At 68.4% G+C, this 40,414-nt stretch carries 33 protein-coding genes and 1 pseudogene; 24 read left to right on the top strand and 10 right to left on the bottom strand.

Annotated features, from left to right (window positions below):
* The 3 genes and pseudogenes from A9310_RS17800 to A9310_RS17790 form a co-directional block, all read right to left on the bottom strand.
* Positions 1 to 205 (bottom strand): annotated as a pseudogene (locus A9310_RS17800) (IS5/IS1182 family transposase); the annotation flags it as partial.
* A 92-nt stretch (positions 206 to 297) separates the two neighbouring features.
* Positions 298 to 1,047 (bottom strand): ABC transporter permease, encoded by a 750-nt coding sequence (locus A9310_RS17795; protein WP_058251553.1) that lies wholly within the window; start codon positions 1,045 to 1,047, stop codon positions 298 to 300.
* A gap of 9 nt (positions 1,048 to 1,056) precedes the next feature.
* Positions 1,057 to 1,797, bottom strand: coding sequence for a 3'(2'),5'-bisphosphate nucleotidase CysQ (locus A9310_RS17790; RefSeq protein ID WP_058251552.1), 741 nt, complete (start codon positions 1,795 to 1,797; stop codon positions 1,057 to 1,059).
* A 25-nt stretch (positions 1,798 to 1,822) separates the two neighbouring features.
* Between A9310_RS17790 and A9310_RS17785 the strand changes: the two genes are divergently transcribed.
* The 4 genes from A9310_RS17785 (at position 1,823) to A9310_RS17770 (ending at position 4,652) form a co-directional block, all read left to right on the top strand.
* On the top strand, positions 1,823 to 2,713 hold the full coding sequence (locus A9310_RS17785) for a DNA-formamidopyrimidine glycosylase family protein (protein WP_058251551.1): 891 nt from the start codon (positions 1,823 to 1,825) through the stop codon (positions 2,711 to 2,713).
* A gap of 53 nt (positions 2,714 to 2,766) precedes the next feature.
* Positions 2,767 to 3,510, top strand: coding sequence for an SDR family oxidoreductase (locus A9310_RS17780; RefSeq protein WP_058251550.1), 744 nt, complete (start codon positions 2,767 to 2,769; stop codon positions 3,508 to 3,510).
* A 61-nt stretch (positions 3,511 to 3,571) separates the two neighbouring features.
* On the top strand, positions 3,572 to 4,099 hold the full coding sequence (locus A9310_RS17775; RefSeq protein ID WP_065631787.1) for a hypothetical protein: 528 nt from the start codon (positions 3,572 to 3,574) through the stop codon (positions 4,097 to 4,099).
* Between the two features lie 19 nt (positions 4,100 to 4,118).
* Entirely contained in the window at positions 4,119 to 4,652 is a 534-nt protein-coding gene (locus A9310_RS17770) for a hypothetical protein (protein ID WP_065631792.1), read from the top strand.
* Positions 4,653 to 4,654: 2 nt separating this feature from the next.
* Here A9310_RS17770 and pgi read toward each other — a convergent pair whose 3' ends face one another.
* Together pgi and A9310_RS17760 are read right to left on the bottom strand one after the other, a co-directional pair.
* Positions 4,655 to 6,352 carry a glucose-6-phosphate isomerase gene (gene pgi, locus A9310_RS17765; protein WP_065631786.1) on the bottom strand — a complete coding sequence of 566 codons (1,698 nt, stop codon included), beginning with the start codon at positions 6,350 to 6,352 and terminating at the stop codon, positions 4,655 to 4,657.
* 104 nt (positions 6,353 to 6,456) lie between these two features.
* The gene (locus A9310_RS17760; RefSeq protein WP_033203695.1) at positions 6,457 to 6,816 is read right to left on the bottom strand and encodes a chorismate mutase; all 360 of its coding nucleotides are present in this window, start codon (positions 6,814 to 6,816) and stop codon (positions 6,457 to 6,459) included.
* Positions 6,817 to 6,914: 98 nt separating this feature from the next.
* Between A9310_RS17760 and A9310_RS17755 the strand changes: the two genes are divergently transcribed.
* Positions 6,915 to 8,756: a hypothetical protein gene (locus A9310_RS17755; RefSeq protein ID WP_065631785.1), complete on the top strand. Its 1,842-nt coding sequence runs from the start codon at positions 6,915 to 6,917 to the stop codon at positions 8,754 to 8,756.
* 165 nt (positions 8,757 to 8,921) lie between these two features.
* Here the strand turns inward: A9310_RS17755 and A9310_RS17750 are convergent, their stop codons facing one another.
* Positions 8,922 to 10,478 (bottom strand): hypothetical protein, encoded by a 1,557-nt coding sequence (locus A9310_RS17750; RefSeq protein ID WP_065631784.1) that lies wholly within the window; start codon positions 10,476 to 10,478, stop codon positions 8,922 to 8,924.
* A gap of 217 nt (positions 10,479 to 10,695) precedes the next feature.
* Between A9310_RS17750 and A9310_RS17745 the strand changes: the two genes are divergently transcribed.
* On the top strand, positions 10,696 to 13,197 hold the full coding sequence (locus A9310_RS17745; protein ID WP_065631783.1) for a UvrD-helicase domain-containing protein: 2,502 nt from the start codon (positions 10,696 to 10,698) through the stop codon (positions 13,195 to 13,197).
* A 362-nt stretch (positions 13,198 to 13,559) separates the two neighbouring features.
* Here the strand turns inward: A9310_RS17745 and A9310_RS17740 are convergent, their stop codons facing one another.
* Positions 13,560 to 14,723, bottom strand: a complete 1,164-nt coding sequence (locus A9310_RS17740) for a M23 family metallopeptidase (protein WP_065631782.1) — start codon at positions 14,721 to 14,723, stop codon at positions 13,560 to 13,562.
* 439 nt (positions 14,724 to 15,162) lie between these two features.
* On the opposite strand from A9310_RS17740, the gene sucC reads away from it, so the two are divergent.
* The 4 genes from sucC to A9310_RS17720 all read left to right on the top strand — a co-directional run bounded on the left by sucC (position 15,163) and on the right by A9310_RS17720 (position 18,555).
* On the top strand, positions 15,163 to 16,326 hold the full coding sequence (gene sucC / locus A9310_RS17735; protein WP_010843609.1) for an ADP-forming succinate--CoA ligase subunit beta: 1,164 nt from the start codon (positions 15,163 to 15,165) through the stop codon (positions 16,324 to 16,326).
* 14 nt (positions 16,327 to 16,340) lie between these two features.
* Positions 16,341 to 17,243 carry a succinate--CoA ligase subunit alpha gene (sucD, locus tag A9310_RS17730; protein WP_065631781.1) on the top strand — a complete coding sequence of 301 codons (903 nt, stop codon included), beginning with the start codon at positions 16,341 to 16,343 and terminating at the stop codon, positions 17,241 to 17,243.
* A gap of 92 nt (positions 17,244 to 17,335) precedes the next feature.
* A complete protein-coding gene (locus A9310_RS17725; protein ID WP_083207437.1) occupies positions 17,336 to 18,046 on the top strand; it encodes a hypothetical protein in 711 nt (236 codons plus the stop codon).
* The gene (locus A9310_RS17720) at positions 18,043 to 18,555 is read left to right on the top strand and encodes an RDD family protein (protein WP_065631780.1); all 513 of its coding nucleotides are present in this window, start codon (positions 18,043 to 18,045) and stop codon (positions 18,553 to 18,555) included. The genes A9310_RS17725 and A9310_RS17720 overlap by 4 nt, the downstream gene beginning before the upstream one ends.
* Here the strand turns inward: A9310_RS17720 and A9310_RS17715 are convergent.
* Positions 18,539 to 19,003 carry an SRPBCC family protein gene (locus tag A9310_RS17715; protein ID WP_065631779.1) on the bottom strand — a complete coding sequence of 155 codons (465 nt, stop codon included), beginning with the start codon at positions 19,001 to 19,003 and terminating at the stop codon, positions 18,539 to 18,541. The genes A9310_RS17720 and A9310_RS17715 overlap by 17 nt on opposite strands.
* Positions 19,004 to 19,149: 146 nt before the next feature.
* On the opposite strand from A9310_RS17715, the gene A9310_RS17710 reads away from it, so the two are divergent.
* The 3 genes from A9310_RS17710 to A9310_RS17700 all read left to right on the top strand — a co-directional run bounded on the left by A9310_RS17710 (position 19,150) and on the right by A9310_RS17700 (position 21,724).
* On the top strand, positions 19,150 to 20,622 hold the full coding sequence (locus A9310_RS17710; protein ID WP_065631778.1) for a carboxyl transferase domain-containing protein: 1,473 nt from the start codon (positions 19,150 to 19,152) through the stop codon (positions 20,620 to 20,622).
* Complete coding sequence (locus A9310_RS17705; protein ID WP_065631777.1) at positions 20,619 to 21,029, top strand: NUDIX hydrolase; 411 nt, start codon at positions 20,619 to 20,621, stop codon at positions 21,027 to 21,029. Before A9310_RS17710 ends, A9310_RS17705 begins: the two co-directional genes overlap by 4 nt.
* Positions 21,030 to 21,103: 74 nt before the next feature.
* Positions 21,104 to 21,724 (top strand): nitroreductase family protein, encoded by a 621-nt coding sequence (locus A9310_RS17700; RefSeq protein ID WP_065631790.1) that lies wholly within the window; start codon positions 21,104 to 21,106, stop codon positions 21,722 to 21,724.
* 15 nt (positions 21,725 to 21,739) lie between these two features.
* On the opposite strand, the gene A9310_RS17695 is transcribed toward A9310_RS17700, so the two are convergent.
* The gene (locus tag A9310_RS17695; protein WP_065631776.1) at positions 21,740 to 22,393 is read right to left on the bottom strand and encodes a TetR/AcrR family transcriptional regulator; all 654 of its coding nucleotides are present in this window, start codon (positions 22,391 to 22,393) and stop codon (positions 21,740 to 21,742) included.
* Positions 22,394 to 22,616: 223 nt separating this feature from the next.
* Here A9310_RS17695 and A9310_RS17690 point away from each other — a divergent pair, with 223 nt between their 5' ends.
* Positions 22,617 to 23,279, top strand: a complete 663-nt coding sequence (locus tag A9310_RS17690) for a DUF5336 domain-containing protein (protein ID WP_065631775.1) — start codon at positions 22,617 to 22,619, stop codon at positions 23,277 to 23,279.
* Positions 23,257 to 24,057, top strand: a complete 801-nt coding sequence (locus tag A9310_RS17685; protein WP_065631774.1) for an SAM-dependent methyltransferase — start codon at positions 23,257 to 23,259, stop codon at positions 24,055 to 24,057. Before A9310_RS17690 ends, A9310_RS17685 begins: the two co-directional genes overlap by 23 nt.
* Before the next feature lie 100 nt (positions 24,058 to 24,157).
* Here the strand turns inward: A9310_RS17685 and A9310_RS17680 are convergent, their stop codons facing one another.
* Complete coding sequence (locus A9310_RS17680) at positions 24,158 to 27,730, bottom strand: indolepyruvate ferredoxin oxidoreductase family protein (RefSeq protein ID WP_065631773.1); 3,573 nt, start codon at positions 27,728 to 27,730, stop codon at positions 24,158 to 24,160.
* A 224-nt stretch (positions 27,731 to 27,954) separates the two neighbouring features.
* On the opposite strand from A9310_RS17680, the gene A9310_RS17675 reads away from it, so the two are divergent.
* The 9 genes from A9310_RS17675 to A9310_RS17635 form a co-directional block, all read left to right on the top strand.
* A complete protein-coding gene (locus tag A9310_RS17675; protein WP_065631772.1) occupies positions 27,955 to 29,532 on the top strand; it encodes a carboxyl transferase domain-containing protein in 1,578 nt (525 codons plus the stop codon).
* Between the two features lie 44 nt (positions 29,533 to 29,576).
* Complete coding sequence (locus A9310_RS17670; RefSeq protein WP_065631771.1) at positions 29,577 to 31,619, top strand: biotin carboxylase N-terminal domain-containing protein; 2,043 nt, start codon at positions 29,577 to 29,579, stop codon at positions 31,617 to 31,619.
* Positions 31,620 to 31,629: 10 nt separating this feature from the next.
* On the top strand, positions 31,630 to 32,775 hold the full coding sequence (locus A9310_RS17665; protein ID WP_065631770.1) for an acyl-CoA dehydrogenase family protein: 1,146 nt from the start codon (positions 31,630 to 31,632) through the stop codon (positions 32,773 to 32,775).
* Positions 32,772 to 33,266, top strand: a complete 495-nt coding sequence (locus A9310_RS17660) for a MaoC family dehydratase (protein WP_065631769.1) — start codon at positions 32,772 to 32,774, stop codon at positions 33,264 to 33,266. Before A9310_RS17665 ends, A9310_RS17660 begins: the two co-directional genes overlap by 4 nt.
* Before the next feature lie 5 nt (positions 33,267 to 33,271).
* On the top strand, positions 33,272 to 34,186 hold the full coding sequence (locus A9310_RS17655) for a CoA ester lyase (RefSeq protein ID WP_065631789.1): 915 nt from the start codon (positions 33,272 to 33,274) through the stop codon (positions 34,184 to 34,186).
* Positions 34,187 to 34,240: 54 nt separating this feature from the next.
* On the top strand, positions 34,241 to 35,884 hold the full coding sequence (locus A9310_RS17650; protein ID WP_065631768.1) for an AMP-binding protein: 1,644 nt from the start codon (positions 34,241 to 34,243) through the stop codon (positions 35,882 to 35,884).
* Positions 35,881 to 37,875 carry an acetoacetate--CoA ligase gene (locus A9310_RS17645; RefSeq protein WP_065631767.1) on the top strand — a complete coding sequence of 665 codons (1,995 nt, stop codon included), beginning with the start codon at positions 35,881 to 35,883 and terminating at the stop codon, positions 37,873 to 37,875. The genes A9310_RS17650 and A9310_RS17645 overlap by 4 nt, the downstream gene beginning before the upstream one ends.
* A gap of 171 nt (positions 37,876 to 38,046) precedes the next feature.
* Positions 38,047 to 39,246, top strand: a complete 1,200-nt coding sequence (locus tag A9310_RS17640) for a DUF5336 domain-containing protein (RefSeq protein WP_065631788.1) — start codon at positions 38,047 to 38,049, stop codon at positions 39,244 to 39,246.
* 144 nt (positions 39,247 to 39,390) lie between these two features.
* On the top strand, positions 39,391 to 40,414 hold a 1,024-nt coding region (locus A9310_RS17635; RefSeq protein ID WP_254661293.1), incomplete at its 3' end, for a DUF6350 family protein.

Genomic DNA, 40,414 nt, shown 5'->3' with positions numbered 1-40,414 from the left:
GCAGCACGATCACCGACGCCATCGTGGCCGGCGGGATCGACGGACGGCCCCGGCCGCTGGGAAACAGGTCCGCGAACATCTCCGCAGGGAACAACTGCTCGCGATGAGCAGCCAAAAACGCGAACACACTGCCCTCGGCCAGCAAATGCCCGACGACCGAGTTCACATCCAGAAACTCACCCTGACGATCCGGCTCACCCTGCATACCCACCAGGATCCCAGCCCACCAGGCAAACCCGCTCACCCCACACCGAAACGACGCCGACTATTTCAGCAGTCTCTTAGGGTGCAGGAGGTTCACAGGTGCTCTCGCGCCACCAGTTCCACCGTCACGAGCATCGCGATGGAACTCACCGCGAGCAAGGCGATCAGCACGAACATCTGCATCGCCGCGGCCGCCCACACCGACGCCCCGCCGAGGACCATGCCGACGAACGCGCCGGGGATCGTGACGAGTCCCACCGACTTCGTCTGATCGAGGCCGGGGACGAGCGCGGTCGCCGAGGGCGGGCCGGCGATCTCCATCCGAGCGTCCCGCGGGTCGAAGCCGAGCGACAGCGCGGCTTCCACCTCGCCGCGACGGACCGACAGCTCGTCATGCGCCCGGCGTCCGGCGAGCGAGGCGGTGACCATCGCGCCGCCGAGCATGATGCCGGCGGTGGGGATCACGGCGATGCCGCGGGCAGGAAGCACACCGACTGCCACCAGAGCGGTGACGATCGCGATCGTCGGCGCCGCCACCGGCCCGGCACACCACGCGGTTCCCGCCAGGCGGGGACCCCCCGGGCGCACGCGTCGGGCCGAGGTCCAGGACGCGGCGGTCGCCATCACCGCGACGAACAGCGCCGAGGCCCACAGGTGGGGGATGACGGCGGCGAGCACGGCAGCGAGCGCCGCGAGTTGCGCGCCGGCCCGGAGCGTGGCGACGACGGTCTCCCGGGCCAATCCGCTCCGACGGTTCACCAGCACGGCGACCACGGCCAGCAGTACGACGGCCACCACCAGTGCAGGCCCGATGCGCACCACCGCGTCGCCGATGCCGTTCACCGGTTCAGTTCACCAGATCTGACGCAGCGCGCCGAGCATCTCCTCGCGGATCTCGCTGCGGCAGATGACGAAGTCCGGCATGTACGGATGCCGGTTGTTGTACACGATCTCCGACCCGTCGAGGCGACTGCAGTGCAGTCCGGCCGCCAGCGCGACCCCCACCGGCGCCGCGTTGTCCCACTCGTACTGACCGCCGGCGTGGACATAGGCATCGGCATCGCCGCGGACGACGGCCATCGCCTTCGCGCCGGCCGAACCGACCGGCACCATCTGCAGACCCAGTCGGTTCGCCACGTAACTGGTCTCATACGAGCCGCCCCACCGGGAGGTGACGAGACGCCGGGTCAGTTCGCCGGTGGTCTCCGCGACGGTGTCGGAACGGAACAGTTCACCCGTCGCGGGCAGCGACACCGACGCCTCGGTGACGATCCCGCTCTCGGTCAGCGCGACGTGTACGGCCCAGTCCGACGAGCCGCCGGCGAATTCCCTTGTGCCGTCCAGGGGGTCGATGATCCACACGCGCGACGCGGTGGCCCGGTCGCCGACGTCGGCGGCTTCCTCGGACAACACCGCATCGCGTGGCCGGTGTTTGCGGAGCACCGTCGAGATCCACGCCTGCGCAAGCGCATCGCCCACATCGCCGAGCATCGCGCCGCCGAGCAGGTCGCCCGAACGGATTCCGAGGAGTACTTCGCCGGCTCCCTGCGCGATCCGGGCGGCCAGCTCGGCGTCGGAAAGTCGGGAGTTCATCCCACAACTAGAGCACACTGGTGGCATGCCTGAGCTCCCAGAGGTGGCCGCCATCGCCGACTACGTCGACGGCCGTGCGGCCGGACTCCCGATCCGCCGGGTCGACGTCGCGTCGTTGTCGGTACTGAAGACCGCGGACCCGCCCTACACGGCGCTGATGGACCGGATCGTCGAATCCGTCGGCCGGGTGGGGAAGTACCTGGTCATCCGTACCATTCCCGGCTCGGCGGCCACTGCGTCAGAGCCGTTGCTGCAGCTGGTCATCCATCTGTCGCGGGCGGGCTGGGTGCGGTGGAGCGAGGATCTGTCGCCCAAACCCCTGCGGCCGGGCGGGAAGAGTCCGATCGCCCTGCGCGTGCACTGCGGTCTACCCGGTGAGGGGTTCGACGTCACCGAGGCCGGGACGCAGAAACGACTCGCGGTGTGGCTGGTCCGCGACCTCGCCGACGTCGAACGGATCGCCGGTCTGGGACCCGACGCGCTCGAGCTGACGTCCGAACAGTTCGCCGAGATCCTCGCCGGCACCACCGGCCGGATCAAGAACGTGCTCACCGACCAGCACACCATCGCCGGGATCGGCAACGCCTACTCCGACGAGATCCTGCACACTGCACGCCTGTCGCCGTTCGCGTCGTCGAAAACACTGAAGGCCGACCAGGTCGCGACACTCTACGACGCCATGCGCGGCGTGCTCACCGACGCGACCGGGCGTCTGGAGGGGCAGGCCGTCGCGCGGCTGAAGTCCGAGAAGCGCACTGGTCTGCGCGTGCACGCCCGCACCGGCCTGCCGTGTCCGGTGTGCGGCGACATCGTCCGCGAGGTGTCGTTCGCGGACCGGTCCTTCCAGTACTGCGCCACGTGCCAGACGGGCGGGAAGGTGCTGGCGGACCGTCGGATGTCGCGGTTGCTGAAGTAGGTCGCGCCGGGCGACCGGGAAGGCAGAACTTACCGGCCGGTAGCCTGGTCCTCGTGACGACACGGCAGAGGATTCTCATCACGGGTGCGAGTTCGGGGCTCGGGGAAGGCATGGCCCGACGATTCGCCGCCCAGGGACGTTCGCTCGCCCTCGCGGCGCGCCGCCGCGAGAAGCTGGACGCGCTGGCCGGCGAACTGCGGCCCACCGCCGCACAGGTCGAGGTCGCGACGCTCGACGTCACCGACGTGGACGCCGTCCCCGAGGTCTTCGGGAGGCTGGCCGACGGTCTGGGCGGTCTCGACCGGGTCATCGTCAACGCCGGACTCGGCAAGGGCGCACCCCTCGGCACCGGCAAGGCCGCCGCGAACATCGAGACGGTGCAGACCAATCTCGTCGGCGCGCTGGCCCAGGCCGAGGCGGCGCTGGAGATCTTCCGCGCGCAGAACGCCGGGCACCTCGTGCTGATCAGCTCCATCTCGGGTGTTCGCGGCATGCCCAAGGCGCAGGCCGCCTATTCGGCGTCGAAAGCCGGGCTGACGGCGCTGGGGCAGGGACTCCAGGCCGAGTTCGCGTCGTCGCCGATCACGGTGTCGGTGGTCGCGCCGGGTTACATCGAGACCGATATCAACCGGGGCGTGAAGACGTCCCTGATGGTCGAGACCGACAAGGGCGTCGACGCGCTGGTCAAGGCGATCGAGGCGGAGAAGGACTGGGCCCCGGTGCCCGCGTGGCCCTGGACACCCATCGCGGCCGCGCTGAAGTTCCTGCCGGCGTCGGTCAGCCGCCGACTGGTCTGACTTCTGTGATTCGTTCAGACAGCCGATGTTTCGCGTTCGACCCGCGGGCTACCGTCACGGGATGCCTGTTCACCGATTGCCGCGGCTGACGGCTGTCGTCGTGGCAGGTGTTGCGGGGTTCGGCTTGCTCGCTGGTTGTGCTCCGTCGGTACCGGTCGATCGTGACCCGATCCCCTCGGTGTCGACGTCGGCGCCGGCGTCGACCAAGATCGTGACCGCCGGACCACAGCGCGACGAACGGCCGGTGATGAGACGGTTCCCGCTCCTGCTGGGGTCGGGGGTCGAGGGCTGGGCGGCCGGCACTCTCGGGGACGACTCATCGGACAGAGTTCCTGGACCATCCACGTACTGGTTCGACGCGGTCGTGCACGTTGGTACCGAGCGCGCGGCAGAGTGGGCGGGGCGGTACGGCGCCGACCCGGTGGCCCCGCCTGACTCGGTGGCGGGCGCGTTGCGCGACCTGGTGCCGCCCGGCGGCTTTCTCGGCGGGCCCGCCCTCGACCGTGCGTTTTCGTCACCGGAGTGGCGCGCGACGGTGTACCTGTCGCTGACGACGGGTCGCGTGGTCGTCCTGGGTATCGACGACTGACCTGCGTAAGGTGGCCGTCGTGGCGAACAAGCAGGGACAAGTGGTGGCCTCGGGCGCGTTTCAGGTGTTCGGCGCTCGACAGCGGGATCAGGTCGGCGAACTGCTCGGCGAGATCTTCGACCGCACGGACATCGCGGCCTTGGGCTCCGACTGGCGGGGCATCGTCTACTTCACCCTCTCCGACGACGAGACCACCGCCGCCGACACGGTTCTCGGCTTCGACCCGTCGAGCGGGACCTCGGGTGAGCTGGCCACCGTCGACGAGGTGTCCGAGGCCGTCCGGACCGGTGAAGTCGCCGAGGCCGTCGACGTGGCGAGCTTCGATGCGTGGCGGGAGGCGACCGGTACCCGCGCCCTGGACATGGGTGCCTGCGTGCCACCCGCCCTGTATGAATTCCTCGGCGGTGATCCCGCCGAACGAGACGTCGAGCCAACCGATCTCGTCACCTACGTGGCGACGGCGGCCGCGATCATGGGCCGCATCCAGTCGCTCGGCGTCGAACCCGGGGACGAGATTCCCGATGCGGTCTTCGACGAGGAGTACTGGACCTAGCCTCAGACCGCGCGGCCCCGTCGCTCCCGGTACCACGTGACGAGGGCGTCGGTCGACGAATCGTCGTGTGTGTCAGGCGCTTCCGACTGGATGAGGGTGCCGAGCAGTTCCTTGGCCTGGGTCTTGCCGAGTTCGACGCCCCACTGGTCGAAGGGGTTGATGCCCCAGATGGCGCCTTCGACGAAGACCTGGTGCTCGTAGAGCGCCACGAGCTGGCCGATCACCGACGGGGTGAGCTGGGGGGCGAGGATCGAGGTGGTGGGGCGGTTGCCCGGCATCACCTTGTGGGCCACGACATGTGCGGGTACGCCCTCGGCGGCGATCTCGTCGGCGGTCTTGCCGAAGGCGAGCACCTTGGTCTGGGCGAAGTAGTTGCTCATCAACAGGTCGTGCATGGAACCCGAGCCGTCGGGAGCGGTCGGCAGGTCGTCGGTGGGTTCGGCGAAACCGATGAAGTCCGCGGGCACCATCCGCGTGCCCTGGTGCAGCAGTTGGTAGAAGGCGTGCTGGCCGTTGGTTCCCGGTTCGCCCCAGAAGATCTCGCCGGTGTCGGTGGTGACGTGGTGGCCGCCGGCGGTGACCGACTTGCCGTTGGACTCCATCGTCAGCTGCTGCAGGTAGGCGGCGAAGCGGGCCATGTCGTTGCTGTAGGGCAGGACCGCGCGAACGCCGACATCCCAGAAGTTGTTGTACCAGAGGCCGATCAGGCCGAGGATGACCGGTGCGTTGCGTTCGAGGGGCTGGGTGCGGAAGTGCTCGTCGACCATGTGGAAGCCGTCGAGGAACTCGGCGAAGCGTTCCTTGCCGATCGCGGCCATCACCGACAGCCCGATCGCGGAGTCGACCGAGTACCGGCCGCCGACCCAGTCCCAGAAGCCGAACATGTTGTCGGTGTCGATGCCGAACTCGGCCACTTCGGCGGCGTTGGTGCTGACGGCGACGAAATGCTTTGCCACGGCGTCGGTGTCGGCGTCGAGCGCCTGCAGGAGCCAGGTGCGCGCGGCGGCGGCGTTGGTGAGTGTCTCGAGAGTGGTGAAGGTCTTCGAGGCGATGATGAACAGTGTCGTCTCGGCGTCGAGGTCGGCGAGGGTGCCGACCATGTCCGCGGGGTCGACGTTGGAGACGAAGTGGCAGCGGATCCCGGCGTCGACGTAGTGGCGCAGCGCCTGATAGACCATCACCGGACCGAGGTCGGAGCCGCCGATGCCGATGTTGACGACGTCGGTGATGGGTTTTCCGGTGTGTCCCTTCCACTCTCCGCTGCGGAGGCGGTCGGTGAACTCGCCCATCCGGGTGAGGACCTCGTGCACGTCGGCGACGACGTCCTGGCCGTCGACGGTCAGTGTCGCATCGGCCGGCAGGCGCAGCGCGGTGTGCAGGACGGCGCGGTCCTCGGAGGTGTTGATGTGGGCGCCGGCGAACATGTCGTCGCGGATCTCCTCGAGACCGACCTCGCGGGCCAGGCTCATCAGGAGTTCGAGGGTCTCGCGCAGCACCCGGTGCTTGGAGTAGTCGATGTGCAGATCGCCGACGTCGACGGTGAGTTCGCGCCCGCGCGCGGGATCGATCGCGAACACCTCACGCAGGTGCATGGCGTACACATGCGGCTGATGAGCCGCGAGCGCCTGCCAGGACTGCGTCGCGGTGATGTCGCCGTGGTCGGTGCCGGTGAAGTCGCTGCCAGGTGCCTGGGTGCTCATGACCACCAACCTTATGTGCTCGGCGTCGTGCCCGCGACGGTCGTCACACGTGGCGCGCAGGCGTCACCGGATCACCGCGTCGTCGGTGTCCCGGGGCCGACAGGTCAGCGGCCCAGTGGCCCTCGCCCCAGACGCAGCAGCAGCATCGCGAGGGTGTGCCCCTCCTGGCCGAGATCCTGGAAGCGCTCGAGCACCTTCACCTCGCGGCTGTGGACCAGGCGAGGGCCGCCGGAGGCCATGCGTGCGGCACCGATCTTCTTCGACACCGCCGACCTGCGCTTGATCGCGGCGAGGATCACGGCGTCGAGCCGGTCGATCTCGAGCCGCAGCTGGTCGATGTCGTCGGGCAGGTCGCCGACCTCGGACGAGAGCTCGTACTTGTCGAGGTCGATCGAGTGCTCGAACGACGTGCCGCCGGAAGGGCGGGGGTCCTGAGCGCCGGGGCTGGGGCTGCGGTCGGTCACGCGCCCGATTTTGCCACGACGCCCCGCGACGACCCGCATGCGGCCGAGTCACCCGACCCGACCACGACGCCGCTCGCGGCACATGGAAACTGGAGCGCATGCCCAACGCGCGGATGGTGTCCCTCGTCGCCCTGTCCCTGATCGTGGGTCAGCTGATCATCCGGGGCTGGCTCGTCGCGACGGGCAACTTCTACTGGGACGATCTGGTCCTCGTGGCACGCGCGTCGTCGAACCCGATCCTGTCCTGGGAGTACCTGGGCCACAGTCACGACGGGCACTTCATGCCGGCGGCGTTCCTGCTCGCCGGGGTGGCCACGTGGCTGGCACCGCTGAACTGGGCGCTGCCGGCGCTGATGCTCGTGGTGATGCAGGCGATCGCGTCGGTGGCGGTGTGGCGGATGGTGCTGGTCATCGCGCCGCGCGCCCGCATCGGTGCACTCGTCGCGCTCGCGTTCTATCTGTTCAGTCCGATGACGGTGCCCGCCTTCGCCTGGTGGGCGGCCGGCCTCAACACCCTGCCCCTGCAGGCGGCGATGGCGTGGATCGTCGCCGACGCGGTCCGCCTCGCGCGCGGTGACGTCGACGACGCCCGACGCCGGCTGGTGTGGGTCCGCTCGACGATCGTCTTCCTGATTGCGCTGGCGTTCTTCGAGAAGTCGTTGTTCATCCTCCCGGTGGCGCTGGTGGCCGCGGTCCTCGCGAACGGCGGCCCCCGCGCGACGACGGTGACGCTGCGGTCCGCCCGGGAGTTGTGGCTGGCGCTGACCGTCGCCGCCGCGTCGTGGGTGGCGGTGTACTTCGTCACCACCGACCCGACGTCGGGTGAGCATTCGGTGGCGCAGACCGCGCGCCTGGTCTGGCGGTCGGTGACCGATGCGATCGTGCCGTCGCTCGTCGGCGGGCCGTGGGAATGGGAGCGGTGGACGCCGAGTCCGCCGACCGGCTTCCCGCAGATGTGGATGATCGTCGGCGGCTGGCTGGTGCTGGTCGCGGTGACCTGGTGGGCGGTGGCCCGCAGACGCGGCGGCGCGGCGATCGTCGTGTGCGCGCTGATCTACGCCGTGGCCGCCCAGATCCCGGTGATGTGGAACCGGTCGAGCCCGCAGACGGCGATCGAACTCGCCCAGCACATGCGCTATCTCCCGGACACGGCGCTGGTGTTCACCATCGCTCTGGCCCTGCTGTGCGCCGCGCCGGCCCGGACCACCGAGGTGGGCGGACGGCATGCGCGCACGTCCGACGCCGCGGCCGGGCGAGATGAGGAGCGGTCGGCCGCGCTGCCCGCGTTCGCGTCCGTCGTCGGTGCGCTCGTCGTGGTGTCCGCGCTGGTGTCGCTGGTCTCGTTCTCGTCGTCGTGGCGGGACAACCCGACCGGCGACTACCTCGAGACCGCGACCGCATCGCTACACGACGCGGCGACGCAGGGGCCGGGCGGCGTGACCATGCTCGACCAGTCCGTGCCCCTGGAGATCCTGCAACCCTTCGTCTACCCCGACAACCAGATCAGCCGCATCTTCGGCCGCGTGGAGGCCCGGCCCGACTTCGGGGTGGCCACCGACCGGTTGTTCGTGCTCGACACCGCGGGAAATCTCGTGCCCGGCGGCGTGACCCAGCGTCGCACCATCTACGCGGGGGCGGGGACCTGCCGGACCCCGGAGGTCGACGGACCCACCCGACTGCGACTCGACGGTCCGCTCTTCTCCTGGCCCTGGACGATCGCGCTCAGCTACTGCGCGACCCGGGACGGCGAGATCGAGATCGCGCTCGCGGACGGGGAAGCGGTCCGGGCACCGGTCCGGGCGGGCCTGGGGTCGGTGTATGTCCGGATCAACGGTGGCGGCGACCACGTCGACCTGCGGCCCCTGACGCCGGGGCTGCGGCTGCACACCGGCGCCGGCCGGGTGGGCGAGGCCGCCGAGGCGCGCTTCGCCGGCGGCTGAGTTTTAGTGGTGTGTCTCGGAAATAAGCGACTGGTCTCCGGCGCTCGATCGGCGCCTGGCTGCGTTGTCGTCGGTCGCGATAGCTCCGCTATCCCTCCCTCCTCCGCCTTGCCAGACCACCGATCGCTCCACCGGATACCGGCCACCTATTTCCGAGACACACCACTAGTCGTAGTAGAACGCGGAGATGTTGTCGCTCTGGTTCTCCGCGGCGATGAGGGCTCGCAGCGCCGACGCGGTCTCCTCCTCGGCGACGAAGTAGACGACCTGCGCGTCGCCCGCCGCGGCGACCTGCTGCTCCATCTGCTTGCGGAGCACCTCGGTGCCTTCCCAGGACGGATCGAAGGTGCCGCCGACGATGTGGTCCTGATACCCCTCACCGAAGGTGATGTGCATGTTGCCGTCGGTGCCGATGCCGTCGAAGACGTAGTCGCCGCGCTTGATCGCGTAGTAGCTCGGCAGGCCGGTCACGCCGGAGCCGAACCGGGCCTGTGCCGGTTCCTTGTTGCCGGTGCGGACGTAGACGATCTCGGTGTTGGTCTGCTTCTCGTTGTTGTCGATGAGATCGTTCAGTTCGTCTGTGGTCGCGTCGATGAACGCGAGATAGGTGAAGGTGTACCGCGACGCGATGTTGGTGTCCGGCGGGAGGTTGGTCGCCGCGCAGCGGGTGGTTCCGTTGCGTCCGAAGTCGACCCGCAGGACCACCTTGCACTCACCGCCGACGGCGCCGGGCGGGCGGTTGCCGACCGCGAAGTTCAGCGTCAGGCCGTAGTTGAAGTGGCCGCGGACGTCGTCGGCGTACGGGCTGCCCTGCACGGTGTAGTCGAAGGCGCAGGACGAGGTGGTGCATGCACCCGTCTGGCGCGAGGACACCACCGGCTGCTCCATCCAGAGGCCGGGGGCGGGCACCGACAGCAGATCCGAGACGAGTGCACGCTGGTTCGCGAACACCTTCTGGGCCTGGTCGGCCGGCTGCAGGCTGACCGCGGCGTCGATGTCGTAGGTGACCGGGCCCTGCACGCTCTGACCCTTGACGTTCGTGACGTTCTTCGTCTCCGGGTCGAAGGTGACCTCCCACGCCCCGATCTTCACCTTGTCGTCGCCGACGAACTCGATCGGCGGGTCGGTGGTGGGCCAGCGCCGGGCGTCGGGGGTGCCCTTGTTGGGCGCCGGGAGCTCGGCCCCGAGCTGCGGCGCGTCGCCGTTCTCGATGTTGCCGATGTCGCCGGCGAGGTTGTCCGGGCCGAGGATCGTGCCCAGGCGCGGCAGGCTGGTGAAGCGGGTGGAGGCCCACTTGTTGTCGAGCGGGGCGGCGTCGAGATTCGTCTTCTCGGCGTCGACGAGGAGTTCGTTCCACAGAGCGCCGGGGGCGCTGAGGAACGGGCTGTTGCCGATCTGCCGGTACTCGCCCTGCTGTGAGCCCAGGGTGATCGTGCCCTCGGCGGTGTTCGACGTGGTGACGATCAGGTCGTCGAACTCGACCGTCCCCTCGCCGCGCTCGTCGTCGTACTTGTAGGTGACCTTGCCGGTGAACTTCGCCGCCGGGCTCGTCGCCATCTTGAACAGCACCTCGTCGAGGCTCTTCTGCGCACGGAAGGCGGGGGTGGGCTCCACGGTGCCGGCGCTGCTGAACGGGACGAACGACAGGACGAGCGCGATGACGAGGGCCAGTGCTCCGACACCGAGGGCGATGGCGGCGGGGACGATGGACGGTCTCTTCATGGCGCCTCTTCCTGCTCGCCGGGGCGTCGTCGCCGCGTGCGAGTTGTTCGCAGACAGGGCACCCCGAGCCGGTGATACCGCGTCATATTAGCCGCGGGACACGGCGATCGGGGCCTCAACCCACGGGGCCGGTCGGCTGTTCGGTCGACCACGTGCCGGGGTGGAGCGGACCGGCCGACGGGGGTCTGTCGGCGGTGGCGGGTAACCTGGACAACCGATGAACAGCTCTTCTTCTGCCCCCCTTCTCGCCGGTCGCGCGGGCGCCGCTCCCTCGGGTGCGGCCGCCGACGACCGGGTCGCGCGCCTGCTCGACGGTCTCAACCCGCAACAGCGCGCCGCGGTGCTCCACGCCGGCGCGCCATTGCTGATCGTGGCGGGCGCGGGCTCGGGCAAGACGGCGGTGCTGACCCGCCGGATCGCCTACCTGCTCGCCGCGCGGGACGTCACGCCCGGGCAGATCCTGGCCATCACCTTCACCAACAAGGCCGCCGCGGAGATGCGCGAGCGGGTCATCGACCTCGTCGGCCCCCGCGCCGCCTACATGTGGGTCTCGACCTTCCACTCCACATGCGTGCGCATCCTCCGGGCGCAGTCGGGGTTGCTGGAGAAGATGAACTCCAACTTCTCCATCTACGACGCCGACGACTCGAAGCGGTTGTTCGGCATGGTCATCCGTGACCTCGACCTCGATCCCAAGAAGTTCAGCCCACGCGGGGTGTCGGTGGCCGTGTCGAACTTCAAGAACGAACTGATCTCGCCCGACGAGGCGCTGGCCGCGGCACCCGAGGACGACCCGACGTCGACGACGATCGCGCAGATCTACGCCGAGTACCAGCGCCGTCTGCGCGCCGCGAACGCCTTCGACTTCGACGATCTGATCGGGGAGACCGTCGCCCTGCTGCATCGGCATCCGCAGGTCGCCGAGTATTACCGGCGCCGATTCCGTCACGTTCTCGTCGACGAGTACCAGGACACCAACCACGCGCAGTACGTGCTCATCCGCGAACTGGTGGGGGAGCAGACCACCGCGAGTGGTCTGGAGCCCTCGGAGCTGTGCGTCGTCGGCGACGCCGACCAGTCCATCTACGCCTTCCGCGGTGCCACCATCCGCAACATCGAGGAGTTCGAGCGCGACTTCCCGTCCGCCGAAACCGTTCTGCTCGAACAGAACTACCGGTCGACACAGACGATCCTGTCGGCGGCCAACGCCGTCATCGCGCGCAACTCGAACCGGCGCGAGAAGAAGTTGTGGACCGACTCCGGTGACGGCGAACTCATCGTCGGCTACGTCGCCGACTCCGACCGTGACGAGTCGACGTTCATCGCCAAGGAGATCGAGGAACTCACCGACTACTCGATCGGGGGGAGCTCGAGCCACAAGTACTCCGACATCGCGGTGTTCTACCGCACCAACACCGGCTCGCGTGCGATCGAGGAGGTGTTCGTCCGGCACGGGATTCCGTACAAGGTCGTCGGCGGCACCAAGTTCTACGAGCGCAAAGAAGTGCGGGATGTGGTGGCCTACCTGCGGGTGGTCGCCAACCCCGACGACTCGGTCAGCCTGCGCCGGATTCTCAACACCCCTCGGCGCGGTATCGGTGATCGCGCGGAAGCCTGCGTCGCCGTGCATTCGGAGAACACCGGACGGAGCTTCTACGAGTCGCTGATGGACGCGGCCGAGGGCAAGGTCGCATTGCTCAACACGCGGGCGGTCAAGCAGATCGGCGGGTTCGTCGAACTCATCGAAGGGCTCCGGTCGGACTTCCTGACCCACTTCGGCGAGGCCGGCACGGAGGACGCGGATGTGGCCTTCCTCGATGCCACCGAGGAGTCGGCCGACATCGGTGAACTCGTCGACGCGATCGTCGAGCGCACCGGCTACCGCGCCGAACTCGAGGCGTCCAACGATCCGCAGGACGGCGCACGCCTCGACAACATCAACGAACTCGTCGCCGTGGCACGGGAATTCAGTGCCGACGCCGCGCAGGTCGACGCCGATGCCGACGACCCCGAGAACGAGGTGGACCGCGAGGGCGAGCCCGAACCCGGTTCGCTCGCAGCGTTTCTCGAGCGGGTCTCACTCGTCGCCGACGCCGACCAGGTGCCGGATGAGGGCGAGGGCGTGGTCACGATGATGACCCTGCACACCGCCAAGGGCCTCGAGTTCCCGGTCGTCTTCGTCACCGGTTGGGAAGACGGTCATTTCCCGCACATGCGTGCGCTCGGCGATCCGGCGGAGCTGAGCGAGGAACGACGCCTGGCCTACGTCGGGATCACCCGCGCCAAGCAGCGTCTGTACCTCACCCGGTCGGTCACCCGCGCCTCCTGGGGGCAACCGGTGTCGAACCCGGAATCCCGTTTCCTGCAAGAGATCCCGCAACACCTCGTCGACTGGCGCCGAACCGAACCCAAGCGCTCCATGCGCGGCTTCGGCGGATCGTCGGGCGGCGTGTTCGGCCGCGACGGGGCATTCTCCGGTTCGGGTGGTTCGTCGATGGGCCGTGGCCGGTCGTCGTACTCGTCGGATCCGGCGCGCGGACGCAACAAGCAGGTTCAGCTCGACATCGGCGACCGACACAACCATCCGAAGTACGGGATGGGCAAGGTCGTGGCCAAGGAGGGCAGTGGCGCCACCGAGCGCGTGACGATCGACTACGGCGGCAGCGCGGGACGCGTCACGCTTCTCACCGCGGGCGGGATTCCCGGGGACAAGCTCTGAAGGCTGGATTGGCGTCGAGCGCGCGTCCGATCCCTGATCCGAAAGAAGTGACCCCTACTGCTCCCTGAGGAGCGCCCGGAGCTTGCGGAGGGCGCGTCACGAAGGGTCCTGGTGAGATGCGGTTGTGTCGTCTTCCGGATCAGGGAGCGGAGTGAAACGCTCGCCAGCTCATTCCCCGATTCGACTGGAAATTCTCGTCCCCGTCAGCATGGCCGAAGGGCAATGTGCCCTTCAATCATGCTGAGATGGACGAGAATTGAACGTCAGTTCGCAATCCGGCCAGGTATCAATACCGGATGCGCAGCGTGAGCGCGCTGGTATGGCGCCACCAAGCAACAAGAGGTGACCTGTAGAGCCTTCTGCTAGCCGGTGTAACCGGAGAGCTTCACGCCCTTGGCGGCGAGCCAGGGCACGGGGTCGATTTTGGTGTTGCCGTTCTTCCACACCTCGAAGTGCAGGTGCGGGCCGAACGAGAAGCCCTCGTTGCCCACCAGAGCGATGACGTCGCCGGCGGTGACGCGCTGGCCTTCGGTGACCAGGACGCCCGAGGAGGCCATGTGGCCGTACATGGTGACCGTGCCGTCGGCGGCCTGGATCTGAACCCAGTGGCCGTATCCCGACGCGGGCTCGGCCTTGATCACGACCCCGTCGGTGGCGGCGTGGATCGGGGTGCCGAGGGGAGCGGCCATGTCGATGCCGCCGTGCATGGTGCCCCAGCGCATCGCGAAGGCGGAGGTGAAGTCGTAGCTGCCGAGCGGGATCGGCGAGGTGAAGAGCGGGCGCCGGGCCAGGGCCTCGCGACGATCCTGGTCCGCCGCCATCTTGGCGCCCACACCCAGCTGGTTGGTGAAGACGTTCATCTGGTCGGTCTGCGCGGTCGCAGCAGCGACGCCGGGGCCCAGTTCCACGGGTGCGGCGCCCGGAGCGGTGGCGTCGTTGACGGCCGCGGCGTTCACGGGTGCGGGCGCCTCGTCGTTCGTGCCGACCTGAGCGACCGCGGCGACGGCCGCGCCGGCGGCCATGGCGATGAGGGCTGCGCGTCCGCCCTTGAGGGCGTTCGGCGGCGCCGCGATGCGGTGCTTGCCGCCACGTCGGACCCGTTGTCCGGCCGGATTCGTCCGGAAGGGGCGATGCTCGGTGTCGTCATCGAGATCGTCGAGCGAATGGAGTTCGCCCCCGTCGAAGCTGTCGAGCTCGGCGCCCTCGACGTCGAACGGCTCGTCGTGCCCGTACTGATCGAACTCGTGCTCGGGGATCAGGATGTCCTGAGTGATCTCCGAACGGGTGGGACGGTAGTAGCCCTGCCACGACGACGGCGTCCAGCCGGCGTCGGAGTGCTCGCGAGTGGAGGTGTCGGAGTCTGCGAAGTCGAACTCGAAGTCGGTGAGGTCGTACCCGGCCGCATCGTCGGTGTCGACGATGGGGATGATCGTGGTCATCTCTTCCGCTGTGACGTCATCGATCAACCCGCCCGATCGGACGCGGCCCGATCCGCGTGAGACACCGAGTCCCGCCAAATCGTCCACCTCATCTCTTCGCTACCGCATCTCGTCGCCAGCGGATCGAAGTCACCGTCCGTAATCCTTCTGTGACCACCGCTGAGAGCCGACGGTAACGAAATGATTGCGGCAAGTCCAACCGTAGAAAGCGACAAACCGGCATATTGTGAGCTGAGTCACAAGACTGGGTCGGCGAGTATAGAAATTGCCGGATTTTCTGTTCACTACAGCAAATTCAACCTGTGAAGACCGCGCGCCGATGGATTCTGCGGTCGTCGCAGTTCATGGGGTCGGACCGACGCTGTGGACCTCACGTCACGACGTCAATACTGTGAGAACCGACCGAGCGAGTGATCTGTCGCACAAGCGTAGGGTGCGCGCGGGGTGGCGATTCCCGACAGGTTTAAAGTCCGATATGGCCCGCATTACACCCTTGCGCGGGCAAATCTACGAGATGGTGAGCTGAATGGATCTCTTCGAATACCAGGCGAAGGAACTGTTCGCCAAGCACGGGGTTCCCACCACACCCGGTCGGGTGACCGATGATGCCGCCGATGCGCGGGCGATCGCCGAGGAAATCGGCAAGCCCGTGATGATCAAGGCGCAGGTCAAGACCGGCGGGCGTGGCAAGGCAGGCGGCGTCAAGTACGCCGCGACCCCGGACGACGCGCAGTCCCACGCTTCCAACATCCTTGGCCTCGACATCAAGGGCCACGTCGTCAAGAAGCTGCTGGTCGCCGAGGCCAGCGACATCGCAGAGGAGTACTACATCTCCTTCCTGCTCGATCGCACCAACCGCTCCTACCTGGCCATGTGCTCGGTCGAGGGCGGTATGGAGATCGAAGAGGTCGCGGCGACCAAGCCCGAGCGCCTCGCGCGGGTCGCCGTCGACGCCGTGAAAGGTGTCGATCTGGAAACCGCGCGCTCGATCGCCGAGCAGGGCCATCTGCCTGCCGAGGTGCTCGACGCCGCAGCGGTCACCATCGCGAAGCTCTGGGAAGTCTTCGTCAAGGAGGACGCCACCCTGGTCGAGGTCAACCCGCTCGTCCGCACTCCGGACGATCAGATCCTCGCCCTCGACGGCAAGGTCACCCTCGATGCCAACGCCGACTTCCGTCAGCCCGGCCACGAGGAGTTCGAGGATCGCGACGCCACCGATCCCCTGGAGCTCAAGGCCAAGGAGAACGACCTCAACTACGTCAAGCTCGACGGCGAGGTCGGCATCATCGGCAACGGCGCGGGCCTGGTCATGTCGACCCTCGACGTGGTCGCCTACGCCGGTGAGAAGCACAACAACGTGAAGCCCGCGAACTTCCTCGACATCGGCGGCGGCGCCTCGGCCGAGGTCATGGCTGCCGGCCTCGACGTCATCCTCGGCGACGAGCAGGTCAAGAGCGTCTTCGTCAACGTCTTCGGTGGCATCACCGCATGTGACGCCGTCGCCAACGGCATCGTCGGTGCTCTCGAGAAGCTGGGGTCCGACGCCAACAAGCCGCTGGTCGTCCGCCTCGACGGCAACAAGGTCGACGAAGGCCGCAAGATCCTGGCCGATGCGAACCACCCGTTGGTCACGCTCGCCGAAACCATGGACTCGGGCGCCGACAAGGCCGCCGAGCTGGCGAGCAAGTAAGGGAGCCACGGAATATGTCGATCTTTCTGAACAAAGACAACAAGGTCATCGTCCAGGGCATCACCGGCGGTGAGGGCACCAAGCACACCGCTCTGATGCTCAAGGCCGGCACCAACATCGTCGGCGGTGTCAACGCGCGCAAGGCCGGCACCACCGTGTCGCACGTCGACGCCGACGGCAACAACGTCGAGCTGCCGGTGTTCGCATCGGTCGCCGAGGCCATGAAGGAGACCGGGGCCGACACCTCGATCGCCTTCGTGCCGCCGAAGTTCTCCAAGGACGCCATCATCGAGGCCATCGACGCGGAGATCCCGCTGCTCGTGGTCATCACCGAGGGCATCCCGGTGCAGGACTCCGCCTACGCGTGGGCCTACAACGTGGAGAAGGGCGAGAAGACCCGCATCATCGGCCCCAACTGCCCCGGCATCATCACGCCGGGTGAGGCGCTGGTGGGCATCACGCCGAACAACATCACGGGCAAGGGTCCGATCGGTCTGGTCTCCAAGTCGGGCACCCTGACCTACCAGATGATGTACGAGCTGCGCGATCTCGGCTTCTCGACCGCCATCGGCATCGGCGGCGACCCCGTCATCGGGACCACCCACATCGACGCCATCGAGGCGTTCGAGAAGGATCCCGAGACCAAGCTGATCGTCATGATCGGTGAGATCGGCGGCGACGCCGAGGAGAAGGCCGGCGAGTACATCAAGGCCAACGTGACCAAGCCGGTCGTCGGCTACGTCGCGGGCTTCACCGCTCCAGAGGGCAAGACCATGGGCCATGCCGGCGCCATCGTCTCCGGCGGTGCGGGCACCGCGCAGGGCAAGAAGGAAGCCCTCGAGGCTGCGGGCGTCAAGGTCGGCAAGACGCCGTCCGAGACCGCCGCGCTGGCTCGGGAGCTCTACCAGGCTCTGTAAGGCACACGAGAACCGAAGAACCCGAGCGGGTCTGCCCGCTCGGGTTTTTTCGTGGCCCGACCGGCCCCGATCCCGCATGCGATAATTCGTCGGTGGACTCCCGGGCGCGGCGCGGCGCGATCTCCCAGCTCGCCGAGGAGTCGCTGCGGTTCGCCGGGGTGATGGCGGACGTGGCAGAACGTCTGCCCCTCGCGGGCGGGGTCATCGGGTCCGTCCGCGTGCGGCTGGCCGAAGCCGCCGACACCGCTGTCACCGTGGTGGTCTCGACGACGCGAGCCGTTCTGGGCGTCGTCATCCGCGAAGTGGTCGACGCCCTGGTCGAGGAGGTCGACCTCACCGCCCTCGTCCTCACCCATGTCGACCTCACGCGCCTCATCGGCGAGGTCCTCGCTCTCATCGACATCGACGAGGTCATCACCACCGTGGATCTCGATCGTGCTGTGGCACAGGTGGACCTGAATGCGGCGATCGACCTCGTCGACCTCGACGCGGTGATCGGAAAGGTCGATCTCGACTCCGTCGCCACCGGAATCGACATCGACGCGATCGCCGCGCGGATCGACATCGACGCCATCCTCGGGCGGGTCGATCTGATCGGGCTCGCCGAGGAGATCATCGACGGCGTCGATCTCCCCGACATCATCCGGGAGGCGAGCACCTCGGTGACCGCCGATGTGATGACCGACGTGCGCAGCACCAGCGAACGTGCCGACGACGCGGTGGCCAACGCGGTCAACCGATTTCTGCGTCGCCGCGGTGCCGCGGCCATCGAGGCCGCTCCCGATGAGGAGGGGCCACGATGACCGCGGAACCGAAACCGTCAGAGCCGCTGCAGAACTCGGCCCCGACGACGCCCGGTCTGCCACCCGTGCACAAGGCCCATGCGGTGCAGGACCGGGACAAGAACGCGGGCATCGTGAGCCGGGGCGTCGCCTCGTTCCTCGACCTCCTCGTCGTGTGGACGATCCTCGGTGCCGCCTACGCGGGCCTGTCCCTGATGAAGTTCGTGCTCTCGGTCAGCGAATTCTCGTTGCCGGAGGTCAATCTGGTCTTCACCACGACCGGCTTCGTGCTGGTGGCGGTGCTCTACCTCGCGACGTGCTGGGAGGTCTCCGGGCGCACCCTCGGGTCGGTCGTGATGGGCCTGCGGGTGGTCAACTCGGAGGGTGCCCGCATCCGGCCGACCATCGCGGTGCTGCGCGCCCTGCTCTGCACGTTCTTCGCGATCGGTCTGGTGTGGGTGGTCGTCGACCGGCGTCGGCGGTCGGTGGCCGACGTCCTCCTGCGCACCCGGGTCATCTACTCTCGCTGACCGTCTTGAGCTGGGCCAGTCCCTTCTCGAAGTCCTTGCCCAGCATCTTGTCGAAGATGCCGAAGAACCCTGCCACGCGGCTGAACAACGTCTGTGCGCCGACCATCGTCCAGGACACCCGCGTCGCCTGTCCCTCCGGCGCGAGTTCGAAGGTGACGGTGTTGGTGGCCTTCATCGGCTTCTCGAAGTCGAGGCGCACCTCGACCTCACGCGGCTCGTCGATGCGGATGATCTCCATGGCGCCGCGTCCGGCCTTCTTGTTTCTCGACCAGGCGTATTTCGCCCCGACACCGGACTCCGCGCCGGAGTACTCCCGGGACAGGTCCGGATCGACGTCCTCCCAGGGGGACCAGTGGACCCACTGGTGAAAGTCGGTCAGGTACGGGAGCACCGCACTAGGCGGTGCGTCGACGGTGATGGATCGGACGATGCGGAACGTGTCGGACACGAGGGCCCCCGGGTGGGTCGGTCGGAACGGAAAGGCTGACGAGAGTATGACACCGGGCGCCGACGGAAATCATCGCGTCGGGGCGTCGCGGAGAGTGTCGACGTCAGGCCGGAGCCACCCGGCCGCGGCGGGATACGGTGTGAGGCATGGGTGAGCGGGCACGGCTGACGGCGACAGACCTGCGCGTGATGATCGTCGACGACGGTACGTGGGAACCGTGGGATGCGCCGGTCGGTGAGCCGGCGACGACGTCCGATGGTGCGGACGACACCTATGCCATCGAGCTCGACCGGGCGCGCCGAAGGAGCGGTTCGGACGAATCGGTCACCACCGGCGCCGGCGCGATCGGCGGCCGGCGAGTGGCGATCGTGCTGGGGGAGTTCGAGTTCCTCGGCGGGTCGATCGGGCGCGATGCGGGGGCCCGGATCGTCGCGGCGGTCCGACGCGCGACACGCGAACGACTTCCGCTGCTGGCGTTTCCCGCCTCCGGAGGCACCCGGATGCAGGAGGGAACCGCGGCGTTCTTGCAGATGGTCGCCATCACGGGTGCCGTGACCGACCACAAGGCCGCCGGCCTGCCCTACCTGGTGTACCTGCGTCATCCGACCACGGGCGGGGTATTCGCGTCGTGGGGTTCGCTCGGCCACATCACCTGGGCGGAACCCGGAGCGCTCATCGGTTTTCTCGGGCCGCGCGTCTACGAAGGCCTGTACGGGGAGCCCTTTCCGGCCGATGTCCAGACCGCGGAGAATCTGGTACGCACAACGGTTGTCGACGACGTGGTCGATCCCGTCGATCTGCCGGCCCGCCTCGCCGCGGTGCTGCGACTGCTCGACGCGCGTGACCGGCCGTCGTCGGACGACTCGGTGACGGTACGTCCGCAGCGCACGCAGTCGGGGGAGCCGGAGGACACTTGGGCCTGTGTGCTCGCCACCCGCGAGGCCGGACGCGCGGGCCTGGTCGAGTTCCTGGCCGGCGGTGAGTCGGCGCCGTTGTCGGATGCCGGGCCACTGCGCTTCTCGCTCAGCGACTTCGACGGTCGGGTCGCGTTGGTCGTCGGCTACGACCGGACGTCACAGGCGGCGGGGGACCTCCCGGGGCCGCGACATCTGCGCGAGGCGCGGCGGGCGATCATGGCGGCCGGCGACCTCGGACTCCCGGTGGTCACCGTGATCGACACCCCGGGCGCGGAACTGTCGGTCGTCGCCGAGGAGGGTGGCCTCGCGGCGCAGATAGCGCGCTGCACAGTCGAATTGCTCAGTGTGCGCGTGCCAACGGTCTCGGTCCTCCTCGGGCAGGGTGCGGGCGGCGCCGCGCTCGCGCTGTTCCCCGCCGACGTCCGGGTCGCGCGCGCCGACGCCTGGCTCTCGCCGTTGCCGCCCGAGGGAGCGAGTCTCATCGTGCACCGCGATCTCGACCATGCCGGTGAGATGGCCTCGCGGCAGGGCATTCTCGCCGGGCGCATGGCCGCGCAGGGCATGATCGACCACGTCGTCGACGCCGGATCGGACGACGAAGCGCTGTCGGCGATCCGCGACTGGATCGGCCGGTACCTCGCGGGATCGCCGGTTCCGGACGACGAGGCACGAACGCGCGTGCCGACGAAAGACTCGCGATGAGCGCGCGTATCGTCGCCGTCGGGGCGCTCATCACCGACAAGTCAGGACGGATCCTGTTGATCCTGAGGCGGAACGAGCCGTCGGCCGGCCACTGGAGCCTCCCCGGCGGTCGGGTCGAACCCGGAGAGTCGCTGGAGCAGGCGGTGGTCCGCGAGGTCGAGGAGGAAACCGGATTGCGGGTGACGGTCGGCGAACCGGCCATCCGACTCGAGATCCCGGTCGGCGACGGACGGGTGTACGAGGTGCACGACTTCCGAGCCGAGATACGTTCTGGGGAACTGCGTCCAGGTGACGACGCCGCCGACGCGGCGTACTTCACACCGGCCGAGGTCCGTCGGGCGAAGGTCACGAACCGGTTGGTGGAGTACCTGGAGCAGGCCGGTGTGTTACCGCCGGAGTCGCCCTGACGGGTCGTCGGTGACGGTCCCGGCGCAGCGGGGTCGACGTGGTGCACAGAAGTGGTTTTGTGCAGGATGGAGACATGACCGATCTACTGCCCCTGGACCCTGACCAACTCCTCACCACCACCCGCTCGGTGCGCAAGCGTCTCGACTTCGAGCGTCCCGTGCCGCTCGACGTGGTCAAGGAGGCGCTCGAGGTCGCGTTGCAGGCGCCGACCGGCAGCAACAGCCAGACCTGGCACTGGATCGTGCTCACCGATCCCGACCTGAAGCAGAAGGTCGCGGATTACTACGCACAGTCGTTCGCCAAGTACTACACCGGCCAGGCTCCGCGGGACGAGACCGGTAAGCGCGTCGCGTCCAGTGCCCAGTACCTCGCCGACACGATGGGGCAGGTTCCGGTGCTGGTCATCGGCGCCATCTACACCGGCGGTGACCTGCCGGCTGGTAACCAGGCCGGTGTCTGGGGCTCGTTGCTGCCGGGCGCCTGGAGCCTGCAGCTGGCGTTGCGTGCCCGCGGCCTCGGGTCGGCGTGGACGACCCTCCATCTCAACTACGAGAAGGAGGTCGCCGAGCTTCTCGGAATCCCGGCCAACATCCATCAGGGCGTGTTGCTGCCGGTGGCCTACAGCAAGGGCACCGATTTCAAGCCTGCGCCGCGCAAGCCCCTCGACTCGGTACTCCACATCGACGGTTGGTGAGTGCGGGGTGCCGGGTCACGGCTGATCCGGCACCTCACACCGCAGTGCCGCCAACGCCATCGCGGTGAGGAGGCGGCGCAGTCCGTGCTGGTCGAAGTCGGGCAGGCGCGGCGAGGAGTTGAGCAACCCGAACATCGCGTGCACGCGCACGCGGGCTTCGTCGCGGTCGAGCGTGCCCCCGTTCTCGTCGGTCACCGCGAGGAGCACATCCACCCACCGCTCCACGTACCGGCGCTGCAGCAGCCGGACCCGGTGATTGGCGTCCGGGGTCATCGACGGCAGGTCCCGGTCCTGCACCGTGATGAGGTCGGGACGGGTGACGAGGACGTCGATGTGAAAGCCGATGAGCGCCACCAGGGTTTCCGCCGGTGAGCCACCGCGGTCGGCGACCTCGCTGCCGCCGTCGTGCAGTCGCTGACTGATGTCGATGAGCATCTCGTCGAGAAGCTCGGTCTTGGAGGAGAAGTGGCGGTACATGGCCGGGCCGCTCACCCCGACGGCTCGGCCGATGTCCTCTAGTCGCACGCCGGCGAACCCGCGCTCGGCCATCTGGTGGGCGGCGGCGGACAGCAATTCGGCACGACGGGCCGCCTTGGCCTGGGTTCGGCGCGTCGGCGGACGATTCGTGATCTCCGATTCGTCCTCGCGCGGTTCATGCGTCGCGGACATCGATCCCGAACTCTACGCGTTCGCGCGTGCGGAGATACAGCGTGTCCGACGTCGGCGCGCGGATCGCGGGGTGGGTGACCCGGTCGAATGAAAACTGCACCAGTCGGTGCTCACGAGGCCGGGAAGGGCTTAGTCTTGCGCATGATCGCGCGCCGGACGGCGGGCGCAGAACAGCCCGCGAGGGCGGCGGGCCGAGTCCCGCAGCAGCGACGAGGAGCGGATCGTGAATCCAGGCGAACCTCAGCACCCCGGCGGTCAGTGGTCAGGCGTTCCGCAGGGCCCGCCGCAGACCGGGGGCTTCGCCGGCAACCAGGATCAGACGGCCCACGTCCAGCACCCCGGCACCGGGAGTCTTCCGCCTCAGCAGTGGAACACCGGCGCGCCGTACCCGCCTCCCGGTTGGGGACAGCCGGCCCGCGGGCCACGTGCCGACCTGTCGGTGATCTTCGCGCTGGCCTCCGCGGTCGCGGGGGTCGTCACGTACTTCATGGGCTTCCTCGGATGGATCTCGGTCGGGGTCGGCGCCGAGGAGGAACTCAACCGCTGGGGAACGGATTTCGAGGAAGGACAGGGCGGTATACCCGCGTACTTCTCCTACGAGATCGTCCTGAACCCCGGCAAGTTCTTCATCATGCTCGGGGTCGTCGGCATCGCGGCGACGTTCGTGCTGGTTCCGAGCTACCGCAAGGCGCTGCCGTTCCTCGCGGTCGTCGGAGTCGCCGCATGGCTGGCCCTGTTCGCCGCGGCACTGATCACGCCACCGTTCCTCGACCTCGGTGCCGGTGCGATCGTCGGGCTGATCCTGGGATTCCTGCAGGTGGCGCTGCTCATCGCGGCGGCCTTCTTGTACGGTCTGAAGAAGGATGACTCGCCTAACCGGGGATGACGCCCCCGACGATCCGATCGTTCGCCTCCTGCGTCGTGCGGGATGTGTCTTCGCCGAAGAAGAAGCTGCGCTGCTTCGCGAACACGCCGCCGACGCAACCGAACTCGACGCGCTCTGTGCCCGACGCGTGGCCGGCGTGCCGATCGAGCATCTGGTGGGCTGGGTGCAGTTCGGCGGGTTGCGGTTGTCCGTGGGCCCGGGCGTCTTCGTGCCGCGGCAGCGTTCCCTGTTGTTGGCGCGCACCGCGATCGCCGCAGCAGATGCGTGCCGGTCGCCGACCGTAGTCGAGGCGTTCTGCGGCGTCGCACCCATCGCCGCGAGTGTTGCGGCCGCGGTGCCCGGCGTCGAACTGCATGTCGTCGATGCTGACGACACCGCCCTCGGCTTCGCGCGCCGAAACCTGCCGGGCGGGACCGGGATTCACCTCGGTGCCGGGCTCGTCCCGCTACCGGCAGCACTACGCGGCCGTCTGGACGTGATCGCCGCAGTGCCTCCCTACGTGCCCGAGTCGGCGCTCGGACTGCTGGCGCCGGAGGCGCGGGATCACGAACCGCGCGGCGCGCTGCTCGGCGGCCCGGACGGCCTCGACCACATCACGGCGTTGATCGCCGACGCCGGGAGATGGCTCGCCGTCGGCGGTGAATTGCTGATCGAGATGAACACCGCCCAGTACGACCTGGTCGCCGTCGCCCCGCCGACCAGAGCGCACTACGAGTGCGAGGTCGTCTCGGGCGACGACGGCCAGACCGCCGTGGCGCGTCTTCGGCGGGCGCGCTGAGGCCGGCCGGCTGAAAACCACCCTCCAGCGGTGGCCCGATGCCTCATGGGCGTCGGGTGCGCTGTGTCGGGCGGTTTTCAGTTGCGCTAGCTCGAAAGCCTCAGATCCCCAGCACCTCCCGCTGCCGTGCGACCGCTTCCCGGTAGCGCGCGACGTTGGCCATCTTGATCCCCTCATAACCCCGGACCATGTCCGGTAGTTCCGCGAGGTCGACGACCGCGGGTACCTGGTCCGCGCCGATGCGCCCACCCGCGAGCGCATCGAGCGCGGCGTCGACGAGTTCGCGGTATTCGACGATCAGCGCGCGTTCGGTGCGACGGATCTCGCTGCGGCCGAACGGGTCCAGTCGGGTTCCCCGGAGCCGCTTCATCTTCGCGAGCGCGCTCAGCGGGGTGTCGGCCCACGATCCCAGCGCCAGCTTCTCGCGCATCCCCATGCTGCGCAGCGTCGGCGGGTGGAGGCGCACCGCGACCTCGGCGTCGGCGCCGAACTCGTCGGCGATGCGCGCGGCGAACGCCGGGTCCTGCGTGAGCCGGGCGACCTCGTACTCGTCCTTGTAGGCCATCAGCTTGAACAGGTTCCGGGCGACGGCGGCGGTGAGCGAGGGGTCCGATGCGACGCGTCGGACGCGGTCGACCGTGTCGAGGTAGGTTCGCGCGTATCTCTCGTCGGAGTGGGCGGTCAGCTCGTCGTACCGGATCGCGATGGTGCGCCGGAGGTCGGCGTCGATATCCCCGAGCGCGCTGACCACCGCGAGGGCGTGGCGGCTCGGTTCGATCTCGGCGACCTCGCGACCGTGCAGTCCGTCGATGGTGCGAGACACGGAGTCGGGATCGGACACGACCTGCCGGCCGCGCCGGAACGCCTGGACGTTCGCGTCCACGGCCACGCCGTTGAGCTCGATCGCCCGCTCGATGGATTCCGCCGAGATGGCCAGCGCCCCGGCTTGATACGCAGCACCGACCATCAGCATGTTGGCGTACTGCTCGTCGCCGAACAAGGCTGTCGACACCGCTCCCGAATCGAGGTACACAGTCCGCGCGACCCGGGAGTCGACCGCGGAGTGGACGGCGGAGTCCGCCGGGAACCCGACCGAGGTGTCGATGACCATCAACCCGGTCGGCACCTGGGTGGTCGAGACGATCGCGACCGTCTTCTCGGGAGCGGTGACCTTGAGGTTGACCGGGTCGGTACCGACCAGCGGGTCGCACACGAGGTACAGGTCGCAGTCCTCGGACGCCACCTTCGCCGCCTGCTCCAGCGGATGCGGGGCCACCTTGATGTCGCTGACCACGGCGCCGCCCTTCTGCGCGAGCCCGGTCATGTCGACGGTCCGGGCCGAGTGGCCGTCGAGGACGGCAGCGGTGGCCAGGACCTGGGACACGGTCACCACGCCGGTACCACCGATACCCGTGATGCGCAGGGAGAAGGTGTCGCGGATGGCGGGGACCGCGGGCATCGGCAACACGGTGTCCGCCAGATCGGCTGCGCGCGTGCGGATGCGGTCGGTGCCCGGGGTGACCGTGACGAACGACGGGCAGTCGCCCTTGAGGCAGGAGAGGTCGAGGTTGCACGAACTCTGGTCGATGCGCGTCTTGCGTCCGAACTCGGTCTGGACCGGGTGCACCGAGAGGCAGTTCGACTTCTCGCCGCAGTCGCCGCACCCCTCGCAGATGCGTTCGTTGATCACGACGCGACGAGTGGGGGTGGGCATGGCGCCGCGCTTGCGCTTGCGGCGCTTCTCGGCGGCGCAGTGCTGATCGTGGACGAGCACCGAGACGCCCGCGACGCCCGCGAGTTCGGTCTGTACCTCGAGCAGGTCATCGCGGTGGCGAACCTCGACGGTGTCGGGGAGTCCCAGCGTACGAACGTGTTTCGGGTCGTCGGAGGTGACCACGACCCGGCTGACGCCTTCGTCGAGCAACAGTGACGTCAACCGCGGCAGGGTCATCCCGCCCACCGGATCCTGTCCACCGGTCATCGCGACGGTGCCGTTGTAGAGCAGCTTGTAGGTGATGTTCGCGCCCGACGCCACGGCGGCCCGCAACGCTAGCGACCCCGAGTGCGAGAAGGTTCCGTCGCCGATGTTCTGCACGAAGTGGTCCGCGGACACGAACGGGGCCATGCCGATCCACTGCGCGCCCTCGCCGCCCATCTGGGTGACCCCGGCGATGTCGCCGACCTGCCGGGGATCCATCAGCAACACCATCGCGTGACAACCGATGCCGGCGCCGACCAGGGTGTTCTCGGCGACCTTCGTCGAACTGTTGTGGGGGCAGCCGGAGCAGAAGTACGGCGTGCGCACCGCCAACGGGAGTTCGATGCGGGTGCGGCGAGCGGCTTTGCGGTCGAGCCAGATCCGCGCGGCGTCGACCCCGTGGCGGGCGAGACGGTCGGCGAGTCCTCGGGTCACCGCGTCGACGTCGAGTTCGCCGAAGCGGGAGAACAAGGTCGATCCGTCTTCATGCACCTTCCCCACGATGCGCGGGGCCCGCGGGTGGCGGAACAGGATGTCGCGCATCATCGTCTCGATGAAGTCGCGCTTCTCCTCGACCACGATGACCTCGTCGAGATCGCCGGTGGCGGTGTCGAACATGAAGCGATTCAGGATCTCTCGCTCGATCGGGTAGACCATGCCGAGCTTGAGGATGCGGATTCCGAGCCGGCGCAGATCCTCGTCGTCGATCCGCATCAGTCGCAGTGCTTCCCGGAGATCGAGGTAGGTCTTTCCCGCGGCGACGATGCCGATGCGGTCGTCGGGACTCGAGACCACGATCCGGTTGAGGCCGTTGAGCCGTGCGTACTCCTGCGCACGCGGGAGCCGGGTGGTCAGCTGATTCTGTTCGAGTTCCATGAGATGGGCGCCGAGCAGTCGTCCGCTGGGCACGTGGGGGCTCGTCCCGAGGTCGCCGTAGACGGGCACTATGCGGTCCGGGTCGACGCGTGCGGTCGACGCGCCGTCCGCGACGTGCGCGGAGATCTTGAGCGAGGTCCAGACCCCGCTGGTGCGACTCATGAGCGCCGCATGGACACCGAGATCCAGGATGTCCTGGGAATCGGCCGGATAGAGGATCGGGATGTAGAGGTCGGCCAGCGCCATCTCCGACGCGCACGGGACCGTCGAGGATTTCGCGCCCGGGTCGTCACCGACGAGCGCGACGGCGCCACCGGCGGAATGGGTTCCGATGAGGTTCGCGTGCCGCAGGGCGTCCGTCGCGCGATCGAGACCGGGCGCCTTGCCGTACCAGTATCCGACGACGCCGTCGCGGGGGAGCCCGTCCGCGGACGGCGTCAATTCGGCACCGCCGATGACCTGTGCGGCGAGCTGTGAACCCATCACCGAGGTCGCGGCGAGCTCTTCGTTGAGACCGGGCCGGTGGATGACGTCGTACGGGGCGAGATGCTCGTGCCGTCGGGCGAGTTCGAGATCGTAACCGGCGAGGGGAGAGCCCTCGTAGCCGGAGATGAACGAGGCGGTCCGGAGGCCGGAACGGCGGTCGACGCGAGCGCGGTCGCGGACCATGCGTACCAGGGCCTGGATGCCGGTGAGGTAGATGTCGCCGGACTCGCGGGTGTAGCGGTCGTCGAGCGAGAACCCGGTGGCTGCCGTCTCGGGCGGCGTGCCGGGGGTCGGGACGTGCTCGGAGCGAGCGCGGTCGTCTGCGAGGGTCATGGGGTCACCTGGCCTTCTATGTGCGGTGGCCGGTCCGGGGTTCCGGGGTGTCGGCGCATCGGTTGTGTCGGCCCGGGGTGGTGGGCCTGCCACAACAGTACGAGAAGACGTGATGCGCGTCACGTAGGTCATGTCGACGCAGTGGACGAACCCGGGGCGTGACATGGGCCACTTCATCGCGTACGATCACTTTCAGTTAATCATTACTAACTGAAGGGTCGACGGTGACCAGCACGCTCGACGGCTTCCGGGCCGCACACCAGCGCAATCTCGACCTGCTCGACGAACGCCTGCGAGAGGTGTCCGCCGGCGGCGGCGCGAAGGCTCGTGATCGCCACGTCGCTCGCGGAAAGTTGCTCCCGCGGGACCGGGTCGACGGGCTGCTCGACGTCGGGTCGCCGTTCATCGAGGTGGCCCCGCTCGCGGCCTTCGGGATGTACGGCGGCAAGGTGCCCGCCGCCGGGGTCATCGCCGGCGTGGGGCGCGTCGCGGGTCGCGAGTGCATGATCGTCGCCAACGACGCCACGGTCTCCGGCGGCACGTACTACCCGGTCACGGTCAAGAAGCATCTGCGTGCGCAGGAGATCGCGGCGGCCAACCGGCTCCCGTGCATCTACCTCGTCGACTCGGGCGGCGCGATGTTGCTCCAGCAGGACGAGGTGTTCCCCGACCGGGATCACTTCGGACGGATCTTCTTCAATCAGGCGACCATGAGCGCCGCCGGCATCCCGCAGATCGCCGCGGTTCTCGGGTCGTCGACCGCCGGCGGGGCCTACGTCCCGGCGATGAGCGACGAGACGGTGATCGTGCGCAATCAGGGCACCATCTTCCTCGCGGGTCCGCCGCTGGTGAAGGCGGCGACCGGGGAGGATGTCTCCGCCGAGGACCTGGGCGGTGGTGCGATGCACTCATCGGTCTCCGGTGTCACCGACCACCTCGTCGACAACGACCAGCAGGCGCTCGCCAAGGTCCGCGAGATCGTCGCGACCCTCGGGCCCCGTGAGGCGCCACAGTGGGAGACGATCCCGGTCCGTGAGCCGGTGCGGCCGCAGACCGACATCTACGACGTGGTGCCCACCGACCCGCGAACTCCGTACGACGTCCGGTCGGTCATCGAGATCCTGTGCGACGGAGGGGAATACAACGAGTTCAAGGCGAACTACGGCACCAGTCTGGTGACGGCGTTCGCGCACCTGCACGGTCACCCGGTGGGGATCGTCGCCAACAACGGTGTCCTGTTCAGCGAATCCGCGCTGAAGGGAGCTCATTTCATCGAACTGTGCGACCAGCGTCGCATCCCGTTGCTGTTCCTGCAGAACATCACGGGCTTCATGGTCGGCAAGGCCTACGAGCAGGGCGGCATCGCCAAGAACGGGGCCAAGATGGTCAACGCCGTGGCGTGCGCACGCGTGCCCAAGTTCACCGTCATGGTCGGCGGCTCCTTCGGCGCGGGCAACTACTCGATGTGCGGACGCGCGTACTCGCCCAGATTCCTCTGGATGTGGCCCAACGCCCGCATCTCGGTCATGGGCGGACCGCAGGCCGCCGACACCCTCGGAACGGTGCGACGCAACCAGATCGAGCGATCCGGTGCGGAATGGTCCACCGAGGACGAGGAAGCGTTCAAGGCCCCGATCCGCGAACAGTTCGAACAACAGTCGGATGCCTACTACTCGACGGCCCGGCTGTGGGACGACGGCATCGTCGACCCCGCGCAGACCCGGACACTGCTCGGCCTCGCCCTCGAAACCGCCCGGTACGCCCCGCTCGCCGATCCGCGCTATGGCGTCTTCCGGATGTGACCGCCGATGCCGACGCCGCTCCGCCTACCCCGAGGACTTCGACCGTGAGTACCAGACCCATCCGCAGCGTCCTGGTGGCCAACCGTGGTGAGATCGCCTGCCGGGTGATCGACACCCTGCGCCACATGGGAATCCGCAGTATCGCCGTCTATTCCGACGCCGACGCGCAGGCGCGCCACGTCCGGGAGGCCGACGTCGCCGTGCACATCGGCCCGGCCGCCGCCACCCAGAGCTACCTCGACATCGCAAAAGTGGTCGACGCGGCACGCAAGACCGGTGCCGACGCCGTCCACCCGGGCTACGGATTCCTGTCGGAGAACCAGAAGTTCGCGGCCGCTCTGGCGGAGGCGGGCATCGTCTTCATCGGGCCGCCCGCGGAGGCGATCGCGACGATGGGAGACAAGATCACGGCCCGGGCCGCCGTCACCGCTCGCGACGTGCCGGTGGTGCCGGGTCTGTCGCGCCCCGGCCTGACCGACGACGACCTCATCGCCGCGGCACCCGACATCGGGTTCCCGGTTCTCATCAAGCCCAGTGCGGGTGGCGGTGGCAAGGGGATGCATCGCGTGGCCGAGGCGTCGGAGCTGCCGGCCGCGCTGGAGCGGGCCCGCCGTGAGGCCGCCGCCGCGTTCGGCGACGACGCGCTGTTCCTCGAGCATTTCGTCGACACCCCGCGCCACATCGAGGTGCAGGTCCTCGCCGATCAGCACGGGAACGTCATCCACCTCGGCGAGCGCGAGTGCTCATTGCAGCGGCGGCACCAGAAGGTGATCGAGGAGGCGCCGTCGGCGCTGCTCGACGCCGAGACCCGTGCTCGCATCGGTGAGGCCGCGTGCGATGCCGCGCGCAGTGTCGGCTACACCGGGGCGGGCACGGTCGAGTTCATCGTGTCGGCGCACCGGCCCGACGAGTTCTTCTTCATGGAGATGAACACCCGCCTGCAGGTCGAGCACCCGGTGACCGAGCTCGTCACCGGAGTCGACCTCGTGGAACAACAGATCCGCGTCGCCCGCGGAGAAGTCCTGGGTCTGACGCAGGACACGATCACCCTCAGCGGCCACGCGATCGAGGCACGCGTGTACGCCGAGGACCCGGCACGCGGTTTCCTGCCGACCGGCGGGACGATCGAGCATCTCGTCCATCCCGACACCTCGGCCGGTGGCGGCATCCGCGTCGACTCGGCCATGCTCGACGGATTGCGCGTCGGCAGTGACTACGACCCGATGCTCGCGAAGATCATCGCGTACGGTGCCGACCGGGAGGAGGCGCTCGAACGTCTCGACCAGGCACTGGCCCACACGCGCGTGCTGGGCGTGGTCACCAACATCGACTTCTGCCGCTTCGTCCTGCGTCAGCAGGCGGTCGTGGACGCCGACCTCGACACCGAGCTGTTGGACCGCCTCGTCATCGATTACGCTGCGCCGGAGCCCATTCCCGAGGCGCAGGTGCTCGTGGGTCTGGCGCGGATCGGCGCTCGCGATGCCGACGACGTCTGGTCCTCGGCGGTCGGATGGCGGGTCGGTCGATCCGCTCCGGTCCGCACCCGCCTCGTCGCCGGCGGACGGCATTCGACGGTGGCCATCCAGGTCGATGCCGCCGACGAATGGTCCGTCTCGGGAACCGCCACCGTCACGTTCGACGACGACGCCGAGGCGTCGTGGACCGGGCACGTGGTCTACCAGCCGGCGCAGCCCGGCGACGGGCGCGGCTCGGACCGCCTGGTCGTCGACGGGGTGACGCAGTCGTGGTCGAGTGTTCGCGTCGGGGAGAGCTGGTGGGTGGGAGGGCCGTCGGGCACCTGGGTCCTCGAACTCGCGAAGCCCCTGCTCGACGAGGCCGCCGACGAGCACGCCGGCGAGATCACCAGTCCCATGCCGGGCACCGTGGTCGCCGTCGCCGCCGAGATCGGGGCCGACGTCACCGCCGGCCAGTCGATCGTCGTCGTCGAGGCGATGAAGATGGAACATGCACTCACCGCGCCGGTGGACGGCACCGTCGACATCTCCGTGAAGGTGGGGGACAAGGTCGACGCGGGACAGATCCTCGCCGTCGTCACCGCACCCGAATCAACTGTCGACTCCCAGTAGAAGGGCTCACATGGAACTCACCCAGGAGTACACCGACCTCATCGCGACGGTCCGCGACTTCGCGCAGACCGTGGTGGCGCCGGTGGCCGCGAAACACGATGCCGAGCACAGCTTTCCGTACGACGTCGTCGCCCAGATGGGCAAGATGGGACTGTTCGGTCTCCCCTTCGACGAGAAATACGGCGGCATGGGCGGCGACTACTTCGCCCTGTCGCTCGCGCTGGAGGAACTCGCCAAGGTCGACCAGTCCGTCGCCATCACCCTCGAAGCCGGGGTGAGTCTGGGCGCCATGCCGATCTACCGATTCGGCAGCGAGGAGCAGAAAGAGCAGTACCTCCCCGAACTCACGGCGGGCACGGCGCTCGCCGGCTTCGGGCTGACCGAACCCGGGGCGGGTTCGGATGCCGGGGCCACCGCGACCACGGCCCGTGACGACGGTGACTCGTGGATCATCAACGGCGGCAAGCAGTTCATCACCAACTCGGGGACCGACATCACCTCACTGGTGACGGTGACCGCGGTGACCGGGGTGAAGGAGAACGGCAAGAAGGAGATCTCCACCATCATCGTGCCGTCCGGCACCCCGGGTTTCACCGCCGAGCCGGCGTACAACAAGGTCGGGTGGAATGCCTCGGACACCCATCCGCTGACCTTCACCGACGTACGCGTTCCCAAGGAGAACCTGCTCGGTGTCCGCGGCCGCGGATACGCCAACTTCCTGTCCATCCTCGACGAGGGGCGGATCGCCATCGCAGCCCTCGCCACCGGCGTCGCCCAGGGGTGCGTCGACGAGAGCGTGAAGTACGCCAAGGAGCGACAGTCCTTCGGCAAGGCGATCGGTGAGTACCAGTCGGTGTCCTTCGCGATCGCCCGGATGGAGGCGCGCGCCCACGTCGCGCGGACCGCCTACTACGACGCGGCGGCGAAGATGTTGGCGGGCAAGCCCTTCAAGAAGGAGGCGTCGATCGCCAAGATGATCGCCAGTGAGGCGGCGATGGACAACGCCCGGATGGCCACGCAGATCCACGGCGGGTACGGCTTCATGAACGAATATCCCGTCGCCCGGCACTACCGCGATTCGAAGATCCTCGAGATCGGTGAAGGCACGACCGAGGTGCAGCTCATGCTCATCGCGCGCGAGTTGGGGTTCGCATGAGCGACACCACCGGCGGGCGTCGAATCGTACAGCGCGGGTTGTGGTTCGAGGAGTTCGAGGAGGGCACGATCTACGAACACCGGCCCGGACGCACTGTCACCGAGGCCGACAACGTGCTGTTCACGACACTGACCATGAACACGCAGGCGCTCCACCTCGACGCCGCCTGGTCGGCCGAACAGCCGGGTTTCGGCGGGCAACGCCTGATCAACTCCATGTTCACCCTCTCGACGATCGTGGGATTGTCGGTCTCCCAACTCACCCAGGGCACCCTCGTGGCGAACCTGGGCTTCAGCGAGGTCGCCTTCCCGGCGCCGTTGTTCGCCGGCGACACCCTGTACGCGGAGACCGAGTGCACCGGTAAACGCGAATCGCGGTCCCGTCCGGGTGAGGGCGTGGTGAACTTGACCCACATCGGACGCAACCAGCACGGCGAGGTCGTCGCCCGCGCCGCACGAGCAACGCTGGTGCGCAGGCAACGGACGGAGTGACGACGATGTTCTTCGAGGACCCACCCGGCGGCCCGGTCGCGGGTTCCGGACTGTCGGGGCAGCTCACCAACGCGTGGCTGCCGCCCGGGCCGGCGATGTTGTTCTGCCCGGCGGACCGTCCCGAGCGATACCAGAAGGCCCTCGACCGGGCCGACGTCGTCATCCTCGACCTCGAGGACGCGGTGTCGCCGACGAACCGCGTCGCAGCCCGCGAGGCTCTCGTCGCCAATCCGGTCGATCCGGACCGCACCATCGTGCGGATCAACCCGGCCGGTACCGGCGACTACCGGCGCGATCTCGCGGCCGTCTCGGAGACGAACTACCGGGTGGTGATGCAGGCCAAGGCCGAGGACGTGTCCTCGATCCTGGACACCGCGTTCCAGACGATCGCACTGATCGAGACGCCGCTCGGCGCGACCCGCGCCCGCGACATCGCCGCCACCTCCAACTGCATCGGACTGATGTGGGGGGCAGAGGATCTCGTCGCGGGTCTCGGCGGCACGTCGAGCCGGTTCGGTCCGGGTGAACCCCGGCCGGGTGAGTACCGGGACGTCGCGAGCTGGGTCCGGTCGATGGTCCGCATCGCGGCCGCCGCGTACGGGAAGTTCGCCGTCGACTCGGTGCACCTCGACATCTCCGACGTCGACGGACTCGTCGCCGAGGTCCGCGACGCGGTGGCCCTGGGTTACACCGCGACCGCATGCATCCATCCGTCCCAGGTCGATCACATCCGGAACGGTTACCGGCCGTCGGACGAGGCGGTCGAATGGGCGCGCAAGGTCCTCGACGGTGCGGCCGAACACGCGGGCGGGGTGTTCAGCCTCGACGGTCAGATGATCGACGGGCCGGTCCTGCGCCAGGCGGAGGTCGTCCTGTCCCGTGTGAGCGGTACGCGTACCGATCCCGCCCCCGAGAACTGACGAAGCCCCCGACCATCCGGGCATCCACCCCCCGAGAACAGACCGGAGCAGAACATGAGCACCGAGGCTCACCCGAAGCCTGCACACACGCGCGGTGAGGAGACACCGGCACTGCTTACCGAGACCATCGGAGCCACCCTGGCCCGAACCGTCGCGGACCACGGCGAGCGAACCGCGTTGATCGACGCCGCCGCACGACGGGAATGGCGATACACCGAGTTCCACCGTGACGTGCGCGCGCTCGCGGCCGGACTGCTACGACTCGGCGTGTCGGTGGGCGACCGCGTCGGGCTGTGGTCGCCGAACCGGTTCGAATGGGTGTTGACCCAGTACGCCGCGGCCGAGATCGGCGCCGTGCTGGTCAATCTTAATCCCGCGTACCGCCAGAACGAGATCGAGTACGCGCTGCAGCAGTCCGGGACGAGCGTCGTCCTGGCCGCCGAGAGCTTCAAGGACTCGGCCTATTCGGCGATGCTCGAACAGGCCCGGCCGCAGTGCCCGGAGCTGCGCGAAGTGGTTCTGTTCGAATCCCCCGGCTGGGATGCGCTGTGCGTCGAGCCGAGTGCCGACGAGCTCGCACGCGTCGACGAGATCGCTGCGTCGCTCTCACCCGACGACCCTATCAACATCCAGTACACCTCGGGTACAACGGGTTTCCCGAAGGGTGCGACGCTGTCACATCGGAACATCGGGAACAACGGGTATCTCGTCGGCGAACTGCTGAACTACACCGCCGACGACCGGATCTGCCTACCCGTGCCCTTCTACCACTGCTTCGGCATGGTGATGGGCAACCTCGCGGCGACGAGTCACGGTGCGGCGATGGTGATTCCGGCGCCGGCCTTCGACCCGCGGGCCACCCTCGAGGCGGTCGCGGAGTACCGCTGCACCAGCCTCTACGGCGTGCCCACCATGTTCATCGCCGAACTCGGCCTGCTCGACGACGGGCTCGACATCGACCTGTCGAGCCTGCGTACCGGCATCATGGCGGGGTCGCCGTGCCCCGAGTACGTCATGCGGCAGGTCGTCGACCGCATGCACATGCGTGAGGTGTCGATCTGTTACGGCATGACCGAGACGTCGCCGGTGTCGACGCAGACGCGGGTCGACGATCCCCTCGAATTGCGTGTGACCACCGTCGGGCAGGTCGGCCCGCACCTGGAGATCAAGGTCGTCGATCCCGGGACCGGGGAGACCTCGGCGCGCGGCGAGACGGGCGAATTGTGTACGCGCGGTTACTCGGTGATGACCGGGTACTGGAACGACCCGGAGAAGACGGCCGAGGCCATCGACGCCGACGGGTGGATGCACACCGGCGACCTCGCCGACATGGACGAGAACGGTTATGTCCGGATCACCGGGCGCATCAAGGACATGGTGATCCGCGGCGGGGAGAACATCTACCCGCGCGAGATCGAGGAGTTCCTCTACACCCATCCCGACATCCTCGACGCCCAGGTGATCGGGGTGCCCGACGTGAAATACGGCGAGGAGCTGATGGCCTGGGTGCGGTTGCGCGACAACGCCACCGAGTTCACCGCCGACGACCTGCGCGAGTTCGCGACCGGCAAGATCGCGCGACACAAGATCCCGCGGTACGTCCATGTGGTCGAGGAGTTCCCGATGACCGTCACCGGGAAGGTCCGCAAGGTGGCGATGCGCGACGAGGCGGTCTCGATCCTCGAGCAGTTGCGATGAGCACGTCGAGGACTGCGGAGCAGGTCACGASCACCCAGATGGACCGGTTCGGCCGCTTCGTCGCCGAGCGTTTCGAGACCGGGCGGTTCGAGACCGACACAGACTATTACGGCGATCTGTGGTCGTGGTCGGTGGAACACCCGGCCCGGTTCTGGCGTGCCGTATGGGAATTCTTCGACCTCGACGCCCTCGCCGCGGAACCGCTCGGGCCCGGGGACGAGGCGGTGCTCGCCGACGACCGGATGCCCGGTGCGGTCTGGTTCCCCGGGATGCGGCTGAACTACGTCGATCAGATCCTGCGGCACGCCGCCCTGCCCGGCGCCGCGATCGTGGGCATCGACGAGGCCGGTGACCGTTCCGAGATCGCGTGGGCGGAACTGCCGGCGCAGGTCGCGGGCCTGGCCGCGACCCTGCGTGCGCGCGGAGTGGGGTCGGGGGACGTGGTGGCCGCCTACCTCCCCGACATCCCGGAGGCCGTCATCGCCTTCCTGGCCACCGCATCCCTGGGCGCGATCTGGTCCGGATGTGGCCAGGACTATGCCCCGCAGGGGGCAGCCGGCCGACTCGGCCAACTCGCACCCAAGGTCCTGTTCACCGCCGCCGGATATCGCTACAACGGCAAGGTCGTCGACAAGCGCGCCGACAGCGCCGAGCTCGCCGGGCTACTGCCGGACCTGGTCGCGCACATCACGATCGGCGCGACCGAGGAGTCCTCGTCGGCCCTCGACTATGCCGACGCCGTCACCAGCGACCCCGGCGACTTCCACCCCGTCAAGGTGCCCTTCGACCATCCGCTCTGGGTGCTGTTCAGTTCCGGCACCACCGGACGCCCCAAGGGCATCGTGCACGGACACGGGGGAGTCCTGCTGGAGCACCTGAAAGCCGGTGCGCTCCACGGCGATCTGTCGGCAGACGACGTGTTCTTCTGGCAGACGGCCCTCAGCTGGATGATGTGGAACTATCAGGTCGCCGGACTTCTCTGCGGTTCGCGGATCGTCTGTTACAGCGGTTCGCCCCTGTACCCGGACGCCGACCGCCTGTGGCAGGTCGTCGACGACGAGCACGTCACCTACTTCGGCACGAGTCCCGGTCAGCTGCAGGCCTCGCGGAAGGCGGGTCTGGAACCGGGTCGCCGGCACGACCTCGGTCGGTTGCGCACTCTCGGGAGTACCGGATCATCGCTCGCCGCAGATCTTTTCACCTGGGTCGACGACCACGTCGGGTCCGGGTTGCCCATCTCGTCGATCAGCGGCGGCACCGACATCGTGTCCGCATTCGCCGGCGGCTCCACCGGTGTACCGGTCGTCCCGGGGGAGCTGTCGGTGCGCTACCTCGGTGTGGCACTGGAGAGTTGGTCGCCCGACGCACGCCCGCTGGTGGGGGAGGTGGGTGAACTCGTCGTCACCGCGCCGATGCCGTCGATGCCCGTGAGCTTCTGGGACGATCCCGACGGTGCGCGCTACCGCGCGGCCTATTTCGCCCACGAATGGGAGGGCGGTGCGTCGAATCCGGACAAGCCGGTCTGGCGGCACGGCGACTGGGTGACGGTGACCGAACGTGGGTCGCTCGTGATCCACGGCCGCAGCGACGCGACGTTGAACCGCCACGGGATCCGGATGGGATCGGCCGACATCTACGAGGTCGTCGAAGCGCTCGACGAGATCGCCGAGGCCTTCGTGCTCGGTGTCGACGGACCGGACGGCGCCTACTGGATGCCGCTGTTCGTCACCCTGGTCCCCGGCGCGACGCTCGACGACGCGCTGATCGGCCGGATCGCGGGCGCGGTCCGCGACCGCCTCTCCAAACGCCATGTGCCCGAAGAGGTCATCGAGGCCCCCGGGATTCCGCACACCCGGACCGGAAAGAAGCTCGAGGTTCCGGTCACCGCGATTCTGGCGGGCCGTTCCGAGGTCAACATCGACCCCAAGGCGGTCGACGACTACGCGCTGATCAACTGGTACGCCGAGCAAGGGCGCGCGCATCGCTGGTGAGCGGGATTCGTGGCCCGGCGGGGCGACCCCGATGTGCAAGGGTCATGGGACCCGGCTGGTATGTGTACTAGCGTGGTCGATAGTTCTGCGCTCGTGGGGGGCGACGGCCGGACGCCGTCACCTCGACGCGACCCGCTGATCCTGACCGACCGACCCGACCAGGAGATCGTCATGACCTACCCACCCGGCGGCTACGGGCAGCAGCAGCCCGAGTCCGGCCAGTCCTACGGCCAGTACGGCAATCAATCCGGATATCCCCAGTCCGGCGCGCACAACACGGGTCCGCAGGCGAGCCCCGCGCCCGGTTCCGATCAGTACGGTCAGGCCCAGCAGTACGGGGGTCAGCAGTACGGGGGCCAGCAGTACGGTCAGAGCGGACAGTCCTACGGCCAGGGGCAGCCGGGTTACGGCCAGAGCCCCGCGCCGGGATATGGCCAGCAGGGATACGGCCAGCAGGGGTACGGCCAACCCGGATACGGCCAAGACCAGCAGGGCCAGCAGGGCTACGGCCAGTACGGATACTCCCCGCAGCCGACCAAGACGCCGAGTCAGGGACTGCCGGCCATCACCCCGGTTCTCCTCGCCGCCGCGATCGGCGCCTTCGGCCTCATCGTCCTCTTCAGCGGGTTCCTGTCCGCCGCCGAGACCTATGACTTCGCGCTCAAGCTGTTCCAGACCCAGTACAACGCGCCGTACACGCTGATCAGCGTTGCCGGAATCCTGGCGCTCATCTCGCTGATCCCGGGCATCAAGGTGCCTGCGGCGCCGATCGTGGCGTCGCTGGCGATCACCTCGTTCCTGATCACGCTGTTCCAGTTCCTCAACATCGACGACAACGGTGCCGGGGCGATCGTGCTGCTGATCTTCACCCTCCTGTCCGCGGTCCTCGCGGTCGTGTGGTTGCTCGTCGACGCCGGCGTCATCAAGGTGGCGCCCGCGGTGGGCTCGGCAACCGCAGCGGTGGCCCCCGGCTCGTCGGCCGCGCAGTCCGACACCGGCGCTCACCAGCAGACCGGTGGCTACGGCGACGCGCAGACCACCGCCTACGGCACCGGCAGCGCGCAGGCTCAAYACGGCCAGCAGTCGTCGGCGAACTACGACCCGTCGGCCTACTCGCAGTCGTCGGGCGCGTCGACCGCCGGTCAGAGCGGTTACTCCGGCGGTGCGAGCGAATCGTCGGCATCGGCCTCCGGTCACGGCGAGTCGGGCTACGGGGACTACCGTCCCGGCCAGTACGCGGCCGGCGCCGCGGGCGCATCCCCGGCCGCGCCCGGTGGATCCGCTGGCCCCTCGGGCACCGACACCCCGGCCGGAGACCACTCGACCACGGTCTTCCAGAAGCCGGAACCGCCCACCGGCAGCGGCAACTGACAGAACCCCCACAGTGCCCCGTCGACCATCGGTCGACGGGGCACTGTCGTCGTGCGGACGGTCCAGCGGTGAGCTGACTCCCTTTCGCAGCCCGCTCGGCGCGTCTACGACGGCCTCGGCCGGGACCGTGTCAGGCTCATGACGATGCCCTCCCTCAAGTCGGAACCGACCACGGACAATCTGGCGTCGCAGCTGCGTAACCTGCGGCGATCCCGTCGTGCGCAGCGCACGGCGGCCGAGGGCTCGGCCCGGCAGCTCGCGGTTGTCGCGTTCACCGTTCCTGCGATCGCACTGGTGACGCTCATCGTCGTGATGCTCTCGGTGCTGCTGCTGGCCGGCAGCGGCCTGACCGGACTGCCGAGTGCGATCGCCTCGGGCTGGCTGGCCATCCACCAGGTGCCGGTCACGATCAGCGGGGTCACCATAGGCGTGCTGCCGCTGCTGCCGACGCTCGCGGTCGCTGCCGGCACTGCCTGGCTGACGGCCCGGGCTGTGGCCGGTGGCACGAACTCGAACGAACGCGATCGGCACGACCTGTTCGACCTCGGCGCCGTCGTGTTCTCGGCGGTGATCGGTCCCGTTCTCATCACCGCGATGTCCCTGGCGGTCGTCATGGACGGCGGGTCGGTCCTGCCGGTGCAGACGCCCAACGCGCTGCTGGCGTTCCTCTACACCCTCGGCGTCCACGGCGGTGCGGCTATCGCCGGTGTCGTGTGGAGCCGACGACGCGACTTCGCCGTCCGCGGGGGCGTGACCCACGCCGATCGTCGCGGTTTCCGGTACGGGCTGGTGGCGGCCCTGCTGCTACTGGTCACCGGAGCCGTGCTGGTGTGTCTGCGCATGTTGATGAGGCACGGGCAGATCGGTGAACTGATCGAGACCGGTTACGACTTCGACGGGTTCCTGGGACTCACCCTGCTGTCGATGCTCTACCTCCCGAACGTGATGGTCGCCGCGATGGCGGTGCTCGTGGGTTCCGACGTCCAGATCGGTGCGACTACCGTCGACCTGTTCACGGTCCGCGGTGACGCCGTCCCGCCCGTCCCGGTTCTCGCGGTCCTTCCCGACGGGCCGGGTGCCGGGGCATGGGGATTCGTCGGACTGCTCGTGCCGGCCGGGGTCGCCGCGTTCGTCGGCTGGCGATGCCGCGACCTCGATCCCCGATCCC

The sequence above is a fragment of the Gordonia sp. UCD-TK1 genome, assembly GCF_001691435.1.
Taxonomy (GTDB): Bacteria; Actinomycetota; Actinomycetes; order Mycobacteriales; family Mycobacteriaceae; genus Gordonia; species Gordonia hongkongensis.
Note: the sequence above shows the minus strand (reverse complement) of the source record. Positions and strands in the feature narration are given on the sequence as shown.

Excerpts from the sequence above, each read along its gene's own strand:
- A9310_RS17790 (WP_058251552.1), bottom strand. The coding sequence starts at position 1,797 with ATGAACTCCCGACTTTCCGACGCCGAGCTGGCCGCCCGGATCGCGCAG.
- A9310_RS17785 (WP_058251551.1), top strand. The coding sequence starts at position 1,823 with ATGCCTGAGCTCCCAGAGGTGGCCGCCATCGCCGACTACGTCGACGGC.
- A9310_RS17775 (WP_065631787.1), top strand. The coding sequence starts at position 3,572 with ATGCCTGTTCACCGATTGCCGCGGCTGACGGCTGTCGTCGTGGCAGGT.
- pgi (WP_065631786.1), bottom strand. The coding sequence starts at position 6,352 with ATGAGCACCCAGGCACCTGGCAGCGACTTCACCGGCACCGACCACGGC.
- A9310_RS17755 (WP_065631785.1), top strand. The coding sequence starts at position 6,915 with ATGCCCAACGCGCGGATGGTGTCCCTCGTCGCCCTGTCCCTGATCGTG.
- A9310_RS17750 (WP_065631784.1), bottom strand. The coding sequence starts at position 10,478 with ATGAAGAGACCGTCCATCGTCCCCGCCGCCATCGCCCTCGGTGTCGGA.
- A9310_RS17745 (WP_065631783.1), top strand. The coding sequence starts at position 10,696 with ATGAACAGCTCTTCTTCTGCCCCCCTTCTCGCCGGTCGCGCGGGCGCC.
- sucC (WP_010843609.1), top strand. The coding sequence starts at position 15,163 with ATGGATCTCTTCGAATACCAGGCGAAGGAACTGTTCGCCAAGCACGGG.
- sucD (WP_065631781.1), top strand. The coding sequence starts at position 16,341 with ATGTCGATCTTTCTGAACAAAGACAACAAGGTCATCGTCCAGGGCATC.
- A9310_RS17720 (WP_065631780.1), top strand. The coding sequence starts at position 18,043 with ATGACCGCGGAACCGAAACCGTCAGAGCCGCTGCAGAACTCGGCCCCG.
- A9310_RS17710 (WP_065631778.1), top strand. The coding sequence starts at position 19,150 with ATGGGTGAGCGGGCACGGCTGACGGCGACAGACCTGCGCGTGATGATC.
- A9310_RS17705 (WP_065631777.1), top strand. The coding sequence starts at position 20,619 with ATGAGCGCGCGTATCGTCGCCGTCGGGGCGCTCATCACCGACAAGTCA.
- A9310_RS17700 (WP_065631790.1), top strand. The coding sequence starts at position 21,104 with ATGACCGATCTACTGCCCCTGGACCCTGACCAACTCCTCACCACCACC.
- A9310_RS17695 (WP_065631776.1), bottom strand. The coding sequence starts at position 22,393 with ATGTCCGCGACGCATGAACCGCGCGAGGACGAATCGGAGATCACGAAT.
- A9310_RS17685 (WP_065631774.1), top strand. The coding sequence starts at position 23,257 with ATGACTCGCCTAACCGGGGATGACGCCCCCGACGATCCGATCGTTCGC.
- A9310_RS17680 (WP_065631773.1), bottom strand. The coding sequence starts at position 27,730 with ATGACCCTCGCAGACGACCGCGCTCGCTCCGAGCACGTCCCGACCCCC.
- A9310_RS17665 (WP_065631770.1), top strand. The coding sequence starts at position 31,630 with ATGGAACTCACCCAGGAGTACACCGACCTCATCGCGACGGTCCGCGAC.
- A9310_RS17660 (WP_065631769.1), top strand. The coding sequence starts at position 32,772 with ATGAGCGACACCACCGGCGGGCGTCGAATCGTACAGCGCGGGTTGTGG.
- A9310_RS17655 (WP_065631789.1), top strand. The coding sequence starts at position 33,272 with ATGTTCTTCGAGGACCCACCCGGCGGCCCGGTCGCGGGTTCCGGACTG.
- A9310_RS17650 (WP_065631768.1), top strand. The coding sequence starts at position 34,241 with ATGAGCACCGAGGCTCACCCGAAGCCTGCACACACGCGCGGTGAGGAG.